Raw genomic sequence first — 57083 nt, forward strand, 5'->3', positions numbered from 1 at the left:
CTCGGGCCGATCGCACGGGCGCCGTTCTATGCGGTGCGGCTCTATCCGGGCGATATCGGCGCGGCGACCGGTCTCGTCACCGATACCGACGCGCGCGTGCTCGATCGGGACGATCAGCCGATCGCCGGTCTGTACGCCTGCGGCAACGACATGCAGTCGGTGATGGGCGGCGTTTATCCCGGCCCGGGCATCACGCTTGGCCCGGGGCTCGCATTCGGCTATCTGGCGGCGCGGCATGCGGCGGTTCGGGCACAAAACGCGCAACACGCGCTGATAAATGCACGCGATGAAGCGCTCGTGGTGCTTATGGAAACCGGATCGAGCCTGCACGCGCACGCGGTGGTGAAATGAGCCAGCCACCGGTGATCCATTGCGATGTCCTGGTCCTCGGCTCCGGCGCCGGCGGTCTGTCCACAGCGGTCACGGCGGCGCAGCAGGGCTTGTCCGTGCTGGTCTGCGAGAAGGAAGACGTGTTCGGCGGCACGACCGCGTGGTCGGGCGGCTGGATGTGGATTCCGTGCAATCCGCTCGCGCAGCGCGCCGGGATCGTCGAACCGGCGGATGCGCCGCGCGCGTACCTCGCGGGCGAACTCGGCGCGCACTTCGACGCCGCGAAGATCGATGCGCTGATCGAACACGGTCCGCGCATGATCGAATTCTTCGAGCGGCATACGGCGGTGCGTTTCATCGACGGCAACCGCATTCCCGACTTCCACACGACGCAAGGTTCGGCAAACGGCGGCCGCTCGGTAGGCGCGATGCCGTTCGACGGCCGTGCGCTCGGCCCGCTGCTCGACCGTCTGCGGCCGCCGCTCGCCGAAACCACGGTGGCCGGCATGGCGATCGCTTCGGGCGCGGACTTGACACATTTCTTGAACGCGACGCGCAGTGCAGCGTCGGCCTGGCATGTGGCGCGGCGCTTCGCAGCGTTCGCATGGCAGAAGCTGCGCTACGGCCGCTCGATGCATCTCGTGAACGGCAATGCGCTGGTCGCGCGGCTGTTGAAATCGGCGGCGGATGGCGGTGTCGATCTGCGCACGCGTGCGAAGGCCGTGACGCTTCTGCACGGCGCGACGCGTGTGACGGGCGCGCGCGTCGAGATCGACGGCGTGCCGCACGACGTGCTGGCAAAACGCGGCGTGGTGCTCGCCTGCGGCGGCTATCCGCACGATGCCGCGCGTCAGGCGCATACGTTTCCCTGCATGCCGCACTGGTCCGCCGCGCCCACGAGCAATACCGGCGACGGCATTCGCGCGGGCATCGACGCCGGCGCGCATTTCGACGCCGCGCTGGACGCGCCCGCCGCGTGGGCGCCAGTTTCGCTGGTGCCGCGCGCGCACGGCGCGGAGGCGGCGTTCCCGCACCTGATCGAGCGCGCGAAGCCGGGCGTGATCGCCGTGACGCGCGCGGGGCGGCGCTTCGCGAACGAGGCGTCGTCGTATCACGATTTCGTCTCGGCACTCATCGGCACGGTGCCGCCCGGCGAGGAAGTCTGCGCGTGGCTCGTGTGTGATCACCGGTTCCAGCGGCGCTATGGTCTGGGTGCGGCGAAGCCGTTTCCGTTTCCGCTCGGGCCGCTGCAGCGCGCCGGCTATCTCAAGTCCGCGCCGACGCTCGAAGCGCTCGCGCAGCAATGCGGCATCGACGCGCGCGGCCTCGCCGATACCGTCGCCACCTGCAACGCGTACGCCAAGGACGGCTTCGATCCGCAGTTCCACAAGGGTTCGACGCCGTACAACCGCTTCCAGGGCGATGCGCTGCACCGGCCGAATCCCTGCGTCGCGCCGCTCGCGGACGGTCCGTTCCACGCGGTGAAGATCGTGCCCGGCAGTCTCGGCACCTTCGCCGGACTTTCCACCGACGCCCGCGCGCGCGTGCTCGATGCCTCCGCCGCGCCCGTCGCCGGGTTGTATGCGGTCGGCAACGACGCCGCGAGCATGATGGGCGGCCACTATCCCGCCGGCGGCATCACGCTGGGTCCGGCGATGACCTTCGGCTATCTGGCCGGCCTCGAACTGGCGCAGGCGCCGCTGCATGACGACAGCGGCGCCTGTGCGCAAGACTCTCATTCCACACAGGCAAGGACTTTTCAATGACTCTCTACGACACAGTCACGTTGACGGTGAAGCTCGGCGCGAACGCGCGGGTCTTCGAGCACATCGAGGCGAACGGCGCCGCGCCGGGCGTGAAGCTGCTCGGCTGCTGGTATTCCGACATCGGCGCACTGGGCCGCGTGATGGTGCTGCGCGGCTTCGATTCGGAAGCGGCGCTCGTGCGCGAACGGCAGCGGCTGTTGCTCGAAGGCAATCCGTTCGGCTGCGGCGAGTTCGTCACCGATGTCGAGGTGAGCAGCTACGCGCTGTTCCCATTCCTTCCGCCGATCGAGCCTGCCGTGCACGGCGGCATCTACGAGATGCGCGTCTACGGCACGAAGCTCGCGAGCCTGCAACACACGATCGACGCATGGCAGGGCGCGTTACCGGAGCGCACGAAGCGCTCGCCGCTGATCGGCGCCATGTATGCGCTCGACGGCACGGTGCCGCGCTTTCTCAACATTTGGTCGTATGCGAGCGTCGACGAGCGTTCGCGCATCCGCGCCGAAGCGGTGGCGGACGGCATCTGGCCGCCGAAGGGCGGACCGGCCCATCTGACGACGATGGAATCGACCATCTACATGCCGGCGCCGTTCTCGCCGCTGCGCTGAAGGGAGACGCCGCCATGTCACGACGCAAGTTGTCCCTGTCGGCCCTGACGGTGCTGGAGCTGACGCCGCCGCAGATGGTCGAGTGCGCGGCGCGGGCCGGTTACGATTTTGTCGGCCTGCGGCTCTTGCCGGCGACGGACACGGAGGTGCGCCATGAGATCGTCGGTGCGACGCGGCTCAAGCGTGAGACGCTGGCGGCGTTGCGCGATACCGGCATCGGCGTGCTCGATGCCGAGATCCTGCGTTTGAAACCGGACACGGATGTCGCCGCGTACGAGCCAATGCTCGCGACCGCTGCCGAACTCGGCGCGCGCTACGTGCTCGTCGCGGGCAACGATCCCGACGAGTCGCGTACCGCCGCGCGTCTCGCGGCGCTGTGCGATCTTGCGCAGCCGTATGGCCTGTCGCCCTCGCTTGAACCGATGCCGTGGACGGACGCGAAGGACATCGTGCAGGGCGCGCGCATCGTAAGGGCGGCGGGGCGCGCGAACACGGGCTTGATCGTCGATCCGATTCATTTTGACCGCGCCGGTTCGTCGACCGTCGCGCTCGCCGACCTGCCGCGCGAATGGTTCGGCTATCTGCAATTCTGCGACGCGCCCGCCGAACGTCCGACGGACCTCGACACGCTGCTGTATCAGGCGCGCGCCGAACGCATGATTCCGGGCGAAGGCGGCCTCGATCTGACGGGTATCCTGCGGGCGTTGCCGGAGGATTTGCCGCTGTCGATCGAAACGCCGATGAACCAGTGGGCCCGCAGCGCCGATGCCCTCACGCGGGCCACGCGTCTGCGCGAGGCGACGCTGGCGGTGCTGGAAGCGGCGCACGCAAAAGAATGACATCTGGCGGTTGAATTCCGAGGTGGAATCGTGTTCTTATTCCGAATCGGAACTTCGAGAGGCTGAAGATGGCAGGAAACCTGGAGCGGGCGTTGTCGATCATCGAGTTGCTGGCGAAAAACGGCGGGCGCATGCCGCTCGCCACCATCGCCGACACGCTCAACATTCCACGCAGCGGCACGCACCGGCTGCTCGCGATGCTGATCGACGAAGGCTACGTCCGTCAGGACGAGGATCACGGCGAATATATGCTGGCGCTGAAGCTGGTGTCGCTGGCGCTCATCTATCTGTCGACGGGCGGCGTGCTCGACGTCTCCCAGCCGGTGCTCGACCGGCTCGCGGCGCAATCGGGCGAACTGGCGCGGCTGGGCGTCGTGGAGGACGACCACATCACGTTCGTCGGCAAGGCGCAGGGCGCAAAATCCGGGCTGCGCTACGACCCCGACATGGGCAGCCAGCCGCCGCTGCATTGCACGGCGAGCGGGCAGGCGTGGCTGTCGTCACTGACCGACGAAGCCGCGCTCGAACTCGTGGCGAGGCAGGGCGGCCTCGGCAAGCCGGGCGCGGGCGGGCCACGGGCGCCGAAGGGCATTCAGGATTTCCTTGCCGGCTTGCAGGCGGCGCGCGAACGCGGCTACGGCATCGCGAGCGAAACGTACGAGGCCGGGATGACGTCGATGGCCGCGCCGATCCACCATCCGGTAACGGGCGTGGTGGTGGGTGTCGTGAGTCTGGCCGGGCCGACCAGCCGCCTGCCCGACACCCGCCTGGAGGCGCTCGCGCCCGCGTTGCTCGAAGCCGCGTCGGACATGAGTGCGGCGACTCTGAGTTCGCCTTATTTCAAGCGATCGGCGGGCAAGATGGAGGGGCACGTGGTCTTGGCGTCGGGCGGCAAGGGCAGCCCTAAGTCGAAGGCCGGGTAAGCGGCGGGCGCGCTGGCCGAATGGCCGAGGTGACGCCCCGCGCGGCCCTGCGATATGATGAATTCATCATGAAACGAGAACCGCAAATGACTACTCCGCTCGATCCCATCGTGTCCGAGTTCGCTACCGTCGAAGAAGCCGAAGCCTATGACAAGTGGTTTCGCGAGAAAGTGAGACGGTCCATGGCGGATACGCGGCCGCGGATTCCGCATGATCAGGTCATGGCCGAAATGGAAGAAATCATTCTAGCTGCCGAGAGACGCCACAAGTCGAGGGCAACTTGACGTTAAATGTTGTCTGGACTCAAGCCGCGCGCCTCGACCTCAAGGAGATCATCCAGTACATCGCAGAACGCAGTCCCGCCGCTGCCCGCATGATCAAAGCGCTGATCGGGGCGGCACCTGAGTCGGCCGCGGAGCTCCTTGTCTTTATCGTACTGGCCGCGTTTCCGGAACTCGCGAAATCGTCGTTCACCCTTATTTCATCAGTGTGTATGCAGTGAAGGAACACATCGAAATCCTCAACGTACTTCATTCGCGACAGAGTTACCCGTTTTTATAACCGTATGGTCGCGGCGGATCGTAGAGCCGCCACCAGCGGGCCTCGGCACCCTCCTGCCCGGATCAAGCCTTCGCGAGGCCGATCATGCACGCAGCGCCTGTTACGCCGTCCTTCCGCGAAGTCGACGACCTGCCGTCTCCGCGCGGCCTGCCTCTGCTGGGCAATCTGCATCAGCTACCGCCCGCCACGCACCACCTGACGCTCGAGCGCTGGGCCACCGAACTGGGCACGCCCTACGTCTTCCGCTTCGGCACCACGCGGGTGACGGTCTGGGACGACATCGACTTGTCCCATACGGTGCTGCGCGAACGTCCGTATCGCTACCGCCGCTATGCGCCCATCGAGAGAATCCTGAAGGAGTTCGGCTGCAACGGGCTGTTTTCGATCGAAGGCGACGGATGGGAATCGCAACGCCGCCTTGTCATGCAGGCGCTGTCCATTCCGCACATCAAGACGTTCTATCCGACGCTCGCCGCCATCACCGAGCGTCTGCGGCGCCGCTGGGAAGCCGCGGCGCGCGCCGGGGCGGTGGTGGACATGCTCGACGACCTGAAGCGTTTCACCGTCGATGTCACGAGCGCGCTCGCACTCGGCGACGACCCGAACACGCTGGAGAACGAGCGCGAGTTGATCCAGCAGCAACTGGCCATGCTGCTGCCGACGCTGATGGCGCGCGTCAATTCGCCGTTCGCGTGGTGGCATTACGTGAAGCTCCCGCGTGACCGCCAGTTCGACGCCGCGATGATCGACGTGCATCGCCATATCCGTTCGCTGATGGCGCGCACGCGCGCGCGCATGCGCGAGGAGGCGCGGGCCGAAGCCCGCGAGATGCCGTTCATGGATCTCGACGTCGAGCCACGCAATCTGCTCGAAGCGATGCTCGCGCTGCGCGACGTGCCCGGCTCCGGCCTGACCGACGACGAAGTCGCCGCCAACGTGCTGACGATGCTCGTGGCGGGCGAGGAGACGACCGCGACGAGCATCGCCTGGGCGCTGCTGTTCCTGGGCGCGGACGAAGCCTTGCAGGAGCGGGTCGCGGCGCACGCGCGCACGGTCCTCGGCGATGCCGCCGTGTGCCCGGGCTACGCCGCGATGCGCACGCTCGACCTGTGCGAGGCGCTCTGCACGGAAGCGAGCCGTCTGCATCCGGTCGCGCCGTATCTTTCGCTCGAACCGGTCGAAGACGTGCGGCTGCGCGGCGTGCGCCTGCCGGCCGGCACCAAGATCTTCCTGCTGCATCGCCCCGCGATGCTCGACCCGCGCAACTTCGCCGCGCCCGAACGCTACGATCCGGACCGCTGGCTGCATGAGCACCGGGCGCAGCAGGGCGCGCCGGACGACTGTCCGGCGCAGCGTGGCGCGCACGAGCCCCATGCCTATCTGCAATTCGGCGCGGGGCCGCGGGTGTGTCCGGGACGCCATCTGGCGGCGGTCGAGATGCGGCTCGTGATCTCGATGCTGACGGCGAACTTCACCGCCCGGCTCGCCGTGGACGCGTCGCGGATCCACGAGACCTGCGCATTCACGGTGGGGCCGAGCGCCATGCCGATGCGGCTTGCGTTGCGCGCGCGCAGCTAGGCGGTGTTTTCGGGTGGATCGCCGGAAGGCACGCTGCCGCCCGTCGCCATCCAGAGCACTTCGGCGTCTTCCTCGCTCGTCGAGATGGCCGCGTGGCCGGTGCGCGAATCGAAGTACATGCTGTCGCCGGCGTTCAGCTGGGTGGGCGCATACAGCTCGGAATACAGGCACACGCTGCCGCTGATCACGTACAGGAATTCTTCGCCTTCGTGGCGGCCCCAGTCGTCGAATGCGTCGAGGGTATGCGCCGAGATCCGGATGCGGAACGGCAGCATGGCTTTGTGCGCGAGCTCGGTGGCGAGCAGTTCCATCTGATAGCCGCGATACGCGTGACGCTGCCCGGCGTCGCGCCGGGTGAGCGCCCGACGCCCGCTCGCGCTGGGCGCCGGCGCCGTGCCGAACAGTTCGCCGAGGTCGATGCGCAGCCCGCGGACAATTTTCTGCAACACGTCGAAGGTTGGCGACATCAGCCCGTTTTCGATCTTCGACAGCGCCGAACGCGACACGCCGCACACGCGGCTCGCGGTGTCGAGCGTCAGGTCGAGCGCGAGCCGCGCGTGCCTGACCCGCCGTCCGAGATCGACCGGGGAGGTATCCGGCGGGTTTTTCGTGCTGGGGCTAGCCATGGGAAGATGGGTGTCGTGGGTCGCAGAGGACATCGTTTTGTTTCCGATCATAACATCGCGATAGCGCCGGGCGGGACGTGCAGGAATGCCCAAAAGCGCTGGCAAGCATGCGTAACAACCATGATATTGAGCGCTGTTGTGGCGCGGAGCCGCAGCGCGTATAGTTTCCGAAATTCACTCAAGTTTCTGATAAGAAACAGCGCTGGGCCGTCGCGTTGCACGGCCGGTGCGAGCCGGACTTACTTTCGAAAGGACCCTCATCGTGAACGCACAATCGATCCTCGCCGACCTCGGCATCGCGCATCTCGTCGCCGACGGCGACCTTGCCGTCGCTTCGCCGATCACGGGTGACGTCATCGGCCGCGTGAAGCAGCACACCGCCGCCGACGTCGACACCGCGCTGGCCGCCGCCCGCGACGCCTTCGCCACCTGGCGCAACGTGCCCGCGCCGCGCCGCGGCGAACTGGTCCGCCTGCTCGGCAATCGCCTGCGCGAGAAAAAGGAAGCGCTCGGCAAGCTGGTGTCGCTCGAAGCGGGCAAGATTCTTCAGGAAGGGCTGGGCGAGGTGCAGGAAATGATCGACATTTGCGACTTCGCGGTCGGCCTGTCGCGTCAGCTCTACGGCCTGTCGATCGCGTCGGAGCGTCCGGGTCACCGGATGGCCGAAACCTGGCATCCGATGGGCGTCTGTTCGATCATCTCCGCCTTCAATTTCCCGGTGGCCGTGTGGTCATGGAACGCGGCGCTGGCGCTCGTGTGCGGCAACGCCGTCGTGTGGAAGCCGTCGGAAAAGACGCCGCTCACGGCGCTCGCCGTCGATCGCATCCTGCGCGACGCCCTCGACGAATTCGGCTCGGCGCCGGCCGGACTGGCTGCGCTGCTCATCGGCGGGCGCGAGGTGGGCACGGCGCTCGTCGCGGACAAGCGTTCCGATATTGTCAGCGCAACCGGCAGCACGGAAATGGGCCGCAAGGTCGGCGTCGCGGTTGCGCAGCGTTTCGGCCGCTCGATCCTCGAACTCGGCGGCAACAACGCGGGCATCGTCTCGCAGACTGCGAATCGCGACCTGGCGCTGCGCGGCATCCTGTTCTCGGCGGTCGGCACGGCGGGGCAGCGCTGCACGTCGCTGCGCCGGCTGTTCGTGCACGACAGCATCTATGACGAAACCGTCGCGCGTCTGAAAGAGCTGTACGGCAAGGTGCCGGTCGGCAATCCGCTGGAGACGGGCGTGCTGATGGGACCGCTGATCGACGTGCAGGCGTTCGCGCGCATGCAGGACGCGCTCGAGCAGGCCAAGGGCGAGGGCGGCACCGTGCATGGCGGCGAGCGCGTCGCCGTGAAGGGTCACGAGAACGGTTACTACGTGCGTCCGGCGCTGGTCGAAATGCCGTCGCAGACCGACGTCGTGCTGAAGGAAACCTTCGCGCCGATCCTCTATGTGATGCGCTACAGCGATTTCGACGACGCCATCGCCGCCAACAACGCGGCCGTGCATGGCCTTTCGTCATGCACGTTCACGACCGACCTGCGCGAAGCCGAGCGCTTCCTGTCGGCTTCGGGCAGCGATTGCGGCATCGCCAACGTGAACATCGGGCCGAGCGGCGCGGAGATCGGCGGCGCGTTCGGCGGCGAGAAGGAAACCGGCGGCGGACGCGAATCCGGCTCGGATGCGTGGAAGGGCTACATGCGCCGCGCGACCAACACGATCAACTACTCGTCGGAATTGCCGCTGGCGCAGGGCATCGACTTCAACCTGGGCTGAGCGCGCAGCGGCGTCGGCATCGAATATCGGCAGTGGCATTCGCACGGAGGCGGCGTGGCTTCTCAAGTGGTGATTGTGGGTGGCGGCGTGATCGGCAGTTCGGTCGCGTATTTCTTGCGGGCTGCGGATCCGACCGTGCAGGTCACGGTGATCGAGCGCGATCCGACTTACGCGCGCTCGTCGTCGGCGCTGTCGGCGGCGTCGATCCGCCAGCAGTTCTCGACGCCGCTCTCGGTGCGGATGTCGCTCTACGGCATCGAGTTCCTGCGCTCGATCGGCGAGTGGCTGGAGGTGAACGGCGAACGGCCGTCGATCGATCTGCATGAAGGCGGCTATCTGTTCCTCGCGACCGCTCCCGGGGCCGCGACGCTGCGCGAGAACCACGCGCTGCAACGCGAACTCGGCGCGGATATCAGTCTGCTCGATGCCGCGCAGCTCGCCACGCGCTTTCCCTGGCTGCATACCGGGGATCTGGCGGCGGGCGCCTACGGTGAGAGCGGCGAAGGCTGGTTCGACGGCTACGGCCTCGTGCAGGCTTTGCGGCGCAAGGCTCAGGCGCTCGGGGCGCGTTACGTGGCGAGCGAGGTGACGGGCATCCGGCGTGACGGCCGGCGCGCGACGGCGGTGCAGGCGGCGAACGGCGAAACCCATGCGTGTGACGTGCTGGTGAACGCCGCGGGCGCGTGGGCGCGGCCGGTGGCGAAGATGCTGGGCATCGACCTGCCGGTGCATGCGCGGCGCCGGAGCATCTTCAATGTGTCGTCGCCGGCGCGGCTCGAAGGCGCGCCGTTGCTGATCGATCCGAGCGGCGTCTATTTCCGGCCTGAAGGGCAGACCTATATTTGCGGGACCTCGCCTTCCGCAGAACATGATCCCGACGACTTGCCGCTTGACGAAGTCGATCACGCGCTCTTCGATGACGTGATCTGGCCGACGCTTGCCCATCGCGTGCCGGGCTTCGAGGCGCTGCGGGTCGAGCGTTGCTGGTCCGGTTACTACGAGTACAACGTGCTCGACCAGAACGCGATCATCGGCGCGCATCCGGAGGTCGAGAACTGCTTCTTCGCCAATGGCTTCAGCGGCCATGGACTGCAGCAAGGTCCGGCGACGGGGCGTGGCGTCAGCGAAATGATCCTGCACGGGCGCTATGAAACGCTCGATCTCTCGCCGCTCGACTGGACGCGCGTGCTGGAAGGCCGGCCGATCGTGGAAAAGAATGTGGTGTAACTCATAGAAGAGTGCAGTGCGGAATGTGGAGTGCTTTTAAAGCACCGCTTTCGCACTCATTCGATTTGAGAATGCCCGGCTGCGACCGGGCATTCTTTTCGCTTCGAAAAAGGACAGGTAGATTGAAACGATTCCGTTTGCGCAACACGCAGACATTCTTTTGAGTCTTGCTTCGTTTTTCGGCCGCGTCCATTAATGAAATCCACTAGGGCCAGCCGCTTCAAGGAGGCGCATTCTGGAACCATCAATCTTGTCGAGTGCATCGAACGAAAGGAGACTAACGATGGATGCCAATACGAGCGCGCATTACTACGCCTGGATCGAAGACGGCGAACTGCCCCCGGATACAAGCGTGTCCGTATCGCACCGCTCCAGCCAGGTATCGGCGGAACCGGATTATGTCGCGGAAATCTGCGGACGCTTTGCCAGTGAGAAATCGGAAGAGGAACAGAAATCCTGCGTCATTCGTGGATATAACTGATCGCAACATCGCAATGTGTTGCGTGCATGGCACGCTTTGTCACGAGGCATTTTAAGCGTAACAAATTTTGTCAATTTCAATTGATGTTCCGGTTTCATGAGTCATGTGAAATTGGTGAATGACTGGCGGAGACGTAAAAAATCTCCGCTCGCGCGTCACTGGTTTTCGAGCATGCAGATTTTGCCAATTGGCCATGCTTTACGCGTTGACCGTTCCTGAATTCATCCAACCCGCTGCGAGCGGGTTTTTTTGTGCCCCGCAGCGATGTGGAGCTCCAGGTGGCACAATTGCACGCAACGAAAACGGAGAAGGAGCAATGGTGGCGCACCTGGACCTGGACAATCCGTTTCTCGAAGCGCTGGGCGCGACGTTCAGCGAGTGGCGCGCCGGTTACGCCGAATTCCTGATGCCGATACACGCCGGGCATCTGAACCGGCAACGCATCCTGCAGGGCGGCGCGATCGCCACGCTGCTCGACGCGGCATGCGGATACGCCGGTCTCTTCACGACCGGCCCCGAACCCGTGCACGGCTTCACGCTTTCGCTGACGGTGAACTATCTGGACCGGGGCGTCGGCGACAAGGTGGTCGCCAAAGGCTTCCTGGAGCGTCAGGGGCGCTCGGTCTATTTCGCTCGCGGCGAGGCGTGGGTCGACGGTCGCGTGATGATCGCGAGCGCGCAAGGCACCTTCAAATACGCCCGCTAGGCGCGCCCATCCGGCGATGGCCCTCAAGAATCTTCTCCGACGTCTCGATCTCACGACTCTGCAACTCTTCCTCGCGGTCCATGAGGAAGGCACTCTCACGCGCGCGGCGGAACGAGAGGCGATTGCGGTGTCGGCGGCCAGCAAGCGGCTGCTCGAACTGGAGCAGGCCGTCGGCGCCGTGCTGTTCGAGCGCAAGGCGCGCGGCATGGCGCTCACGCCTGCCGGCGAGACGCTGTTGCATCACGCGCGCCGCGTGTTGCGCGATGTCGAGAACATCGGCATCGAACTGGCGGAACATGCGAGCGGCGTGCGCGGCTACGTGCGCATGATGGCCAACCTGTCGGCGATCGTGGAATTCCTGCCGGAGGATCTGCGCGCGTTCATCTCGATGCACGACCAGGTCAAGATCGATCTGGAAGAGCGGCCGAGCGGCGGCATCATCGAGGGTGTGGCGGACAGTCTCGTCGATCTCGGCATCTGTTCCGGCGACGCCGATACGCGCGGCCTCGACACCGTGCATTACCGGCACGACCGGCTCGTCATCGTGACGCCGCTGACGCATCCGTTGACGAAACGCGACCGCGTGAGCTTCGCCGATACTCTCGACTTCGATCACATCGGCCTCCATTCAGCGAGTTCGATCAACATGCGCACGCATCTGGCCGCGCGTCAGGCGGGCCGCGCGTTGCGGCTGCGCATCCACGTGCCGGGCTTCGACGCCGTGTGCCGCATGGTGCAGGCCGGCATGGGCGTGGGCGTGCTGCCCTTGCACGTGTTCGAGGCGATCGGGCGGCAGCTTGGCCTTGCCGCCGTCGCGCTCGAGGAGGAATGGGCCGCGCGCAGTCTCGTGATCGTCGTGCGCGATGCGGACGCGCTGTCGCCGGTCAGCCGTCTTCTGTTCGACCACTTGCGCACGGTCGAAGCGTCTTCCGGTACGTCGGCCTGACGCTCAAAAGCCCGCGATCGTTCGCGTTTCGCGAACGATTCTTGCCGAAATGCGGTTGGACGCCCCCGAGCGTTCGCCAATAAGCTTGTCTCCATCAAACGAAATCAGGAGACGAGCGGCATGAGCGGACCCCTTCAAGGCATCCGGGTCATCGAAATCGGCACGTTGATCGCCGCGCCCTTCGCGGCGCGCATGCTGGCCGAGTTCGGTGCGGAAGTCATCAAGATCGAGACGCCCAATGGCGGCGACCCGCTGCGCAAATGGCGCAAGCTTCACGAGGGCACGTCGCTCTGGTGGTATCTGCAATCGCGCAACAAGAAGTCGGTCTGCGTGAACCTCAAGTCGCCGGACGGCGCGGAGGTCATCAAGCGTCTTGCAAAGGACGCGGACATCGTCGTCGAAAACATGCGTCCCGGCGCGCTCGAAAAGCTCGGCCTCGGCTGGGACGTGCTGCACGCAATCAATCCGAAGCTGACGATGGTGCGCATCTCCGGCTATGGCCAGACGGGTCCGTATCGCGACCGTCCGGGGTTCGGGGCGATCGGCGAGGCGATGGGCGGCATCCGCTATACGACCGGCGACGCGGAGGGACTGCCGGCGCGTGTCGGCGTGAGCCTCGGCGATTCGCTGGCCTCGCTGCACGGGGTGATCGGCGCCCTGATGTCGGTGTTGCGCGTCAAGACCGGACAGGGCGACGGACAGGTGGTCGATGTATCGCTCGTCGAAAGCGTCTTCAACCTGATGGAAAGCCTGGTGCCGGAATACGACCTGCTCGGCCACGTGCGCGAACGCAGCGGCGGCGCATTGCCGGGCATCGCGCCGTCGAATACGTATCGGACGGAAGAGGGCGGCTTCGTCGTGATCGCGGGCAACAGCGATCCGATCTACAAGCGCCTGATGCACGTGATCGGCCGGCCCGATCTCGCCGACGATCCCGCGCTCGCCCGCAACGACGGCCGCGTCCGTCACAGCGCGATGCTCGACGAAGCCATCACGGCGTGGACCACGCATCACTCGATGGACGACGTGCTCGCTGTGCTCGAGCGCGAAGAAGTGCCCGCGGGCCGCATCTATTCGGTCGCGGACATCGTCAACGACGCGCACTACCAAGCCCGCGACATGCTGCTGCACGCGAACCTGCCGGGCGGGGCGTCGGTGAAGATGCCGGGCATCGTGCCGAAGCTCTCCGAAACGCCGGGCGAAGTGCGCTGGCAAGGTCCGGCGCTCGGCGAACACACTCAAGCGGTGCTGGAATCGCTCGGCTTCGATGCCGGCGAGGTCGAACATCTGCGCGCGGAAGGAGCGGTTCAATGAATTTTGCATACAAAGAACCGCTGATCGTCCAGGAAGTCGCGCCGCGCGACGGTTTGCAGATCGAGAAGCAGTGGGTCGACACGGCGGACAAGATTGCGCTGATCGATGCGCTTGCGGCGTGCGGTTTCACGCGCATCGAGGCGGGCTCGTTCGTATCGCCGAAAGCGATTCCGGCGTTGCGCGACGGCGAGGCGGTGTTCAACGGCATCGCCCGCAAGGAGGGGGTGATCTACGTCGCGCTGGTGCCCAACGTGAAGGGCGCGGAGCGCGCGCTTGCGGCACGGGCGAATGAGCTCAATCTCGTGATGTCGGCAAGCCAGACGCACAACCGCGCCAACATGCGCATGAGCTGCGAAGACTCGCTGGCGGGCTTCGGCGATATCGTGCGGCTCGTGCAGGGGGCGTCGACGACGGTCTCGCTGAACGCGACTGTGGCGACGGCGTTCGGCTGTCCGTTCGAAGGTCGGGTGGATGAAGACCGCGTGGTGTCGATTGCCCGGACCTACCGTGAGATGGGCATTGCCGGCATCACGCTCGCCGACACCACCGGCATGGCGAATCCGCGTCAGGTTGCGCGGCTCGTCGAACGCGTGCTTGCGGACGTGCCCGCCGCCGACCTCACTTTGCATTTCCACAATACGCGCGGCCTCGGGCTCGCCAATGTGCTCGCTGCTTACCAGGCGGGCGCCCGCCGTTTCGATGCGGCGCTGGGCGGACTCGGCGGCTGTCCGTTCGCGCCGGGTGCGTCCGGAAACATCTGCACTGAAGACCTCGTGAATCTGTGCGACGAAACGGGCATTCCTGCGGGGATCGATCTTTCGCAACTGATCCGTCTGTCGCGCACGCTGCCTGGACTGGTCGGTCATGACGTGCCGGGGCAGGTCGCGAAGGCGGGCCGCAACTGCGATCTGCATCCGGTGCCCGACTACGTGCGGTCCATCTGACCCACCCATCACAACAAGACTGGAGACAAACATGAGCGACCTGAGCGTCAACGCGGCCGACGAGCCGCATTCCCTCGCCAACACATCGGACATCATTCGCAAGGTGGCATGGCGGCTGATGCCGCTCATCATGCTGTGCTACTTCTTTGCGTTCTTCGATCGCATCAATATCAGCTTCGCGAAGTTTCAGATGCAGAGTTCGCTGGGGCTGTCCGATACGGCCTACGGTCTCGGGGCGAGTCTCTTCGTGATTGGCTACGTGCTGTTCGAAGTGCCCAGCAACATGCTGCTCTACAAGGTGGGCGCACGCCGCTGGATCGCGCGCATCATGATTTCGTGGGGGATCGCGACGGCGCTCATGGTCTTCGTGCAGACGGAATGGCAGTTCTACGGACTGCGTTTCATCATCGGCGCGATGGAGGCGGGCTTCGCGCCCGGCGTGCTGTACTACCTGACGCTATGGTTCCCGGCGAGCTATCGCGGCCGCATTACTTCGATGCTGTTTCTCGCGTCGGCATTCTCCGGCTTGTTCGGCGCGCCGCTTTCAGGACTCGTGCTTGGGCACTTGAACGGTGTGGCGGGCATTGCGGGCTGGCACTGGCTGTTTTTGCTCGGCGGCATGCCGTGCGTGCTGCTGGGCATTCTCGTGCTGAAGGCGCTGAAGGATCGTGTCGATGATGCCGCCTGGCTCAGCAGCGCCGAGAAGACCTGTCTGAAGAGCCAGATCTCGACACAGAGCCAGCACACGGATACGGGTCATTCGCTGTTCGGCGCGATCAGGACGCCCGGTTTCATGATGCTCGGCCTGATCTACTTCCTGATTCAGATCGCCTCCTACGGCCTCAACTTCTGGGCCCCGCATCTGATTCGCGCGGCAGGCACGCAGAATCCGACGATCATCGGTCTGCTTACGGCGGTGCCGTATATCTGTGGCGCGATCTGCATGGTGGTGGTCGGCCGCATGTCGGATCGCTCGGGCGAACGCCGCAAGTTCGTCGCGATCCTGCTGGTCATGGCGGCCGTGGGGTTCTTCGCAGCGGGCATCTTCGACAAGCAGACGGGCTTGCTGATCGCCGCGCTGGGCGTGATGGGCGCGGGCGTGATCGCGTCGATCCCGGCGTTCTGGGCGCTGCCGCCGAAGCTTCTGACCGGCGCGGGCGCGGCGGGCGGTATCGCGTTGATCAATACGCTGGGGCAACTTGGCGGCATCGTGAGCCCGGTGATGGTCGGCCGCATTCGCGACACGATGGGCAGCACGACGCCTGCGCTGTATGCGATTGGTGCGATGAGTGTGTTGTGCGCGTTGTTGTTGCTGTTCGGGTTGCCCCAGTCGCTGCGGCAGCGGGATCATGCCGAAGAGGGGGGAGGTGTTCGGGGGTAGGGTCTGGGCGTTCCTGCGCGAGGCGGGTAGCGGAGATTCGATGCGGCGGTTGATATGCCTGCTGCTTTGAGCTTTTGATAGAGCGTTTGGCGTTTTGAATGCGTTCGACCAGATGGCATTTTGAGTGACGCATTCAAAATGCTGCGAAACGACCCGGGCGAGGCGTGGCGAACGAGTGGTCCGCCACGCTGTGATGCGGAGCAACGCAAGATTGCATCGCGACCTGCTCGGCAGATCTGCTTGAGATTCTTGCATTTGGCGTTTTGCATACGTTCGACCAAATGGCGTTTTGCGTATTGGATGCAGGATGTCGCGAGACGGGCTAACTGCGACGCGCAGCGAACGAGCGATCCGCCGCGCGGTGATACAGAGCAAGGCAAAGTCACATCACGACTTGCTCGACTACCCCGCCGAAGCTTCTCGCATCAGGCATTTTGCATGCATTCGGCCAAATGGCGTTAAGCATGCCGTATTCAAAATGCCGCGAGGCGAGCAAGCCTATGCTTCGGGAAGCAATAAGGCGAAGAGGGCGCAACGCAGGATCGCAACATGCCTCGCTCCGCTGCAAAAGACTTCGCCCGACAGTCCAGCCCCTGTGCATCCGGCATTTCGAACGCCATCGACCAAATGGCACTTTCCATGCCGCACGAAAAATGCCACAAAGCAAGCAGAACCGACCCCGGCACGCCAACCCACCGACGCCCATCACACCCGACAAAGGCGCAACGCAAGCGTCACCTCATTCCCCCACCAACCTCCTGCAATGCCGCGCGATCTGCCGTTCCTCCTGAGTCGCGACCACGCGATGCGCCGCCCCCAAAAACCCGAGCCCTTCAAGCACCTGCGAACGCACCGCGTCGCTGTGCTCTCCGATCCCTCCGCTGAACACGATCAGATCGACGCCGCCCAGCAACGCCGCATACGCGCCAATGGTCTTGCGCACCGCCGTGCAGAACACATCGACGGCCAGCGACGCATCCGCGTCGCCCTGCGCGCGGCGTGCCAGCAGCCCTTGCATGTCGTCGTCCGATTCCGACAACGCCTTCATTCCGCCGCGCCGGTTCACCAGCGTTTCGATGCCGTCGGCGTCGAGCGAGGCATGGCGCAGCAGATGAATCAGCACGCCGGGATCGAGATCGCCGCTGCGCGTGGCCATCGGAATCCCGCCGGCGGGCGTCATGCCCATCGACGTATCGACGGAGCGCCCGTTCTGCAGCGCACACAGACTGGCGCCGCTGCCGAGATGGGCGATGACCGTGCGCGCCGGCAGGTCCGCGCCAAGCTCGCCGACGATGGACTCGTAAGACAGCCCATGAAACCCATAGCGAACGACACCCCGCTCCGCATACTCGCGCGGCAACGCAAAGCGCGTTGCCCGCTCAGGCAGCGTGCGGTGGAACGCGGTATCGAAGCAAGCGAAATGAGGCACATCGGCGAAGATGCGCTGTGCCTCGTCAATCAGCGCCAGCGCGGGCGGCAGGTGCAGCGGCGCGAACGGCACCGCTTCTTGCAGCGTGTGCTTCACGTCCTCGGTGATGCGGCAATGTTCGCGCAGCCGCGGTCCGCCATGCACGACACGATGCCCGACGCCCACGAGCGGCACATCCAGATGCTCGGCGAGCGCGTCGGCGACGCGCTTCAGCGCATCGTGCTGCGTCTCCATCACATGATCCTGCGCGACATCGATACGGCCGTCCGACGACTTCATCGACCAGGATCCGTTGTCGCGCCCGATACCTTTCGCACTGCCCGAGAGCCATGCGTGCTCGTCGCCGTCGCGTGCGGTGAACACGCCGAACTTGAGCGACGACGAGCCGCTGTTGAGCACCAGAATGCCTTCGTCCATGGCATCAACCCTTCCAGGTCCAGTCACGGATCTCGTCGCGATCGATGCCTTCCTCATGCGCGTACCGCACGCTCTCGATGATCTCGTTCCTGAGCCACTCCTTCGTATGCGCGCTGCTTTCGGCGATGCGCGGCACGCGGTCGATCACATCGATGGCGAGCGTGAAGCGGTCCACACCGTTGATGATCGCGAGTTCGAACGGCGTGTTGATATTGCCGCGTTCTCGATAGCCATGCACATGCATGTTCTCGTGATTGGTGCGGTTGTAGGTGAGCTTGTGCACCAGCGTCGGATAGGAATGGAAGTTGAAGATGACCGGCTTGTCGCGCGTGAAGAGGGAATCGAAGTCGCGGTCGGACAGACCATGCGGATGATCGGTATCCGGCATGAGCCTGAACAGGTCGACCACGTTGACGAAACGAATCTTCAGGTCAGGACAGTTCGCCTTGAGGATCTCGACGGCGGCAAGCGCTTCCATGGTCGCGATGTCGCCCGCGCACGCCACCACCACGTCCGGCTCCGCGCCCTGATCGGTCGAGGCCCAGTCCCAGATGCCGATGCCTTTCGCGCAGTGCACGATTGCATCCTGCATGCTCAGGTACTGCAGATGCGGCTGCTTGTCCGCGACGATCACGTTCACGTAATCGTGCGTACGCAGGCAATGATCCGCGACGCTCAAAAGGCAGTTCGCGTCAGGCGGCAGATAGATGCGGACCACGCCCGGGCTCTTGTTGGTGACGACATCGAGGAAGCCCGGGTCCTGATGCGTGAAGCCGTTGTGATCCTGACGCCACACGAGCGACGTGATGAGCAGGTTGATCGACGGGATGGGCTTGCGCCAGTCGAGTTCGTTCTTGGCCTTCTCCAGCCACTTCGCGTGCTGGTTGAACATCGAATCGATCACGTGCACGAACGCTTCATACGTCGCGAACAGGCCGTGTCTCCCGGTCAGCACATAGCCTTCGAACCAGCCTTCCAGCGTGTGTTCCGAGAGCATCTCCATTACGCGTCCGTCGATGGACAGCGCGCCGCCGTCGGCATCCTCCGGCAGCGTCTCGGCGAGCCAGCGCTTGCCCGAGGCTTCATATACGCCGTCGAGCTTGTTGCTCGCCGTTTCATCGGGACCGAACAGGCGGAAGCTCGTCATGTTGCGGCGAATCACGTCGCGCAGGAAGGTGGCGAGCACCATCGTCGGCGATTGATACGTGTTCGCCGCCCGCTTGAATTCGAACGCGTACTCGCGAATGTCGGGCAGATCCAGCGACTGGCGCTGCAAGCCGCCGTTCGCGTGCGGATTCGCGCTGATGCGCCGCAGGCCTTCGGGCGCCAGCGCGCGCAAGGATTCGATCAGCCGGCCGTCTTCATCGAACAGCTCTTCGGGCTGGTAACTGCGCAGCCATTCTTCCAGCAAGGCAAGGTTGCGGTGGTTGCTCGCCGGATCGGCGATCGGCACCTGATGCGAACGCCAGAAGTCCTCGACCTTGTGCCCATTGACCTCCTTAGGCCCCGTCCAGCCTTTCGGGGTGCGCAGCACGATCATCGGCCAGCGCGGCCGCGTCACGTTGCCGGGATTCGCGCGCGCGTTCGCCTGGATGGCGCGGATATCGGCGATGCAGCGTTCGAGCGTCGCCGCCATGCGCTGATGCATCTTCTCGGGCTCGTGCCCTTCGACGAAGTGCGGCTCGTAGCCATAGCCCTTGAACAGCGCAGCGAGTTCCTCATGCGGGATCCGCGCAAGGATGGTCGGATTGGCAATCTTGTAGCCGTTGAGATGCAGGATCGGCAACACGGCGCCATCGGTGGCCGGGTTGAGGAACTTGTTCGAATGCCAGGACGTGGCGAGCGGGCCGGTCTCCGCCTCGCCGTCACCCACTACGGTAGCGACGATCAGATCCGGATTGTCGAACGCCGCGCCGAACGAATGCGACAGGCTATAGCCGAGCTCGCCGCCTTCGTGAATCGATCCCGGCGTCTCAGGTGTGCAATGCGAGCCGATGCCTCCCGGCGACGAAAACGCGCGGAACAACTTGAGCATGCCGCGTTCGTCGGTGCTGCGATCGGGATAGATTTCCGAGTAGTGACCCTCGAGGTAAGAATTGGACAGCGTCGCGGGCGCGCCGTGGCCCGGGCCTGACACGAACAGGATGTTGAGATCGTCGCGTTTGATCAGGCGATTCAGATGCACCCACACAAACGATTGTCCCGGATCGGAACCCCAGTGCCCGAGCAGACGCCGCTTGATGTGCTCCGGTTGCAGGCGTTCGCGCAGCAGCGGATTGGCGCGCAGATAGATCATGCCGGCCGAAAGATAATTGCAGGCCCGCCAGTACGCATCGATTCGTGCGAGGAGATCGGGGGCGAGAGGCGTCTCGAGGGAAGTCGGGGTGACGTCGTCGTTCAAGGGCTTCTCCTTGCAGGTGGGATGAGGGGTCGAACGTGGTGCGTGCGGCTTGGCGCAAGATCGGGTCCCGCGCGTGTCTCCATGTTCAGGCGCGTTCGTGGCGCTGGTTTGACGATAAGGTATCGGCAGACATCATAGAACGGTCGGCGCGATCGGGCAGCGGAGGCGACAATCCACCGCGGGGCTTGTCTTCCGCCTGCGCGCACGCATATTCAGCGCTCCCGCGCCGTTTCGAAAGCGCCCCTAGAATAGCTGGATGCCCCGACAATCCCCTCCCGCGAACGACGCCCTGCAAGGCTTTCATCCGGCCGTCGCCGGCTGGTTCCGCGCACGCTTCGCCTCGCCGACGCCCGCCCAGGCGCGCGCCTGGCCGCTGGTGCAGGCGCGCCGTTCGACACTCGTTGCCGCGCCCACGGGTTCGGGCAAGACGCTCACCGCGTTCCTGGCTGCACTCGATGAACTCGTCCGCGACGGCATTGCCGCCGGTGGCGTGTTGCCGGACGAGACGCGGGTCGTCTATGTGTCGCCGCTGAAGGCGCTGTCCAATGACATCCGCGTGAATCTGGAAGAGCCGCTCGCGGGCATCGCGCAGGCCTTGCGCGAATCGGGCACGGCGGCGCCGGAGATCCGCGCCGCCGTGCGCACCGGCGACACCACGCAGCAGGAGCGCAATGCGGTCAGGAAGCGTCCGCCGCACATCCTCGTCACCACGCCGGAATCGCTTTACGTACTGCTTTCGTCGGACTCGGGACGCGCGATGCTGTCCACCACGCGCACCGTGATCGTCGATGAAATTCACGCCGTGGCGGGCAGCAAGCGCGGCTCGCACCTGAGCCTGTCGCTCGCGCGACTCGATGCGCTGTGCGAGGACGCAGGGCATCAGCGGCCCGTGCGCATCGGTCTCTCGGCCACGCAGAAGCCTATCGAACGCGTGGCGCGGTTTCTCGTCGTTGGCTCTGAGCCGTGCGAGATCGTCGACGTCGGGCATGTCCGCGCGCGCGATCTCGCGCTCGATCTCCCGCCGATGCCGCTCGAAGCCGTCATGTCCAACGACATGTGGGAGCGCGTCTACGACCGTCTCGCGGATCTGTCGGCGCAACACCGCACGACGCTCGTTTTCGTCAACACGCGACGCATGGCGGAGCGCGCGGCGCGCCATCTCACCGACCGCCTCGGCAAGGACGCCGTCGCCGCGCATCACGGCAGCCTGGCGCGCGAGCAGCGGCTGGTCGCCGAACAACGCCTCAAGCGCGGCGAGTTGCGTGTGCTGATTGCAACGGCGTCGCTGGAACTGGGCATTGATATCGGCGATGTCGATCTCGTCTGCCAGCTCGGCTCACCGGGTTCGATCGGCGCGTTCCTGCAGCGGGTCGGGCGCTCGGGGCATCACGTGGGCGGCATGCCGAAAGGGCGGCTGTTTCCGACTTCGCGCGACGATCTGATCGAATGCGCCGCCTTGATCGATTGCGTGCGGCGCGGCGAACTCGATGCGCTGAAGATTCCGCGCGCGCCCCTCGACGTGCTCGCGCAGCAGATCACCGCCGAAGTCTCATGCCGCGAATGGAGCGAGGATGCGCTGTACGAGCGCGTCACGCAGGCGTTTCCGTATGCGGAGCTGGCGCGCAGCCGCTACGACGCCGTGCTGCGCACGCTCGCGGAAGGCTATACGGGACGTCAGGGCGTGCGCGCGGCCTATGTGCATCGCGACGCGGTGAGCCGGACACTGCGCGGACGGCGCGGCGGCAAGCTGACTGCCGTGACCTCGGGCGGCGCGATCCCCGATAACGCCGATTTCGCGGTGCTGCTGGAGCCGCAGGGCTTGCAGATCGGCACCGTGAACGAAGACTTCGCCGTTGAAAGTCTCGCGGGCGACGTCTTCCAGCTCGGCAATACGTCGTACCGGATCGTGCGCGTGGAAGGCGGCCGTGTGCGTGTGGAGAATGCCAACGGGCAGCCGCCGAATATTCCGTTCTGGCTCGGCGAAGCGCCCGGGCGCAGCGATGAGCTGTCGCATGCGATCGCGCGCATGCGTGCGGGCATCGATACGCGGCTGGCGCAGGACGACAGCATCGAAGCGGTCATCGCGTGGCTGGCGCAAGAGAGCGGCATCGGCGACGAGGCGGCGCGGCAGATCGTCGAATACCTGGCGCGTGCGCGCGCCGCGCTCACCGTGTTGCCGACGCAGGACACGCTCGTCATGGAGCGCTTCTTCGATGAATCCGGCGGCACGCAGCTCGTGATTCACGCGCCGTTCGGCAGCCGCGTGAATCGCGCGTGGGGTCTCGCGCTGCGCAAGCGCTTTTGCCGTACTTTTAATTTTGAATTACAGGCTGCGGCGACCGAGGACGCCATCGTGCTCTCGCTGACAGGCAGTCACAGTTTCACGCTCGACGAAGTGTGGCGCTATCTGAAGTCCAGCACCGCCGAGCACGTGCTGATCCAGGCGCTGCTCGATGCGCCGCTGTTCGGCGTGCGCTGGCGCTGGAACGCGACCAACGCGCTCGCGCTGCCGCGCTATGCGGGCGGGCGCAAGGTGGCGCCGCAATTGCAGCGCATGAAGAGCGAGGACCTGCTCGCGGCGGTGTTCCCGGACCAGGTGGCGTGCGCAGAAAACCTGGCGGGCGAGCGCGAGGTGCCCGCGCATCCGCTGGTCGAGCAGACGCTCGACGACTGCCTGCACGACGCCATGGACAGCGACGCTTGGCTCGCGTTGCTGGGCCGCATCGAAAGCGGCGCGGTGCGGCTGGTGACGCGCGAATTGCCGGCGCCGTCGCCGCTGGCGGCCGAGATCCTGTCGGCCAAGCCCTATGCATTCCTCGACGACGCACCGCTCGAAGAGCGCCGCACGCAGGCGGTGCTGGCGCGCCGCTGGACCGATCCGCAATCGGTCGACGATCTGGGTGCGCTCGATCCCGAAGCCATCGAGAGCGTCCGCGCGGAAGCCTGGCCCGATGTCACCAGCGCCGACGAGATGCACGAGGCGCTGACGACGCTTGCCTGCATCGCCGAGCGCGAAGCGCAGCGCCACCCGCACTGGCCCGCGTGGCTGGAGACGCTGGCGCGCGGCGGCCGGGCGACGCGGCTGCAGGTCGCGGAACACGATGCGCTGTGGACGCCCGTCGAGCGGCTCGCGTGCCTGCGCGCGGTCTATGAGCACGCGCCGATGCAGCCGACGTTGCGGCCGCCCGCCGGCTTCGACGAGGTCTGGAGCCCCGACGACGCGCTCGTCGAGATCGTGCGGGCGCGCTTGTCCGGTTGCGGGCCGCTGACGGTGCCGGACATCGCGCGGCCGCTTGCGTTGCCGGCCTCGGCTGTCGCTCTCGCGCTGACACGGCTGGAGGCACAGGGTTATGTGATGCGCGGACGCTTCACGCCAGGCGCGCAGACCGAGGAATGGTGCGAGCGGCATCTGCTCGCGCGGATTCATCGCTACACGGTGCGGCGGTTGCGGCGCGAAATCGAGCCGGTCGAGCGGCAGGACTTCATGCGTTTCCTGTTCGAATGGCAGCGCGTCGGGACGGATGCGCGCGGTGCCGGCCGTGACGCGCTCGGCGCCGTGCTGGAACAACTGGAAGGTTTCGAGGCGCCGGCCGTCGCGTGGGAAGACGAGATACTGCCGGCCCGCATCGGCGATTATTCGGGACTCTGGCTCGACGAACTCTGCCGCGCCGGCAAGCTGGTCTGGACGCGGCCGGCGGGACGCGCACGCGCGACGGGCGGCCCGGTGCGCGGCACACCCATCGTGCTGTTGCCGCGCCGCCATCTCGACGCATGGAATGCGCTCCTGTCCGCCGATGAAGCGCCGCAGATGTCGTCGCGCGCGCAGCGCGTGTTCGATGCGTTGCAAACTCATGGCGCCATGTTCTTCGACGAACTCCTTGCCGACGCGCGTCTCCTTCGCACGGAGCTCGAGGATGCGCTCGGCGAACTCGTGTCGCTCGGACTCGTCAACGCGGACAGCTTTGCCGGTCTGCGCGCGTTGCTCGCACCCGCGGCGAAGCGCAACGCCTTCGCACGGCGTCCGCGGCGCGGCGGACTGTTCATCGGCGGAATGGACGACGCCGGGCGCTGGGCGCTGCTGCGGCGCGCCCGCGAAGAAGGCGAGCGCGACGACGCCGCGCTCGAACACGTCGCGCTGACTTTGTTGCGGCGCTATGGCGTGGTGTTCTGGCGCCTGCTCGAACGCGAAGCCGGATGGCTGCCGCCCTGGCGCGATCTGCTGCGCGTCTATCACCGGCTGGAAGCGCGAGGCGAGATTCGCGGCGGGCGCTTCGTCGCCGGTCTGGCGGGCGAGCAGTTCGCGCTGCCGGAGGCGGTGCCCTTGCTGCGCGACATGCGCCGCCGCGCACGAGACGGGGCGTTGGTCGCGCTGTCGGCGGTGGATCCGCTCAATCTGGTCGGTACGCTATTGCCCGGCGACAAAGTGCCGGCGCTCGCGGGCAATCGGGTGCTGTATCTCGATGGCGTGCCGGCGGGCGCGGTGATCGCGGGCAAGACCCGTTATCTCGGCGAATTCGATGCCGCGACGCGTGAGCAGGTGCGTCTCGCGCTGGTGAAGCGTACGGCGCGTTCGCTCGCGCTGTCGGCGAGCGCGCCGGGCGCCGGTCTGACGGGCGGTGCCGTGCCGGCGCGCCAGGGATGACGCGCCTGCGCCGGCCGTGGCGTCAGTTTTCTTCCTTCTTGCCGACGATCTTCGTCGTGAACGGGCCGGGCGGCTGCACCGGCACGTCTCTCACCGGCACGCCCGGATAGTCGACGACACGATTCGGGTTCGCTGCGGTCCGGATACGAAACGATGGCTTGAGCCCGTCTCGCGCGCCGCCGACGATGGTATGCATCGCTTGCCGGTCGAGTTCGACGCTGTCGGCGAGATCCCTGATTTTGATGACAGCCATGATGAGTTCCTCCGTGGGTTCGTGAGCCGGCGCGCCGCGCTTCAGTCGGGTCGACTTCAGCCTTCGCACTGTTTGGCTCTTTGCATGCAAAACACAACAAACCGCGCCAGCGCCTGCGGGGCAGGAGGTCTGAACCTTCCGCCCTGACCGACAGCGCCTGATCGCTCGTGCCGAATGACGCGAAAGGCATGCCAGATACGGCGTGATCGGCGCATCGGAGGCTCCGAGGTCCGCGCAGCGGGCGTTGCGCGCGATATCGAGGGCGCCAAAATCGAACCGCGCCACAGCGTTCGTCGTGCGTGAGCCGACACTTCAGCGAAATGTGTCGGTATCCGAAAGACATGTGCGCGATGCCGCGCAGAATCAAAAACGTCATTTGCTTAAGGCGCAAGCGAAGTCTAGTATCGAACCAGCATGAAGTATTTGTTACGACAAGTGGACTTGGTCGATCGAACAGGAGCCGCGTCGCGTCGCACAGATGACAAGTTTTGCGCAAGCGATACGTACTTTCCAGAGCAACAGCGCGTCGCGCGACGAGTTCTTTTCCCGGGTTGACGGCGCCCTTGCGACCGAGCAGTCCGCGCCAAAGCAACTCATGGAGATCCTCGACGAGGAGCACGCGGTCAAGCCTCTGCCCCCGGATGTCTACGCGGCCATCCGGCGCCGTGTCGACCATGCGGCACGCATTCGTCCCGAACTCGACTCAGACACCGGCCCCGTCGGCAGCGACGAGACGCGCCTGCAGACCACCACGAGCTTCGCCCCGCCCCCCATGCCGCCTTCGCTGCCCGAGCGCGATCCGAGCAGCAGCTCGGGCGGATCCGGCGCGACAAGCGGAACGAGCGGCACCAGCGGCACCAGCGGCACCAGCGGCACCGGCGGGACGTTCGGTCAGGCGACGCAGATAAGAACCGACCACGACCAGCGCATGAAAGGCGTCGGCGACACGCTCAACAGTCGCTTCGTGCTGGAGGAGTGTCTTGGCATCGGCGGCATGGGCACGGTCTACAAGGCCCTGGACCTGCGCAAGCTCGAAGCATCGGACCGTCGCCCGTATGTCGCGATCAAGGTGCTCAACCTGCAGTTCCGTGGCAATCCGAAGTCGCTGATCGCATTGCAACGCGAAGCCCGCAAGGCGCAGCAACTGGCGCACCGCAACATCGTGACCGTGTATGACTTCGATCGCGACGGCCCGGTTGTCTATCTGACGATGGAATATCTTTCCGGACAGCCGCTCTCGCGCCTGCTGCGAAATCCGAACTTCAAGGGCATGCCGTTCGCCGAGGTGTTTCCCATCTTCAAGGGCATGGCCAATGCGCTCGCCTATGCGCACGAGCGCGGCTTCGTTCATTGCGATTTCAAGCCGGCCAACGTGTTCCTGCTGGATACGTCGGAAGTCAAGGTGATCGACTTCGGCATTTCGCGCGTGATTCAGCGCCCCGAGGAAGAGAGCGAGGCAACCGTCTTCGATCCAGGCAGCCTCGGGGCGCTGACGCCCGCGTACGCGAGTCCCGAAATGCTGGAGCATCGCGAGCCGGACCCGCGCGACGATGTCTATGCGCTCGGTTGCATCACCTATGAGTTGCTGACAGGAAAGCATCCGTTCGACCGCGTGCCCGCGCAACAGGCGAAGGCCGCGGGCATGAAGCCGCAGCGTCCGGAGCATCTCGGCAACAAGCAGTGGAAAGCGCTGAAGGCGTCGCTGGCGTTCGAACGTGAAGCGCGCACGGCGAGCGTGGCGCAACTGCTGGAGGACATCAGCGACCCGCAGCCAGCCACTGCGGCAATGCGCAAGAGCAAGCAGAACGGGACGCCGAAACTGGCGATCGGCGCGGCGGCGGCGGTGGCAGCGCTGTTGATTGCCGGTGGCGGATATTACTACTACGAGCGTAGCAAGGGCGTGACGGAAGTGGCTCACGAAGCGGCACACGAAGCACCGCGGCCGTCCGTCGCGCATGTTGAACGCGCAGCGCCGCCGTCAGCCGGTTCGCAGGTGGCGATCACGCCCGTCCTGCCTGCGCCGCCCGCGCCGGTGCTCACGATGGCAGCGGTCACGCCCGTGCTGGCAAGCGTGCCGTGCTCGGCGCTGGTGGCTTCGGTGCACGACCAGACCGTCGACGTGCAGGGCTTCGTTTCACAGCGTTATGGCCTCGCACGGCTCAAGGATACGCTCGGACGCGTACCCGGCGTGAAGACCACCAATTTCGGCGTGCAGCAGGTCGCGGATGACAAGTGCGATCTGCTCAAGGTATTCGCGCCGTACTGGTCGGCGAATCGTCAGTCGGGACGGCCGGCCTCGGTGCATACGCGTTCGCAGGCGACCCGGCTCACCGAAGGGCAGCCGCTGATCATCGACCTGATGACGCCCGGCTTCGATTCGAGCGTCAACGTCGATTACTTCCCGCCCGACGGCAGCGTCGTGCATCTGCTGCCGAACCAGCGCTCGCGCGACAACCAGGCGCCGCCGAACTACACGGCGACGATCGGCTCGATGGGTGACTGGATCGTCGGCAAGCCGTTCGGTTCGGAGATGATCGTGCTGATGCTCGCGCCCGCGCCGCTCTTCGATGCACCGCGTCCGGACAGCGAAGCGAAGTCCGACTATCTGCGCGCAGTCGAGAAACGCCTGGCGGCGCTGGCAAGCAAGTACGGACGCGACAAGGTGGCCGTCGACATGTTCCAGATCACGACGCAGGCGAAGCAGTAACGGGATGTCGAAGCGGGTTCCGTTCGCGGTGGACTTGAAGACGAGAAGAACGGAACCGCGCCGGAGCGCCTAGCTTTGAGGCTTCTCCATCGATGACTTCAATTCCTTCAGCGCATCTTCCATCCGCTTGCTGACGAGCGCATAGGCTTCGGCCTGCGTCTGTTGAGTGGTGCGCGCGATGTCCTGCATGTCGGCGAGTGCGTTATGCAAGGCGCGCTGGACGACTTCGTTGGCGTTGAACGGCGGTTGCGCCGATCCAGTGGCGAACTGCTTGGCGATGCCCTCCAGATCGCTCAAGGTGCGGCGCAGGATTTCAAGCTGCTTGTCGCGCAACGCTTCGATGCCGCCGAACGCAACGCGGTTCGTTGCCGCGAGTGCCTCGACGTCCTTGCGACGCGATTCCATGATCGCGGCGACATCGAATCCCGGCAACTGATATTGCTGGAACATGGCGGCAAACTGGCTGAACGGATCGCTGAAATTTTGATTCATCATGTCTCCCAGATTCGTTCGGTCGAGCGCGGATTCCGCTGTCCGACTGCATGAAGAGCGCGGATGACCGGGCTGTCTCACCTTGCGTGCGTCCCCAGGCCGAGACGCCGCCGGCACCTGATACTACCAATTTAAAGGCCGATCTTGGGGCAAGGGAAAACGCCATGTGGGCGACGATGACGATCGCGCTCGCCATGATGCCCGCTTGATGCAGGTCAACGTGCGCCACGGTGCCGCAACGACCATGAATACACGGTGACAGGCGGTGGCGAGCGGTTCACGGGCAGTTGGCTCCCACCGCGGAAGCAGGCGGGAGCGCATCATGATCAAGGGCGAAGGACGAATCGTTGCGGCGCTGGGGGCGGTCTTCGTGACACTCGGCGGCATTCATGCGGCACTGCGCGGGCTGCTGTTCGACGAGACCGCTGTGACCTGGTACGGCGTGCTCGCGATTCTGCTGGGGGCGGCGTCGTTTGTCGTGATGCTGACGCCTCTGCCGGGCGATGATCCCTGATCCTTCGGCCGGGTGAATCAGCGATCTTCTCCTCCCGCGAACACGCCATGCTCGGCCTGGATCTGTTCGCGGTCGATGCACTGCACATGCCAGCGTCCAGTGCTGTGCGGGTTTGAGCCATCGACGCCACCGGCATACCACAGCACGCGTCCGGCGAGGCCTTCGCAAGGGCCGCCGGGGGTATCGAAGTCAAGACGCTCCAGCACGCAGATCGGCTCTTCGATGCGCTGGCCGCAGATCATCGTTCCGTTCGTTCCCGCGCGCAGTCCGCCCCAGTCAGGGACTTCGACCGCCTGGTGTCCCTCGCGCGACCAGCGGCGTGTTTCCTTGTCGAGCCACAGAATGGCGTATGCCGCGGATTGGGCGCCTTCGAAACCATCCAGCTTCACGGTGATACGCATGTCATCCTCCATGATACGAATCGATGGACATGACGCTCGGCGCATGTACGCCGGCCATGAGCGTCGTCGAATGAAAGGCGGCGTCTCGAAGCAACTCGCTTCAGGCGTTGCGCCGCGCGTATTGGTTCGGGCCTCGCACGCCGAGAGCAGCAATGTCGGTTTCGAACGGCATACGGCCAATAAGTTTAATGGCGCCGCATGGACAAGTTTCATCGGCGCGACGTTCGGAAAGGGAGCCTCTATCGACAGCGCTTGCGCATTGCAGCAGAGCGAAGCATGCAAGCATCAAGCAAGTCCAATGCCGATTTGCGTCGGATGACGTCACGAAAGTACCGGCGCATCAATTTCAGTCTAGCTCGGCAATATGACGACTTTCAGTAGGCGTTTTGCCGCAGGCTTCCAAGGCGCAACCCCATCACATAAGCCGCAAGCGTGCCGACGGTGACACGCGAATCCGCCCGCCGTCCGTGCGCGTTGCACCACGCCGGACAATGAACGCCCCAGCAGGTTGCAACCCGCACGAACGGCGGCGTCGGGCGGATCCGTTGCGTGTGCGGTGCAACAATGAATGCAGAATGCATCATGCAAAGAACCAGGCGTCGTTGGCATGGCGAAATGGATCGCGCACCGATGCGCTCAAAGGCGTTCCAGCTTCATGCGATCGACGATATGCAACTGCCTGCCGTTGAGCCCGATCACGCCTTCACGTTGCAGCTTCGACAGCATCCGGCTCACGGTTTCCAGTTCGAGACCGAGATAACTTCCGATGTCGCCGCGCGTCATTGGCAGCAGCAGGTCAGCCGGCGGCGCTGGCGCGTCGAGCCGCTCGGACAGGTCCAGCAGGAACGCCGCCACGCGCTCGCGCGCGGGCATCGTGCCCAGCATCAGTGCGAGTCGCGAGGCCCGCACGATCTCGGCGCTCATGATCGCCAGCAGTTCGTGCTGCATGGCCGCATATTCGCGGCACAGCGGTTCAAGAATGCCCACGGGCATGATGCGCACCACGCTGTTTTCGAGTGCGATGGCGTCGCTTTCATGTCGTCCCGTGCAGATGCCGTCGAGGCCAAGCGTTTCATCCGGCAGATGGAAGCCGGTGACCTGGGTATGAGGCGCGCTGTCCAGATCGTTCGCCGGAAAGGTCGCGACGCTCTTGAAGCAGCCGCTCTGCACGGTATAGAGCGAGCGCAGCGGCTCACCCGTGGTGTAGAGCGCGGCGCCTCGTTCGAGAGTACGGGTGGGAAACGGAATGGCATCCGCGTCGGCTAAGCGGACGTGAAGCGTGACTGCCGTGTTGCGGTGAAGCGAGGGTTCCATGGCGCGCTCCTCCTGCTGATTGCAGTATGGTTCACGGATCGCGGAAAGGACAACCCGCCGCTGTGGCGTAAGCATCAGAGCGGCAGAACGATACGCACCTCGGCGCCGCCGCCCTCGCGCGGACGCAGTTCGAGCGTGCCGCCATGCAGCCTGGCAATGCGCTCGACGATCGCGAGGCCCAGCCCCGTGCCTTTCGGCTGGCCTTCGCCGCCGCCGCGCCTGAACGGCTGCTTGAGCGCCTCGGGATCCTGCCCGGCGAGTCCCTTGCCGCGATCCGCAATCACGACGCACACGCTTCGTGTCCGCGCATCGGTCCAGGTGCGAGCCTCCAGTCCCACCACACCGTAAAGGACCGCATTCTGCATGACGTTCATCAACATGCGCATCATGCTGATGGGACGGAACGCGAAGGGCTGCACTTCGCCGAGTTCCAGCGTGAACTCGTGACCCAGGCCTGCAAAATCAGCGGCGAGATTCGCGATCAGCGCATTCAGGTCGCCGACGACCGGCATCTCCTTCGCGCCGCTTCCGGCATAGTCCATGAACTGCTGCAGGATCGTGTCGATGGTCTCGAGGTAGCCTTCCGCCGATGCCGCGAATGACGCGTCCATCGACGGCACGGACGACATGGCCATCGCGAGACGCAGCTTGGTCATCGGCGTGCGGATGTCGTGCGAAATACCGGCGAGCATCAGTGCGCGCGTCGCGTCGGCTTCCCTCAGCGCGGCGGTCATGCGGTTGAAGGCGTCGCTGACTTCCGCGATTTCGGTCGGGCCATCGTTCGGCAGGACGCCCGGGTCCCCACCCGCTGAGACACGGCGCGCCGCGTCGGCGAGATGGGCGAGCGGGCGGTTCAGGTGCCGCTGGATCACATACGCCGTGCCGGTGGCAAGCGCGCCCAGTCCCAGCGAGAGCAGCAGGGCCGTAGCGATGCCGTCGCCATGGGCGGCTTCGGGAACCGGCAATGCAATCCAGCGCGGCTCGTCCGACAGATGCGCGCGAATCCACAAGCGCTGCTGACCGTCGTCGCTGGTATCGCCGCTTTGCCAGCGCACCAGCAGGTCTGCGGGCAGATGACGCCGCAGGCTCTCGACAAAGGTCCGCCGCTGATAGGTTTCATAGAAATGCAGTCGCGACTCAGGCGTGAAGGGCGCGGCGCCCGCGGGCAAGTCGGCGCGCATGTCGAGATGCGACGTGACGGTTTGCGCGGCATCGGGCGGGGTCGTCCTGAGCAGCGTGTCGAGGGTGACGATGTAACTCGCGAACGCGGAGGCCGCGCGCTCAATGCGCGGCGTCTGGATGAAATGCAGCAGCACGGCGGTGGCGCAGACCTGGCTCACCGCGACCAGCGCGACAAGCAACAGCACGTTGCGCGCGAAGAGCGAGCGCGGCGCGAGCTTCACGGCGCATCCGCCTCGACTTCGGCGAGCAGCATGTAGCCGACGCCCCACACGGTCTTGATGAAACGCGGCTTGCCCGGATCTTCCTCGACGAGTTGCCGCAGGCGCAACACCTGCACGTCGATGCTGCGATCGAGCGCGTCATGATCGCGGCCTCGCGTGCGCGCGATGAGGTTGTCGCGGCTCACCCCACGATTCGGCGATGAACCGAGCGCGTTCAGCAACTGCATCTGCGCAGAGTGGATCTCGAAGGGCTCGCCATTCCTGAAGAGTATCTGGCGCGCGAGATCGAGGCGAAATTCGCCGAAGCGGATGACTTGCCGGGTATGCGTCGGATCGCCGGCGGCGATCTTCTGGCGGCGCAGCAGCGCGCGCACCCGCGCGACGAGTTCCTGCGGCAGGAACGGCTTGGCGAGATAGTCGTCCGCGCCGGTCTCGAGGCCGACGACCTTGTCGACGGGATCGCCCTTGGCCGTGAGCATGAGGATCGGCAGCGTCTGGCCTTCGGCACGCAGACGCTTGCACACGGAGAGACCGTCTTCCGGCTCCATCATCCAGTCGAGCACGAGCAGGTCATAAGGTTCGCGCTGGAGACAGCGGTCGAGCCGCTTGCCGTTCTCGACGACACGCACTTCGAATCCCTGCGAACTCAGAAAGCGCTGCAGCATGTTGCGCAACTCGGCTTCGTCGTCGAGCACGATGATCTTCGGCAGGGTGTCCATGAGCGGGCTCCGGGCGGTCAGCGTTCAGCGTTCAGCGTTGCGAGGCGTGGGCGCGCATGAACGCCTCGATCTGCGGCAGGGTGACGAAACCGTTCTTCTGCGTATCGATCTCGTCGAAATGCTTCGCCACCATCGGCATGCCGCTGGCGGCCTGCTCACGGGTGAGTCTGCCATCGCGCGTGGTGTTGGCGTTCGTGAAGCGGGCCTGCAACTGGCCAAGCGCGCGTTCGACATGCGGGCTTGCGCCCATCGGTTGGGTGGCGGTCTGCGCGAAGGCCGGGGCCAAAGCGACGCACACCAGGCAGGCAGCAACAGCGGCAAGGGTCTTTCGCATGAGTCTCTCCTTGATTCGGATGCGAATGAGCAAGACAGGTGAGGCTCATTCTATTGAGCCGCGTTGCAAGCGCAATCCCGAGCGCGCCGTGAATCCATGTCGCCGCATGTCATGTGCACGGCATGGCCGGCGATGACACGCGCCGACACAAGTCATCGCTCACGCTTTGCGCGGCGCTTCGCTATCGTTCTCATCGCCGGCCGACGCTTCCTTTGCTCGGCCATTCCCAACGTCTGACGTGCATTGAGGACCATCATCATGAACTTTCGCTTGCTGAGTGTTTCCGCCGTGGCCGCCATTACCCTGACTTGCGCGAGGACCGCAATGGCCGGTACGAGCGTGCAGGTTTCCTATGTGGCGCCCGCAGTCGTCATCGCAGCGCCGCGCCCGGTGTACTACTACGCACCGCCTCCGCGGCCTCCGTACTACTATGTGCCCGCGCGTACCGTGACGATTGCGCCAGTGGCTGCTCTGGTGGCAGTCATTGCACCGCCGCCCCCGCGGCCGCCAGTGATCGTCGCTCCGGTCCCGCTGCCAGCTTATGCGGTGACGCCCGCGATCCGGGTGACTTACGCGCAGCCGGTGACACGGGTGCCCGTTGTCGTGCTGCCCTGAACGCTTCTTCAATGCGACGCAACAGGTGGCAAGAGCATAGTGCATTCGAGGCATGCTGAATGCGTAATGCAATACGCAAAATACGTTTCACGCTTTTCTTTCCGGCCGCCTCCTATACTGGATTGATTGCATCGTCCACGCGCCGATGCAGCCGCGCGTACGTCGCCATGCATACGCGTCGCGGTGTCCATCGGGAGGATCGAGCCATGCTATTCATCGTCAACTGGACGGCGCAACCCGAAGTGGAAAGACAGGCCGCCGAGCGATTCCTCCAGACGCGCGGCGCGCCGCCGGATGGCATCCATCTGATTGGCCGATGGCATGCAATCGGTTCGATCTGGGGTATCGCCGTATGTGAATGCGATGACGTCGAACCGCTGGCTCGCTGGGCGCTCGAATGGGCCGACATCTTCATGTTCGACATCAAGCCAGCCATCACCGACGAGCAGGTTGGCAGGATGCTTGCGGAACACGCCCAGAAACCATAGAGAGGCCGCGCGCGCGGGCGTCAACCGCACCGTACAACGAACGGTCGTTTGCAACTGTCCGCGATGAACGTTCTAAGGGTTTGTGTGGCTTGCAGCGCGGCAGGCCATGCCTCAGCATTCACAAACGTACTAGATAGTTAATTTTGGATGGCGTTGCGCGATTGCGTGCTCCGTCTGACGATATTGCCGCATAGGAGCGAAGCGTGACTGAAGCGAAGACCCAGGAACCTTGCGTGATTTCCGTCGCGATCACCGGATCGGTGCCGCGCAAGAAAGACAATCCCGCCGTGCCCATCACGATTGCCGAGCAGATCGAAAGCACGCACGAAGCCTACGACGCGGGCGCGACGCTCGTGCATCTGCATGTGCGCGACGAGGACGAACGCTCCAGCTCGGACCGTCACCGCTTTGCGGAACTGCAGGAGGGCATTCGCAAGCACTGTCCGGACATCATCATCCAGTTCTCGACGGGCGGACGCGGCCGCTCCTTCGAGCAGCGGGGCGCGATGCTGGATCTGAAGCCCGACATGGCGTCGCTTGCCACGGGATCAGTGAACTTTCCGACTATCGTCTACGAGAATCCGCCGGACTTCGTGCGCTCGCTGGCGCAAACCATGCTCGACCATCACGTGAAACCCGAGATCGAAATCTTCGATCTGGCGATGCTGTACAGCACCGTCGATCTCGTGAACCAGGGCTTGCTGAAGTCGCCGGTGCATGTGCAGTTCGTCCTTGGCGTAAAGAATGCCTTGCCCGCGCGGCGCGAGATCCTCGAGTTCGAAGTCGAGCAGTTGCGCAAGCATCTCCCCGATGCAACCTGGACCGCAGCAGGTATCGGGCGCCATCAACTCGAGGTAAACCACTGGACGCTCGAAATGGGCGGTCACTGCCGTACCGGTCTCGAAGACAACGTGCGCTGGGACAAGGACACCCTCGCCAAGAGCAATGCACAACTGGTCAGCCGGGTGGCCTCGCTGTGCGCGGAGTATGGCCGGCCGGTAGCGACCGCGAAGGAAGCGCGCAGGCTGCTGTCGCTGTAGACGAACGAAGCAGTTCCGCAAACAGGGAAGGGCGCGCCGCCGGGCATCGGGGCGCGCCCTTGTCGTTTCCACGCAGCGCTGAAACGCGTTTGCACGTTGCATTTTGCATTCGTGATGCAAATCTCATCCGCCGAATCAAAAAAAGCTGCCTTACAATCGGTGCTCCTCCCTGACAAGCGTGCCCTCGCGAGAACATGAACGAGCGCAAGGCAGCCGGCCTCGCCGACCGGATCTACAGCGACATTCTCAACCGCATCGTCGAAGGCGAGTTCAAGGAAGGCGATCGTCTGCTGACAGAGCACGCGCTCGCAGAACGCTTCGCCACTTCCCGCCCCACGGTGCGCGAGGCGCTTGCCCGCCTGCGCGCCGACGGCATCATCGTGACGCGGCGCGGTTCGGGCACCGTGGTCGGGCGTCGGCCTGATCCGGACGCTCGCCGCTTTGCGCCTGTGGAAACCTTGTCCGACATCCGGCGCTGCTATGAATTTCGTCTGGTGATGGAGACCGGCGCGGCCGAGCTGGCCGCCGACAACGCCGAGGACTCCGACCTGCACGCGCTCAGGCTTGCCTGGAACCGGATGGCAAGCTCCGTCGAGGCGCAAAAGGGCATCGATGCGCACGACGACTTTGCCTTCCGGCTAGCCGTGGCGCGAACGTCCAGAAACCCTTTCTTCGTCACGATGCTGTCCTTCATCGAAGAGCAGATCATCTTCAGTTCGAACCTGTCGCAGACGCTGTCGCCGCTCAATGCGCTGAAACGTCAGCGGCTCACTCAGCAAGAGCTCCTCGAGGTGCTCGAAGCGATCGAAGCCCGTGATCGCGAGAAAGCTGCGGCTGCCATGGACGCTCATCTCAGGAACGCACTCGAGCGCATGTTCGGCGTTTAGCAAGTTCTTCGGCAATGCGTTGTCATACAACCTTGGCAACCGCGCAGAGCTATTCGAAGTTGCCTGACAACATCTCGCATGAAGGCAGGAAGAATTTGGGGGTGGCATCGAGTCCATGTAGACCGGCCGCTAGTCTGCCTGAAGGAGTCCAGGCGCTCGGACCCACGGCGTGGCCGCCCAATTGAAGCCTCAAAGGAAACTCACGGAAACGCTCAAGGAAACATTCTTGATGAGCGGTTAAACCGTCGAGAAAACACTGGCTTCGGGTATCTCCCGAGATACGGCCGCAAGCCGTTATCAGCTTAAGAAAACGATACCTCTCAAGGTTTCGGTAACACGCCAGCACAAGGCAATTTGCTTGACATCCTATAACCTCGTTAGCTATTTTTCAGCTTCCAGCGGCAATCAGGATGCGCGCAGAAACAAACCACCAGACAAGCCCGACTTAAAAAACACGCAGCACAGAGAAAGAATCACAAACGGGGCGGCGCTCGCGCGGCAAGCGATGTCGGTGACGCGACCGATCCCTTCCCGACCCGTGGTTGCGAGCGAAGTGAGGAGACGACAACATGGTTTTCAAGGCAGGACTGTCAGTGAAGCTGGCGACGGTGTGCATCGCCGTCGGCGCGGCCTTCGGCATGAGTGCGGCGCAGGCGGCCGATCCCGTGTCGATCAACATCGTGGACGTCGCAGGCAATCTGCAACTGACGCAAAAGGGCTTCGAGGCTTTCAAGGCCAAGTATCCCGACCTGGTTTCCAGCATCACCTTCACCAATGCCCCGGCGCCGCAGCTGCCCGGCAAGATCAAGGCAATGCAGGCGGCGGGGCGCTCGGACATCGACCTCGTCGTGACGGGCACTGACGCGCTCGCGGCCGGCATCCAGCAGGGCCTGTGGGAGAAGCTCCTGCCGGATCAATCGAAGGCATTCCCCGGCGTACTCGACAAGTACGCGCCCGGTCCGCGCAAGATGCAGGACATCGCGCAAGGCTATGGCCTCGAAGTGACGTACATGCCCGCGGGTCCGCTGCTCGAATACAACCCGGCCAAGGTCACCGACGTCCCCAAGACTCCGGATCAGTTGCTGGCGTGGTGCAAGGCGCATCCGAACAAGCTGATCTATGCGCGTCCAGCCAACTCCGGCCCGGGCCGCACCTTCCTGATGGGTTTGCCGTACGTGCTCGGCGACAAGGACCCGATGGACCCGATCAACGGCTGGGACAAGACCTGGGCGTTCCTCAAGCAGCTCAACGACTGCGTTCCGTACTATCCGGGCGGCACGTCGGCCGTGATGAAGGAACTCGGGGAAGGCACGCGCGACATGACCGTGACCGTGACGGGCTGGGACATCAATCCGCGCGCGCTCGGCATCGTGCCCGCGGAATTCAAGGTCGGCGCCTTCGACAACATGACCTGGGTCAACGACGCCCACTACATGGTCATCCCGAAGGGCGTGCCGAAGGAAAAGCTCGACGTGCTCTATAAGCTGATGAACTTCATGCTGGAGCCCGCGCAGCAGGCGCTGACCTATGACGACGGCTACTTCTATCCGGGCCCGGCGGTGAAGGACGTGCCGCTCTCGATGGCCCCGGCGAAGAGCCAGGAAGTGATCCAGAAGTTCGGCCGTCCCGAGTACGCGAAGCTGCTTGCGGACCGTCCGCACGTCGTGCCGCTGAATGCCCAGGCGATGGTCGCCGCCTTCCAGAAATGGGATCGCGAGATCGGCGCGGCAAAGACGAAGTAAGCCCACCGCGGCCCCGATGCGGCGACGTTCCTGGCAAGGAGCGTCGCCGCCTGCACAAGACACGCGCTTATCCGCGCGCAGGAATTCGTCATGAAGCACACCTTTGAGCAACTGCGCCTCGACTCGGTCTCGCGCAGCTTCACCAACGCGGAAGGGCAACAGCTCGCCGCACTGAAAGGCCTCGATCTGAACATCCAGCGCGGGGAGTTCATCGCGCTGCTGGGGCCATCGGGTTGCGGCAAGTCGACCGCGCTCAACTGCATCGCCGGCCTGCAGCCGCTGACGGGGGGCGGTATCTGGCTCGATGACAAACGTATCGACGTGCTGCCGCCCGAGAAGCGCGGCTTCGGCATGGTCTTCCAGAACTACGCGCTGTTCCCGCATATGTCGGTGCTCGACAACGTCGGCTTCGGCCTCAAGATGCGCGGCGTGCCGAAAGCCGAAGCGACCAGGCGCGCAAAAGCCGCATTGCAACTCGTGCAACTGACCGGTCACGACGCCAAGCTGCCCGGCCAGCTCTCCGGCGGCCAGCAGCAGCGCGTGGCCATTGCCCGCGCGATCGTCATCGAGCCGCCGCTCGTGCTGATGGACGAACCGCTCTCGAACCTCGACACCAAGCTGCGCATCGAGATGCGCGCGGAGATCCGCCGCATTCACGGCAAGCTGGAGCGCGCCACGCTCTACGTGACGCACGATCAGGACGAGGCGCTGTCGATGGCGGATCGCATCGTCGTGATGAGGGAAGGCGTGGTGCAGCAGGTGGCGTCGCCGAAGGAAGTCTATTCGCGACCGAAGAACCTGCACGTCGCGCGCTTCATGGGCTTTCGCAATGTCGTCGCGGCGACGCTCGAAGGCACGCAGGGCGAGGCGGTCGCCGTGAACGCGAACGGCGTCAAGCTGCTCGGCACGCCGATGGAAGGTTTCGACAGCAAGCAGGTCGCGGTGGCGTTGCGCCCCGAAGACATGGAGCGCGCGACGCCCGGCACTGAAAACGCCTTCGATGCGCACGTGGAAGTGGTCGAGTATGGCGGCCGCGATTCGCTCATCATCGTGAATACGGCGTTCGGCAGGCTGTGGGCGCGCATCGCGGGTGAATGTGCGGAAGGCGAGCGCATTGCGCTGCGCGTGGCGCCATCGAAGATCCTCGTCTACGGAGCAGAGCAATGATCGCGCTGCCCGCCCAGCCGCGCGATCCGAAGGGCTGGCTGGTTGCGCCGGCGCTGCTCTTCATCGTCGCGCTGTTCATCTATCCGTTCGCGTACGGCCTGATGCTGTCGTTCCAGCCGATGAACGGCGGCAGCATCTGGGCCAACTACATCACGTTCTTCACCGATACGTCGATGTGGCCGACCATCATCGTCACGCTGAAGCTCGCCGTGCCTGCCACCGTCATCAACGTCGGCGTCTCGGTCCCGGTGGCGTTCGCGTTGCGCCGCACGTCGCCGTGGCAGAAGTTCGTGACCACGCTGCTGGTCGTGCCGGTGACGCTCGGCACGGTGCTGATCGCCGACGGCATGCTCACCTATTTCAGCCCCAACGGCTGGTTTCCGCAGGCCTTGCAGGCGTTGCACCTGTACGGCGATGAAGTGCGCCTCACGCATAACTACTGGGGTGTGCTGATCTCGCTGATCGTGTCGGGTTTTCCGTTCGCGTTCCTGCTGACCTTGTCCTACGTGACCGGCATCGACCCGACGCTCGCGCGCGCGGCCGCGACGCTCGGCGCGAGTCCCTGGCAGCAGTTTCGCCAGGTCTACCTGCCGTTGCTGCTGCCGGGCCTGACGATGACTGCGTGCCTGTCCTTCGTGCAGGCGTTTTCGGTGTTCCCGTCGGCGGTGCTGCTTGGCGCGCCGGCCGGTCCGACGCGCGTCATTTCCATCGCTGCGTCGGAAGCCGCGTTCGAAAGCTATGACTATGCGCTGGCATCGACCATCGCGATCGTCATGGGTTTCGTGCAGTTGCTCGTGGTGGGCGGCATGCTCGGCGCGCGCCGTTTCTTCTATACGGGTCCGGTGACCGGAGGCAAGGGCTGATGACAACCGATAACCACGCGGCGTCCGGCTGGCAGGCCGGCGCCCCGACACAAGGCGCCACCCGTGCGATGAAACAGCAAACGAGCCTCCGCGACCGACTGTGGAAGGGCATCGTCTGGGCGACGATGGGCTTCTTCCTGCTCAACGTACTGTTGCTGATCGCGACCGTTGCCGTGAACTCGGTGGCGACACGCTGGTTCGGTACGCTGCTGCCGCAGGGCTTCACGTTGCACTGGTATGCGCAGGCATGGAGCGATTTCCAGCTCTCGAGCGTGCTGCTCGTGACGCTCGAAGTGGTGGGCGCGGTGGTGCTGCTGTCCATCGTGCTCGGCGTGCCGGCGGCGTACGCGCTGGCGCGCGTGCAGTTCCCCGGCAAGCGCTTCGCGATGCTCGTGTTCCTGCTGCCGCTGATGGTGCCGCCCGTGACCTACGGCATTCCGATGGCCACGGTCATGTACAAGTTCCATCTCGCGGGCACGCTGACCGGCGTGATTCTCGCGAACCTGGTGCCGGCGCTGCCGTTCGTGATTCTTGTCATGACGCCGTTTATCGAGCAGATCGATCCGAATCTGGAATCAGCCGCACGCATTTTTGGTGCGAACACGTTCCGTTATTTTCGTTACGTGCTGCTGCCGCTGCTCGTGCCGGGCATGCTCGCGGCAGGGCTGCTGGTGCTGGTGCGCACCATCGGCATGTTCGAGCTCACCTTCTTCACCGCCGGACCGACCACGCAGACGCTGGTGGTCGCGCTGTACTACGCGGTGTTCTCGACGGGCGTGCGCGCGCCGCAATCCATCGACGCCATGGCGATGATCTACATGGCGATCACGATGGTCTGGGTGCTGATCGCGCTGCAGTTCGTGAGCCCGACGCAGCTCGTGTCGCGGGTGAAGGAACAGAAACAGTGACCGTGACCGACACGGACGCGGCCGCGCGCCGGTTTCTCCCTGACGAAACAGCAACGTGACGAAGATGCGTGAGGTCGTGACACTCGAGGCGGAGCCGAAGCTCGTCATCTCCAGCGGGCCGCATACGCTGGAGATCGCGCCGCAGGCCGGCGGGCGCATCACGCGCTTCGCCACCGCGGATGCACACGGCGTTCAGGAATGGCTCGCGCCGGTGACGGCGGCGAGCTGGCCCTGCGACGCGTGGCCGAAAGGCGGAAGCTATCCGCTCGTGCCGTTCTCCAACCGGGTGCGCGATGCGCGCTTCGCGGGGCCGGACGGTTCACTCGTCGAACTGGCGACATTTCCCGGCATGCGGCACGCGCTGCATGGCTTCGGCCAGTTCGCGGCGTGGCAGGCGGAACTGCACGAGCCGGATTGCGTCGTGCTGCGCTTCGTTCATCGCGCGGACGAGCATGGCTGGCCGTGGGCGTTCGAAGCGGTGCAGCTGATCGAGGCCACACCCGAGGGCGCGCGCCTGTCGATGCGCGTGTTGAACCGCTCATCGCTGCCAATGCCGGTCGGGCTGGGTTTCCATCCTTATTTCGCCGCGACGGAGGGGGAAGTCGACGCGGCCACGCTGTGGCGCCATGAGGAAGAGATCGCGGTCGGGGTATCCAGCGAGGCGCCGCCCCGCCGGCACGCACGCGAGATGCAGGGCTACACGCGCTATCTCAGCGGCTGGGACGGCCGCGCGACGCTGCATTACGCGCACGGCCGTACGCTTGCCCTCACAGCCGGCGACGCCTTGAGCCACGTCGTCGTGCATTGTCCGGCGGGGGCGGGCTATCTGTGCGTCGAGCCGGTGTCGCACGTCAGCGACGGCTTCAATCTCGCGGCGCGCGGCGTGGACGGAACGGGTGTGGTGGTTATCGAGCCAGGTAGTGAAATACGGGCGTCGCTCGCGATGGCAACCGGCGTGATCCCGGCCCCATGCGACGGCGGCGGCGCCTGACGCGCGCTTCCACCGAGATCCGCACGCGCGAGGCATTCGCCGGCAACAGGCCTCGAGCCACAAAACAGGCAAGCGGGTTCATGCGACACCTCCTGCAAACATGGAAACATCAGCGCCTGAGCGGCGCTGAAAAGAACGCTTCGACCATATCGACGATCCGCCAGGTCGCGCACGGCCGGCGGCAATGCGCGTCGAACCCGGCGTCCTTGAGCATCTGCACGGGATCGGCGGGCCAGACGTTGCTCATCGCGACGAGCAGGCGCCCGGTCATCTCCGAATCCATCTGGAGCGTGCGCAGGAAGACGTAGCCGGAGTCGCTGTCGAGGCTGGTGTCGAGCAGCAGCGCGTGCGGCTGCCAGCTGCCGACCAGCGCGCGGACGGATTTGAGATCCTGCGAATGGATGACCTGCAAGCCTTTGAGCCGAAGTTGCACGGCGAGCGAATCGCCGATCGACTTGTCCTTGTGGGCGATCAGCACGCGGCGTGAAGCATCGCTGGTACGGGCCCGCTTGATTCGCCACAACGCGAACTCGCTCTCGTTGTGGGCTAGACGGCTTGACATCTCATCCTCCTGGTCGTTATTTGATATGGCTGATTCGATGCCGCCAGTTTCGACCGGCCGTGCTTATCGCTCAACCCGGCACGGGAAGGGGAGTTCAGAGATTTTGGGAGACTGCCGAATGGATCCCTGCGAAAGGGGGGTAGAAGTCGTCCAAGGCCCGCGTAAGATCGAAACCGTTCTCGGAGCGTCGCAATGGAAAATGGCTATTTCAAAACAGTGTTGCTAGTTGAGGACGAAGGGCTCACCAGGAGCGCGATGAAAAGTCTCATCCTGGCCAATGAGCCTTTGCTCGAAATCGACGAGGCCGACGGTTTCGAACAGGCGAAAGCCAAGCTTTCCGCCAATACCTACGACCTCATCTTCCTCGACTACCATCTGCGTGGCCAGGACACCGGCATGGACCTGCTGAACTGGATCCGCGAGGAAGAGCGCGAAGTCCAGACCATCATGCTGTCCGCGCAGGACGACCGCGACACCGTGCTCGAATGCATCAAGAACGGCGCGTGCGGCTTCATTTCCAAGGGCAGCGAGCAGGGCGCCGGCGTGTTCCGCGAGGCGCTCAAGACCATCCTGAACGGCCGCGTGTACCTGCCCAACACGGTGCTCGGCAAGGGCGGTCACAGCCCAAGGCCGGTCACGCCGCATCCGAGCGTGACGGTCGAGTCGCTCGACCTGCCGCCGCGCCTTACCGAGACGCTGCGCTCTCTGCTGCAGGGGCTGTCGAACAAGGCGATCGCGCGCAAGATGAACATCAGCGAAAACACCGCAAAGGAATATTCGAGCGATCTGCTCGCGCGCTTCCACGTCACGCGGCGAACCTTCCTGATTGTCGAGATGGCGCGGCGCGGCATCGAGATGCCGATGAGCAATACCTCGTCGGCGTCCTGATCCGCACGCAGCCGCGCAGGGCCGTCTCGGAGGCGGCCCATCGTCGTTTAGGAACGTTCCGAGGAATTCATCGCGAGATGGTAAGGTAGAGCCCGGACTAATTCGAGACGGGTTCAGCGCAGGTGATTCGCAGGCTATCGTTCAAGACAATGCAAGGTGCCGGCGCGGCGGTTGCCGCGAGCGCGGTGCTCATTCTCGGCGCGTGTGCGCCCCTTCCACAGCAGGACGGCACGGATGCCGCCGCGCCCGCGTCGGGCACGGCGCCGGTCCAGACGGCGCGCACGCCGGTGCGGCCGCCCGCGCCGGCCCTGCCTCCCGGCGAGCGCCGCATCATGGTCGGCAGCCCGGACGGCTACCACCTGATGGTCAAGACGAAGACTCCCAGCCAGGTGTGCGACGACGATGCCTTCGCCGACGGCGTCCGCTACGGTTACGCGCTCACCTGGAACCGGATGGTCGGCGAGGACGCGCGCAACGGCGGCAAGCCGAAGCGCAAGTTCGATCCCTCCGCGATCCACTCGCAGGACGATCAATACAAGATCCAGTGGGATGGCAAGGAGCGCGTCAACGCGTGCGCGTCGGACGGCTATCTGATCGGACGGGTGGTCGGCACCCATCTGGCGGGCGTCGACATGCGCGACGGCAAGCCTTCCTGAGCCGCCGCGCCGGAGAATTCAGTCGCAAGTATGGGTGGCCGCGACATAGCGGCCCGCTACGCCGATATCGCCATAGATCGTGTAGCCGGTGTTGTTCGCCGATGCCTGCGCGATCAGCAACACCACGGATTGACTCGTCGGACCGCCGCTCGGAATCGAGATGGCCTGCGTGTCGGGGCCCGGCGAGTATTCCCGCACGCGCCCGCCAATCGACGTCCAGGCCGACTTCACACAACGTGTGAACTCGTAAGGCTTGCTCTGCGAGGTGCCGGATCCGATCGGCACGGTCCTGAGCAGGCTGTCGTCCGTCGCGACGCACGCGCTCAGCAGGGAAGCACTCAGGGCCGCGCACAGAAGTGTCACTTTTATCTTCATATGATTCGATACCTTTTTTAGTCATTTCCGCGTTGCCGTGTGGCCGGTCCGATCTTAGCGGCTTTCTTGCATTCCGACCGACAACCGTTATTACAATCAGTAATAACGGAAGCGCCGCAGCAGCGGCCGCTAGCCTTACAGTCCGTACTTTTCCCAATATGCGTCAAGTCGGGTCAACCGTCGCCGTTATATAGGCGTTTCATTGCCTGAAGCCATTTGTATGGCGCGAGCGCGGGCGACCCGAGCCGAAAGCGCGTTTTCTGAGCGCGTGTGGCGCGTACGGTGCGCGAGCCCGATAACCCCGATGTACCGCTGCCCCCGGCGATTCCTCGCCGGCTGGCATCGTGAGCCAGTCTGATAGAACGCATGTCCCGCACAAAGTTGCTCGCCCGGCTTCGCGCCATCGCCCCGTCCGGCCCCACGGCCGGCGGCTTCCAGCTTCAGCGGCTCGCCGCGCCCGTCCTGACGGTCGTGATCTGCGTGCTGCTCCTGATCGTCTTCCAGCATCTTTCGCGCGCGGTCGACTATAAGTCGGTCGTGCATTCGCTGCGCGTGATGACGCCGCAAGCCTGGCTCGCCGCGCTGTTCGCCACCGCGCTGTCCTTCGCCGCACTCGTCGGGCGCGATGCGGTCGGGTTGCGGCACATCGGCGTGACGCTGCCGCGCTCGCTGCTGTGGGTCGGCGCGACGGTCGGCTCGGCGCTCGGCAACGTCACCGGCTTCGGCGCGCTGACGGGCGGCGCGGTGCGTTGCCGCGTCTATGGCGCCTCCGGCGTGACGCCCGCGCAAGTCGGCCGGCTCACCCTGTTCACCAGCATCACGCTGGCGCTCTCGCTGGCCTTCATGGCCGCGGCCGGCATGCTGTTCGACGCGCGCACGCTCGCGGCCCTGCTGCATCTGCCGCCCGCCGCACTCCGCGCGACGGGCGCAGCGCTGCTGGCCGTGTTCGCCGCGATGGTCCTGCTGTGCGGCCGCGCGCCGCGCACGCTGCAGTCGCGCTGGAAGTGGGTGTCTTTCACCGTGCCGGCGCGGCGCGATTTCGTCGCGCAGGCGGCGCTGGCCGTCGTCGATGTCTTCGGCGCGGGCCTCGCGCTCTGGGCGCTGCTGCCGAATCCGCAAGTCGGCTTCATCGACTTCATGACGGTCTTCTCGGCCGCGATGCTGCTGGGCATGATCGGTCATACGCCGGGCGGCGTCGGCGTGTTCGAGGCTGCGATGGTCTTCGCGCTCGGCGGCAGCGCGCAGACGCCGGACGTCGTCGCGGCGCTGCTCGCGTATCGCGCAATCTATTTCGGCCTGCCGCTGATCCTCTCGGCTGGCGTGATGGCCGCCTTCGAAGGCCGCGCGCTGAAGGGCCGCTTCGGCTTCCTGAGCCCGCATCACGTGTCGCAGCTCGCGCCGGTGTTCCTGTCGATCGTCACGTTCGCGGCCGGCACCATGCTCGTCATCTCCGGCGCGACGCCGGCCTTCAAGATGCGCATCGCGCTCCTGCAGACCCTCGTGCCGCTGTGGGTGCTGGAAAGCTCGCAACTGCTCGGCTCCGTGCTCGGCGTGCTGCTGCTGTTCGTCGCGCGCGGCCTGCTGCGCCGGCTCGACGCCGCCTGGTGGCTCGCGCTGGGCCTGGCGGTCGCCAACCTGGCGCTGTCGCTGGCGAAGGGTCTGGCCTTCGTCGAAGTCGGCGTGCTGGCGTTCCTGATCGTGCTGCTGGTGCTGACGCGCGAGCGCTTCAACCGCCGTTCGTCGCTGTTTGCCGAGCGTTTCACGGCGACCTGGCTGATCTCGATCGGCGTCGTGATGGCGTTCGCCTTCTGGATCATGTTCTTCGCGTTCCGCGACGTGCCGTACAGCGGCGATCTCTGGTGGCAGTTCGCGTTCGACGAGCGCGCCCCGCGTGCGCTGCGCGCGACGCTCGCCGCGGCTGTGTTCGGCACGGTGTTCGCCGTGTGGCAGCTGCTGCGTCCGGCGGCGGGCCGTTTCGTGAAGCCCGCGCCGCAGGATCTCGCCGATGCCGCGCGCATCTTCCGCGCGCAGGAACGCAGCGACGCCGGCCTCGCGATGATGGGCGACAAGAGTTTCCTGTTTTCGGAGTCGCGCGAAGCCTTCCTGATGTACGCCAAGCACGGCCGCACGTGGGCCGCGCTGCATGATCCGGTGGGTCCGCGCCGCGAGTGGGCGGAGCTGATCCGCAAATTCGTGGAACTGGCGCATGCACACAACGGCCGCGCCGCGTTCTATCAGGTGCGCGCCGACGCCTTGCCGCTCTATCTCGACGCCGGCCTGACGCTGATGAAGCTCGGCGAGGAAGCGCACGTGGCGCTGGCGGACTTCGACCTGAAGGGATCGCACCGCTCGCATCTGCGCTATGCGCTCAAGCGCGGCGAGCGCGATGGCTTCGATACCGAGGTCATCGGGCCGGACCGCATCGTCGCCAGCCTGCCGATGCTGCGCGCCATCTCCGACGACTGGCTCGACAGCCGTTCCGCGCGCGAGAAAAGCTTTTCGGTGGCGGCGTTCACGGAGGACTATCTGTCGGCGCAATCGGTGCTGCTGGTCCGGCAGCAGGGCGTGCCGGTGGCGTTCGTCACCTTCATGACCACCGACATGAACACCGAAGCGACCGTCGGCGTGATGCGCCATGTCGAAGCGGCGTCGTCGTACGCGATGGAGTATCTCTTCACGAAGCTCGCGCTGCATCTGAAGGAAACGGGCTTCAAGTCGCTGTCGTTGGGCATCGCGCCTTTGTCGGGCATGGAGCCGACGCCGCTCGCGTCGCACTGGCACCGCTTCGCCGGCCTCGTCTGGCGTTTCGGCGGACGCTTCTACAACTTCCGCGGGCTGCGCGGATTCAAGAGCAAGTTCCAGCCGCGCTGGGAGCCGCGTTATCTGGCGGCATCCGGTTCGGTCGGCGTATTTTTCACTTTGGCGGATCTCTCGCTTCTCGCGGGCGGCTGGCGTTCATGACATTCCTTTGCAAGAAAGCGGCGGCGTTCGTAGCCGCCGCCGTGTGTGCTGTTTCCTGGCTGGGCGCGGCGCATGCCGCTGAATCGATTCCCGGCGGCCGCTACGGCCAGGTGACGCTGACGAAACCCGCCGGCGACATGACCGGTTTCGTCGTGCTGTTTTCGGAGAAGAGCGGCTGGAGTCCGTCGGACCAGCAGGCCGCTGACGCCCTCGCCGCGAAAGGCGCGATGGTGATCGGCGTCGATACGCTGAAATACGCGGCGCAGGTGAAGGCGGACAAGAGCGAGAAGGAGTGTCACAACCTCGTCGGCGATGCGGAGAACATGAGCCATCAGCTCGAGCGCACCGTGCAGACGAACCACTACTATTCGCCGATCCTCGCCGGCACGGGCCAGGGCGCGGCGCTCGCCGAGAGTTCGCTGCGGCAGGCTCCGGACAATACGGTGGCGGGCGCGGTGTCGCTCAACGCCGATGCCCAGCTCGACGCCCGGTTCGATCCGTGTCCGCCTGACCCGACCATCATCCACGCCCAGGGTTTGCCGGGGTTTCTGGAGCGCGCGGCGGCGCCGCAGCCGGGTCATTCAAAGGCCGATGCGCTGGTCGCGCTGACCGCGCCGCACCTGAAGAAGGCCGAGCCGGTCGCCGAGGGCGATGTCTCCGATCTGCCGCTGATCGAACTGCGCGCTGACAAGGCGACCGATCTGCTCGCCATCGTGATTTCCGGCGACGGCGGCTGGCGCGATCTCGACAAGACCATGGCGCTTGCGTTGCAGCGTGACGGGGTGTCGGTGATCGGCATCGATTCGTTGCGCTACTTCTGGAGCGAAAAAACGCCGCAGCAGACGGCCAACGACCTCGCTCGCGTGATCCGCTTCTACAACGCGCGCTGGCATACGAGCCACGTGGCGCTGCTGGGTTACTCGTTCGGCGCCGACGTCATGCCGTTCGCCTACAACCGTCTGCCGGACGCGGTGCGCGAACAGGTGTCGTACATCTCGCTGATGGGCTTTTCGCCCGCCGCCGATTTCCAGATCCGCGTGACGGGCTGGCTCGGCATGCCGGCGAGCGACAAGGCGCTGAAGGTGCGGCCGGAACTGAACAAGGTGCCGCCGGCGATGGTGCAATGCATCTACGGTGAGAAGGAAGAAGACACGCTATGCCCGGACCTGACGAAGACAGGTATTGAAGTGGTGAAGCTGCCGGGCGACCACCACTTCGGCGGCGACTACGACGCGCTCGCGCGCCGGATTCTCGCCGGCTGGCGCAAGCAGATCGCGGCGCGGCAGGGGTGAGCGGGACGGTTCGTCCCGCAGCGCCCGGCGTCTTCACTTGAGTCCTACTTGAGCGGACCGAGGAAATCCCGTTTGCCGATCGGCGCGCCGAGATGGCGCAGGATGTCGTGCGTCGTGACGACGTGGAAATAGAAGTTCGGCAGCCCGAAGCCGAGCAGATAATCGACGCCGGAAAACGACGGCGAAAAGTCCGGAAACTTCAGCGTGACCGTGCGCGCTTCGCTGTCGACGAGCGTGGACTTGTCGATGCTCGTCAGAAACGCAATCGTCTTCTCGATGCGCGCCTGCAGTGACGCGAAGCTGTCCTCGTCGTCCTCGAAACGCGGCGCCTCGACGCCTGACAGGCGTGCCGCCGACAGTTTGGCTGTGTCGCTGGCGCGCTGGATCTGCGCGACGAGCGGCAGCATGTCGGGTGCGAGCCGGGCGTTGAGGACATCTGCGTGGGCGAGGCCTTTCTGGTCCGCGAAGGCGGCGCCTTTGCCGAGCAGATCCGCGCACACTTCGAGGCCGCGGATGAAGACGGGAATCGATGCGCGATACATCGTGAGAGACATGGGGCGCTGCTCCTAGAGAATGGTTTTTGCCTGCCTTTTGCCTGCTACCAGGCAGCCGGAACCGGCTCCGGCCGACAGGGGGACACCAGCATAGCGCCGTGCCCGCGGAACTGCTCGGATCGCCGGACGAAAGCCGTCTGTCAATCGTCCCGGGCTGCTTGCGGACGATGACGCGCTTCCCACGCCGCCAGTTCCGTCCGATAGCGCGCCAGCGCTTCGTCATAAAGATCGAACACGCAGGGGTCGCAGCCGCTTTGACAGCAATCTCCAGGCAGCGGGGATCGTCGGAATCGGTCATCTTCGGGGTGAATGGTCAGGGGCGGCACCGGTTCGCGATACCACCGCGAGCGGCTAGACTTTGGCGGTGCATGCTTCGCACCCGATGCGATACTGCGCGCGGACAGTGGTTCGCCCATCGTCACGGCTTCATGGTTTCATGGTGTCACGCTGACTGGACCGAGGGACTCGCGCGATGAATCAGACCATCAGCCTCGTCATCTCCGGTATGCTCGCGAGCGTTTTGCTGGCCGGTTGCGCCTATCCGCCGTCATCGTCCGATGGCGGTCCGCCGTCTGCACAGTTCACACAGAGCACGAGCACCTGGAGCGCCGAAATCCGCCGCACCCGTGACGGCATTCCGCACATCCGCGCCGCCGACTGGGGCAGTCTGGGTTTCGGTTTCGGGTATGCACAGGCGGAGGATAACCTCTGCACGCTCGCCGATGCCTTCGTCACCTATCGGGGCGAGCGTTCCGCCTTCTTCGGCGCGGATGCCCGTCCTTCCGCGCCCGCGACCTTCGGTCAGCCGCGCAATATCGACTCGGACTTCTTCTTCAAGCTGATCGGCGAGCAGGCGAATCTCGACCGCTTTCGCGCGGCGCAGCCGGCCGACTTGCGCAATCTTATCGATGGTTTCGCCAGTGGCTACAACCGCTATCTCACCGAAATCGATGCAGGCCGTTCGCCGGGCGCGCATGCGGCGTGCCGGGGCAAGCCGTGGATCGCGAAGATCAGCGCCGACGATATCTACCGGCGTCTGATCGCGGCCAATCTGGCGGGCGGTTCGGTGCGCTTCATCACGCCGATCGCGACGGCCCATCCGCCGAGCGCGGCCACCACCGCGCCGCGCGGCGCACTCGACGCGCCGCAGCAGACCGCGAACACGCTGCGTTTTGCGATCGGCGACACGCCCGGCATCGGCAGCAATGCGCTTGCTTTCGGCGCTCCGGTGACACACGACGGACGCAGCATCCTGTTCGGCAATCCGCACTGGTTCTGGCGCGGACCGGACCGTTTCTATCAGGCGCAGCTGACCATTCCGGGCAAGGTGAATGTCGCGGGCGTGTCGTTTCTCGGCGTGCCGCTGATCGTGCTCGGCTTCAACGAGAACGTCGCGTGGACGCATACGGTGTCGAGCGCGCGGCGCTTCGGCATCTTCCAGCTCACGCTGGATCCGGCTGATCCGACGCGCTATCTCATCGACGGCCAAAGCGAGGCCATGACGCCCGTGCCGCTCACGGTTCGCACGCGGCGCGCCGACGGTTCCTTCGAGACGGTCGCGCGCACGCTCTACAAGACGCGCTATGGTCCGGTCGTCGATCTGTCGGTGCAGGCGGCGGGCCTCGGCTGGAATGCGCAGCGCGCCTACGCGCTCGCCGACGTCAATGCCGACAACCTGCGCGCCTTCCAGAACTTCTTCGCGTGGAACCAGGCGCGTTCGCTGAACGACTTCATCGCGATCCAGAAACGCTACGCCGGGATGCCGTGGGTCAACACGTTCGCCATTGGTCGCGGCGATGCGCGCGTGTGGTTCGCGGACATCGGCCCGATTCCCGATGTCCCCGACGATCTCCTGGAAACCTGCACGACGCCCGCCGGCCGTGCGTTCGCGGGGCGCGTGCCGGGCGTGCCGTTCCTCGACGGCGCCAAGAGCGCGTGCGCGTGGCGCGTCGATCCGGCCAGCGCGCAAGCGGGTGCGCTGGCCGTCGGGCAGATGGCGAACACCGTGCGCGGCGACTATGTCGGCAACTTCAACGACAGCTACTGGCTCACCAACGCCAACGCGCCGTTGACGGGCTATCCGCGCATCGCCGGGGCCACGCGCGTCGAGCAATCGCTGCGCACGCGCTATGGCCATCTGCTCGCCGCGCGCCTGCAACGCGAGCGCGGCGGGGTGACGCGCGACGCGCTGGAAACGGCCGTGCTCGAGACTCACTCGATGTCCGAACGGCTGTTCCGCAAGCCGCTGCTCGACGCCGTCTGCACTGTCAACGATGCGCTGTCCAACCTGCACGACGCCTGCGAGGTGCTGCGCCAGTGGAACGGGACGGCGGACATCGACGCGCGCGGCGCCAACCTGTGGGACGAGTTCTGGATGCGCATCACGCGCATTGCGCCCGAGCGGCTGTACGTAGCGGGTTTCGATCCGGACAAGCCGCTTGCGACGCCGGCCGACTTCAACGTCGACAATCCGGCCGTGCTGCAGGACTTGCGTCAGGCGCTGGGCGGCGCGGCGCTTGCGCTCAGGCTGAACGGCTTCGCGCTCGATTCGCGACGCGGCGACATTCTCTACACCACTCGCCAGGGCGCGCGCGTGCCGCTCTACGGCGGGTGTGATGAGGCGGGATACTTCACGGTCGTGTGCGCGCGGCGGCCGCTGGACGCGAAAGGCTATCCGATGGATCCGAACGGGCAGGGCGACAGCTATGTCCAGGTCGTGACGTTCGGCGCAGATGGAGTGGACGGCGTGGAGGCCGACACGATGCTGTCGCACTCCGAATCGGACGATCCGGCCTCGCCGCACTCCGCCGACGCAACCCGCGCATTCGCGGCGAAGCGCTGGGCGCGCTTCCCTTTCACCGAGCAGGCAATCGACGCCGATCCTGCCGTGACGCGCGTGGTGGTATCGGCTGCGCCGTGATGATGTAGCCGGAACGCAGTCCCCAGTCGATAGAGCGAAGTCAAACAAATTGTATGAGCAATGAGTCGCAATTCGAATCTGGCGTGAAACCCGTCTATCATGAGATTTTTGCTTCAATGGACACACGCTCATGACTACCGGCGGCGGCATGCAACACGACGAGGCGGTGCAGCTGGACTCCGCTGCGCTGCGCGATTTTGTGGAACGCAAGTGGAACGACGAGATCGTTCCGGCGCTGACTGACTACATCGCGATTCCCGCAAAGAGCCCGATGTTCGACCACGATTGGGCGCGCCATGGCTTCATCGAGCGCGTGGTCACGGACGCGGTGGACTGGGTGAAGACGCAGCCGGTCAAGGGGCTCAAGGTGGAGATCGTGCGCCTGGCCGGACGCACGCCGGTGATCTTCTTCGAGGCACCCGCGACCCGTTCGGGCAGCACGGAAACCGTGGTGCTGTACGGCCATCTGGACAAGCAGCCGGAATTCGAAGGCTGGCGCAACGACCTCGGCCCCTGGACGCCGAAGTTCGAGAACGACAAGCTCTATGGCCGCGGCGGCGCCGACGACGGCTACGCCACCTACGCCAGCATCACGGCGCTCGCTGCGCTGGACGCACAAGGCGTGGAGCGGCCGCGCTGCGTGGGCATCATCGAGACTTGCGAGGAGTCGGGCAGCTATGACCTGCTGCCCTACATCGACGCGTTGCGCGACAGACTCGGCGAGGTCGGTCTGGTGATCTGCCTGGATTCGGGCGCCGGCAACTACGATCAGCTGTGGCTGACCACGTCGCTGCGTGGTCTGGTCGGCGGCGACCTCGAAGTGCAGGTGCTCGACGAGGGCATTCATTCGGGCGGCTACGGCGGCATTGCACCGTCGACGTTCCGCATCATGCGGCAGTTGCTCGAGCGCCTCGAGGACGCGAGCACCGGCGATCTCCTGCCGAAGAACTTTCATTGCGAGATCCCGTTGCTGCGGCAGCGCGAAGCGGCAGTCACCGCCAATATCCTCGGCGACGATGTCTGGAAAAAGCTGCCGTGGAGCTGCGGGCAGGACGGCGGCAGTGTCCTGCCGACCACCACCGACCCGCACGAGGCGTTGCTCAATTCCACCTGGCGTCCCTCGCTGACCGTGACAGGCGCGGCCGGCCTGCCAGCGCTCGCCGACGCCGGCAATGTGCTGGCGCCGCGTACGGCGTTCAAGTTGTCGTTGCGCCTGCCGCCGCTCGTCGAGGCCACGGCGGCGGTGGCCCAACTGAAGTCCTTGCTCGAACTCGATCCGCCCTATAACGCCCGGGTGACGTTCAAGCCAGAGGCGGGAGCGGCGACAGGCTGGAATGCGCCCGACCTCGCACCCTGGCTCGCCGGCTCGCTGAGCGAGGCGTCACGGCGGCACTTCGGCGCGGATGTGGCCTTCATGGGGCAGGGCGGCACGATTCCGTTGATGAATACGCTGAAGGAAGGCTTCCCGCGTTCGCAGTTCATGGTGTGCGGCGTGCTCGGCCCGAAGTCGAACGCGCATGGGCCGAATGAATTCCTTCATGTGCCTTATGCGAAGAAGCTGACGGCTTCGGTGGCGGAAGTGATTGCGCTGGCGCCTTGACATCCAGCTTTTTGCACGACGCAGGTTTGACTCAGGCCCGGCTTGTCCGGGCTTTTTTTCGACCGTTCGCGGAAAACTGTGCATTCAAACTGGTAAGGCCAGTTGATCGTCGGTAAAGTGATAGGCCCGCACGCGTCCCGACGCCGGACGCGCAAGCCCATCATCATGGAGACGAGTCTTGCAATGAACGCATCTTCCACGCCCAGCACGAACGCCCCGGAACGGCGCATTGCCGCCGACACGCTGCACGCCTATGTCAGCGCCATCTGGACGCACGCGGGCAGTGCGCCGCGCGAGGCCGAACTGATCGCGGACCACCTCGTGATGTCGAACCTGTCGGGGCACGATTCGCATGGCATCGGCATGATTCCGCGCTATGTCGCTTCGCTCGGCGAAGGGCAACTGCAACTCAACACGCATGCCGAAATCGTGCGCGATGCCGGCGCGGTGTTGAGCATCGACGGCCGCAAGGGCTTTGGCCAGGTCGTCGCCTATGAGGCGATGGAACATGGCATCGAGCGCGCGAAGAAACTGGGTGTATGCGCGGTCGGCCTGCGCAACGCGCATCACATCGGCCGGATCGGTCACTGGGCGGAGCAGTGCGCGAAGGCCGGCCTCGTGTCCTTCCATTTCGTGAACGTCGCGGGCGATCCGCTGGTGGCGCCGTTCGGCGGCATCGACCGCCGTTTCGGCACGAATCCGTTCTGCGCGGCTTATCCGCGCGACGGCAAACCGCCGCTGGTGCTCGACTTCGCGACGGCCGGCATCGCGTACGGCAAGACGCGCGTCGCATACAACAAGGGCGTGAAGGTTGCGCCGGGCATGCTGCTCGATCACGAAGGGCATCCGACTATCGAGCCGAAGGTCATGCACGAGGAGCCGTTCGGTACGTTGACGGCCTTCGGTCTGCACAAGGGCTCGGGGCTCGCCGCGTTGTGCGAGATATTTGGCGGGGCGCTGTCGGGCGGCTATACGACGCATGAAAGCACGCTGGAGAAGACGAGCGCGATCATGAATTGCATGACCTCGGTGATTCTCGACCCGAACGCCTTCGACGCACCCGCCGCACAACAGGAAGCAGAAGCGTTTCTTGCCTGGATGAAGGCTTCGCCGCGTGCCGAGGGCGTAGACGAGATCCTGGCGCCCGGCGATGTGGAAGAAGCGCGCCGTGCGGAATATGGCGCGAAGGGCATTGCCGTCGATCCGACCACGTGGCAACAGATTCGTGAATCGGCGGAGAAATCGGGCATGCCTCAGGCGGATATCGAGCGTTATTCGAGCGAGCTGAAATAAGTCGATGTCTTCGGCCTGCGCGGCAAATTGGTCAAGCCAGTTTGCCGCGCACTGGGGCGCTCAACGCTATCCGTGCTTACGCCGCCTTGGTGACGAGTTCGTTTTCGATCCACTCGATCACGGACGTCCGCTTCGGCTGCCACCCGAGCGTTTCACGGACCCGCTGGCTGCGCACGCGGCTGTTCGAGCCGAGACCGTAAGAGGCCATTTCATAGCCCCATTCCTTGATCGCTTCCTCCAGCGGCCAGTCTTCTGGTCCGCGCAGTCCGAGCGCACGCGCCATTGCCGTGGTCATGTCGCGGAACTGCGCTTCGCTGCTTTCGACGAAATAAAACGTGCCCGCGGGCGACTTCTGGAGCGCGAGCCGGTAGGCTTCGACGACGTCGTCGATATGCACGTTCGACCAGATATTCAGGCCCCGGCCGACGTGACGCACGACGCCGCTCTTCCGCGCCTGTCTTTCCAGGCGCGGCAACTGTACGCTGCACGCGCCGGGCACCACGCCATGGCCGTAGATCAGCGTGTTGCACAACACGGCCGAGCGCACGCCGCGGTTGGCGGCGTCGAGCACGAGACGGTCGATGGCGACGCGCGGCGCCTTGTCGGCTGTCGGTTCGGGCAGATCGTCTTCGGTGTAGATCCGCTCGGATGCCTCGCCGCCCGACGCGTCCCCGACGATGCTCGATCCGCTCGTATGCAGGAACGGCTTGTTCGAGCCTTCGAGCGCGCCAAGCAGCGTTTCGACCGCGCCGCGATGATCGCTGCTGGCGGCGTTGATGACGGCGTCGGCGGCCTGGGCTTCGGCGGCGAGCACGGCGGTGTCGTCCAGACTGCCGATGACCGGCTCGATGCCGAGTTGCTTCAGGTCGCCGGCTTGTTCGGCGCGACGGATGAGTCCGCGGACGCGATGTCCGTCACGCGCAAGCCCGGCGGCGATTGAACCGCCAATGAACCCGCCCGCACCCGTGATGAAAATGTTCATGTTCTTGCTCCAGTTGGATGATTCAGAATCGATGAAGCGAGTATGAACCGCTTCGACTTTCGCAAAAACAGCGATAGTTTCAAATCAAACTTGACTGCAGATCAAGAATCCAATGTGTTCGAATCGCTCTTTGTTTGCACGTGCCTGGTTTTCGTGGACCGGCGCTTTCCTCATCATCGACATCAATTGACAGCACGCCATGCCACCCATTGAACTCATCAACGCCCCTGGTCTGCCCATTCCCGCAGGCCATTACAGCCACGCGACGCGGGCGGGCAATCTCGTTTGCGTCTCGGGCCAGTTGCCCGTGCGTCCGGACGGCACGCATACCGGCGATCGCCCGTTCGAAGAGCAGGCCGAGCAGACGCTCGCCAATCTGCGCACCGTGCTGGAGACGGCGGGCGCAAGCCTCGGCGATTGCATCGAAGTGACGGTGTACCTCGCAGGCGTCGAACACTGGAAGGCGTTCAACGAGATCTACGCGCGCCACTTCGGCGCGTGGAAGCCGGCGCGCGCCGTGGTGCCGGTGAACGCGTTGCACTATGGCTATCTGATCGAGATAGCCGCGCGCGCGTGGATCGAGCGGGACTAGCGGCATATGACCGGCGCTAGGTCAGGTCGAGCGCGGTGGTCAGGTCGCCGAGCGGCGCCTGCCCACGTTCGGCCATCGCCCGGTCTCGTCTGATGACGCCATCCAGCGGTTCAAGATCATGCACGCGCGAGATGAAGCGCAGGATCGAGTTGGTGTCGTGCACGGTGTGATCCACGTAGCCCTTTCTCGCAAGCGGCGAAATCACCAGGGCGGGAATGCGCGAGCCCGGTCCCCAGCGGTCGCCCTTCGGCGGTGACACGTGATCCCACCAGCCGCCGTTTTCGTCCACAGTGACGATGATGACGGTGTTCTGCCACTGCGGCCCGCGCTGGATATGCTCGATGACATTCGAAATGTGGCGGTCGCCCGATGCGACGTCCGCATAGCCCGCATGCATGTTGAGATTGCCCTGCGGCTTGTAGAACGTGACAGAGGGCAGGCGGCCAGCGTCGATGTCAGCGAGCAGCCTGTTCGTGGACGGGTCATCGCCGAGGCCGGCGTCGCGCAGATGTTGGGCGCGCGCTGCCGTGCCGGGCGCGTAGTTGGCGAAGTAGTTGAAAGGCTGGTGGTGATACTGGAAATCCGGCACCGCGCCGGTGTCGCGATGCTCCAGCGCGTACTGCCATGCACCGCTATACCACGCCCAGTCGACGTTCTTCGCGGACAGCCGGTCACCGATGTTCGCGTAG

At 65.0% G+C, this 57083-nt stretch carries 53 protein-coding genes (2 of these 53 running past the window's edge); 37 read left to right on the forward strand and 16 right to left on the reverse strand.

Annotated features, from left to right (window positions below):
• The 8 genes from QCE64_RS30430 to QCE64_RS30465 all read left to right on the forward strand — a co-directional run.
• On the forward strand, positions 1 to 351 hold the final stretch of the coding sequence (locus QCE64_RS30430; protein WP_310007872.1) for an FAD-dependent oxidoreductase. It extends 1458 nt beyond the left edge of the window; 351 of the gene's 1809 nt are visible here — the last part of the coding sequence; the start codon falls outside the window, past its left edge; the stop codon is at positions 349 to 351.
• Positions 348 to 2096 (forward strand): FAD-dependent oxidoreductase, encoded by a 1749-nt coding sequence (locus QCE64_RS30435; protein ID WP_310007874.1) that lies wholly within the window; start codon positions 348 to 350, stop codon positions 2094 to 2096. The genes QCE64_RS30430 and QCE64_RS30435 overlap by 4 nt, the downstream gene beginning before the upstream one ends.
• Positions 2093 to 2704, forward strand: a complete 612-nt coding sequence (locus tag QCE64_RS30440; protein WP_310007876.1) for an NIPSNAP family protein — start codon at positions 2093 to 2095, stop codon at positions 2702 to 2704. The genes QCE64_RS30435 and QCE64_RS30440 overlap by 4 nt, the downstream gene beginning before the upstream one ends.
• Before the next feature lie 14 nt (positions 2705 to 2718).
• Positions 2719 to 3543 (forward strand): sugar phosphate isomerase/epimerase, encoded by an 825-nt coding sequence (locus tag QCE64_RS30445; RefSeq protein ID WP_310007878.1) that lies wholly within the window; start codon positions 2719 to 2721, stop codon positions 3541 to 3543.
• 68 nt (positions 3544 to 3611) lie between these two features.
• The gene (locus tag QCE64_RS30450; RefSeq protein WP_310007880.1) at positions 3612 to 4466 is read left to right on the forward strand and encodes an IclR family transcriptional regulator; all 855 of its coding nucleotides are present in this window, start codon (positions 3612 to 3614) and stop codon (positions 4464 to 4466) included.
• 86 nt (positions 4467 to 4552) lie between these two features.
• Positions 4553 to 4750, forward strand: coding sequence for a stability determinant (locus QCE64_RS30455; protein ID WP_309926133.1), 198 nt, complete (start codon positions 4553 to 4555; stop codon positions 4748 to 4750).
• Positions 4747 to 4968 carry a type II toxin-antitoxin system RelE/ParE family toxin gene (locus tag QCE64_RS30460; protein WP_310007882.1) on the forward strand — a complete coding sequence of 74 codons (222 nt, stop codon included), beginning with the start codon at positions 4747 to 4749 and terminating at the stop codon, positions 4966 to 4968. The genes QCE64_RS30455 and QCE64_RS30460 overlap by 4 nt, the downstream gene beginning before the upstream one ends.
• A 143-nt stretch (positions 4969 to 5111) precedes the next feature.
• Positions 5112 to 6605 (forward strand): cytochrome P450, encoded by a 1494-nt coding sequence (locus QCE64_RS30465; protein WP_310007884.1) that lies wholly within the window; start codon positions 5112 to 5114, stop codon positions 6603 to 6605.
• Here the strand turns inward: QCE64_RS30465 and QCE64_RS30470 are convergent.
• Positions 6602 to 7231: an XRE family transcriptional regulator gene (locus QCE64_RS30470; RefSeq protein ID WP_309926140.1), complete on the reverse strand. Its 630-nt coding sequence runs from the start codon at positions 7229 to 7231 to the stop codon at positions 6602 to 6604. The genes QCE64_RS30465 and QCE64_RS30470 overlap by 4 nt on opposite strands.
• A gap of 262 nt (positions 7232 to 7493) precedes the next feature.
• Here QCE64_RS30470 and QCE64_RS30475 point away from each other — a divergent pair, with 262 nt between their 5' ends.
• The 8 genes from QCE64_RS30475 (at position 7494) to QCE64_RS30510 (ending at position 15992) form a co-directional block, all read left to right on the forward strand.
• Complete coding sequence (locus QCE64_RS30475; RefSeq protein WP_309926142.1) at positions 7494 to 8993, forward strand: aldehyde dehydrogenase family protein; 1500 nt, start codon at positions 7494 to 7496, stop codon at positions 8991 to 8993.
• A 54-nt stretch (positions 8994 to 9047) separates the two neighbouring features.
• Positions 9048 to 10220: an FAD-binding oxidoreductase gene (locus QCE64_RS30480; RefSeq protein ID WP_310007885.1), complete on the forward strand. Its 1173-nt coding sequence runs from the start codon at positions 9048 to 9050 to the stop codon at positions 10218 to 10220.
• A 283-nt stretch (positions 10221 to 10503) separates the two neighbouring features.
• On the forward strand, positions 10504 to 10701 hold the full coding sequence (locus tag QCE64_RS30485) for a hypothetical protein (RefSeq protein WP_309926146.1): 198 nt from the start codon (positions 10504 to 10506) through the stop codon (positions 10699 to 10701).
• Positions 10702 to 11017: 316 nt separating this feature from the next.
• Entirely contained in the window at positions 11018 to 11407 is a 390-nt protein-coding gene (locus QCE64_RS30490) for a PaaI family thioesterase (protein ID WP_404987610.1), read from the forward strand.
• A gap of 16 nt (positions 11408 to 11423) precedes the next feature.
• Entirely contained in the window at positions 11424 to 12353 is a 930-nt protein-coding gene (locus tag QCE64_RS30495) for a LysR family transcriptional regulator (RefSeq protein WP_309926148.1), read from the forward strand.
• A 120-nt stretch (positions 12354 to 12473) separates the two neighbouring features.
• Complete coding sequence (locus QCE64_RS30500; RefSeq protein ID WP_309926151.1) at positions 12474 to 13667, forward strand: CaiB/BaiF CoA-transferase family protein; 1194 nt, start codon at positions 12474 to 12476, stop codon at positions 13665 to 13667.
• Positions 13664 to 14611 carry a hydroxymethylglutaryl-CoA lyase gene (locus tag QCE64_RS30505; RefSeq protein WP_309926153.1) on the forward strand — a complete coding sequence of 316 codons (948 nt, stop codon included), beginning with the start codon at positions 13664 to 13666 and terminating at the stop codon, positions 14609 to 14611. The genes QCE64_RS30500 and QCE64_RS30505 overlap by 4 nt, the downstream gene beginning before the upstream one ends.
• Positions 14612 to 14642: 31 nt before the next feature.
• Positions 14643 to 15992 (forward strand): MFS transporter, encoded by a 1350-nt coding sequence (locus QCE64_RS30510; RefSeq protein ID WP_310007887.1) that lies wholly within the window; start codon positions 14643 to 14645, stop codon positions 15990 to 15992.
• Between the two features lie 739 nt (positions 15993 to 16731).
• Here QCE64_RS30510 and QCE64_RS30515 read toward each other — a convergent pair.
• A complete protein-coding gene (locus QCE64_RS30515; protein WP_310007889.1) occupies positions 16732 to 17838 on the reverse strand; it encodes an acetate/propionate family kinase in 1107 nt (368 codons plus the stop codon).
• A gap of 4 nt (positions 17839 to 17842) precedes the next feature.
• On the reverse strand, positions 17843 to 20239 hold the full coding sequence (locus QCE64_RS30520; RefSeq protein ID WP_310007891.1) for a phosphoketolase family protein: 2397 nt from the start codon (positions 20237 to 20239) through the stop codon (positions 17843 to 17845).
• A 256-nt stretch (positions 20240 to 20495) separates the two neighbouring features.
• Between QCE64_RS30520 and QCE64_RS30525 the strand changes: the two genes are divergently transcribed.
• A complete protein-coding gene (locus QCE64_RS30525; protein ID WP_310007892.1) occupies positions 20496 to 24881 on the forward strand; it encodes a DEAD/DEAH box helicase in 4386 nt (1461 codons plus the stop codon).
• A gap of 22 nt (positions 24882 to 24903) precedes the next feature.
• Here QCE64_RS30525 and QCE64_RS30530 read toward each other — a convergent pair whose 3' ends face one another.
• Complete coding sequence (locus tag QCE64_RS30530) at positions 24904 to 25134, reverse strand: hypothetical protein (protein WP_309926162.1); 231 nt, start codon at positions 25132 to 25134, stop codon at positions 24904 to 24906.
• A 478-nt stretch (positions 25135 to 25612) separates the two neighbouring features.
• Here QCE64_RS30530 and QCE64_RS30535 point away from each other — a divergent pair, with 478 nt between their 5' ends.
• On the forward strand, positions 25613 to 27841 hold the full coding sequence (locus QCE64_RS30535; RefSeq protein WP_310007894.1) for a protein kinase domain-containing protein: 2229 nt from the start codon (positions 25613 to 25615) through the stop codon (positions 27839 to 27841).
• Between the two features lie 69 nt (positions 27842 to 27910).
• On the opposite strand, the gene QCE64_RS30540 is transcribed toward QCE64_RS30535, so the two are convergent.
• Complete coding sequence (locus QCE64_RS30540) at positions 27911 to 28336, reverse strand: phasin family protein (RefSeq protein WP_309926165.1); 426 nt, start codon at positions 28334 to 28336, stop codon at positions 27911 to 27913.
• Positions 28337 to 28655: 319 nt separating this feature from the next.
• Between QCE64_RS30540 and QCE64_RS30545 the strand changes: the two genes are divergently transcribed.
• Positions 28656 to 28847 (forward strand): DUF2964 family protein, encoded by a 192-nt coding sequence (locus QCE64_RS30545; RefSeq protein ID WP_309820007.1) that lies wholly within the window; start codon positions 28656 to 28658, stop codon positions 28845 to 28847.
• 17 nt (positions 28848 to 28864) lie between these two features.
• Here QCE64_RS30545 and QCE64_RS30550 read toward each other — a convergent pair whose 3' ends face one another.
• Entirely contained in the window at positions 28865 to 29248 is a 384-nt protein-coding gene (locus QCE64_RS30550) for a DUF3564 family protein (RefSeq protein ID WP_309926166.1), read from the reverse strand.
• Here QCE64_RS30550 and QCE64_RS30555 point away from each other — a divergent pair.
• On the forward strand, positions 29247 to 29567 hold the full coding sequence (locus QCE64_RS30555) for a hypothetical protein (RefSeq protein ID WP_310007896.1): 321 nt from the start codon (positions 29247 to 29249) through the stop codon (positions 29565 to 29567). The genes QCE64_RS30550 and QCE64_RS30555 overlap by 2 nt on opposite strands.
• A gap of 317 nt (positions 29568 to 29884) precedes the next feature.
• On the opposite strand, the gene QCE64_RS30560 is transcribed toward QCE64_RS30555, so the two are convergent.
• The 4 genes from QCE64_RS30560 to QCE64_RS30575 all read right to left on the reverse strand — a co-directional run bounded on the left by QCE64_RS30560 (position 29885) and on the right by QCE64_RS30575 (position 33018).
• Positions 29885 to 30562 (reverse strand): helix-turn-helix domain-containing protein, encoded by a 678-nt coding sequence (locus QCE64_RS30560; RefSeq protein WP_310007900.1) that lies wholly within the window; start codon positions 30560 to 30562, stop codon positions 29885 to 29887.
• Between the two features lie 74 nt (positions 30563 to 30636).
• Positions 30637 to 31965 carry an ATP-binding protein gene (locus tag QCE64_RS30565; RefSeq protein ID WP_310007902.1) on the reverse strand — a complete coding sequence of 443 codons (1329 nt, stop codon included), beginning with the start codon at positions 31963 to 31965 and terminating at the stop codon, positions 30637 to 30639.
• The gene (locus QCE64_RS30570) at positions 31962 to 32684 is read right to left on the reverse strand and encodes a response regulator (RefSeq protein WP_310007904.1); all 723 of its coding nucleotides are present in this window, start codon (positions 32682 to 32684) and stop codon (positions 31962 to 31964) included. Before QCE64_RS30570 ends, QCE64_RS30565 begins: the two co-directional genes overlap by 4 nt.
• Positions 32685 to 32715: 31 nt before the next feature.
• On the reverse strand, positions 32716 to 33018 hold the full coding sequence (locus tag QCE64_RS30575; RefSeq protein WP_309926174.1) for an EF-hand domain-containing protein: 303 nt from the start codon (positions 33016 to 33018) through the stop codon (positions 32716 to 32718).
• A gap of 258 nt (positions 33019 to 33276) precedes the next feature.
• On the opposite strand from QCE64_RS30575, the gene QCE64_RS30580 reads away from it, so the two are divergent.
• The 9 genes from QCE64_RS30580 to QCE64_RS30620 all read left to right on the forward strand — a co-directional run bounded on the left by QCE64_RS30580 (position 33277) and on the right by QCE64_RS30620 (position 41719).
• Entirely contained in the window at positions 33277 to 33633 is a 357-nt protein-coding gene (locus tag QCE64_RS30580) for a hypothetical protein (RefSeq protein ID WP_310007906.1), read from the forward strand.
• A 206-nt stretch (positions 33634 to 33839) separates the two neighbouring features.
• Positions 33840 to 34121, forward strand: coding sequence for a DUF3303 family protein (locus QCE64_RS30585; protein WP_309934675.1), 282 nt, complete (start codon positions 33840 to 33842; stop codon positions 34119 to 34121).
• A 203-nt stretch (positions 34122 to 34324) separates the two neighbouring features.
• Entirely contained in the window at positions 34325 to 35161 is an 837-nt protein-coding gene (locus QCE64_RS30590) for a 3-keto-5-aminohexanoate cleavage protein (RefSeq protein WP_309926179.1), read from the forward strand.
• 194 nt (positions 35162 to 35355) lie between these two features.
• Positions 35356 to 36048, forward strand: a complete 693-nt coding sequence (locus tag QCE64_RS30595; protein WP_310007908.1) for a FadR/GntR family transcriptional regulator — start codon at positions 35356 to 35358, stop codon at positions 36046 to 36048.
• A 569-nt stretch (positions 36049 to 36617) separates the two neighbouring features.
• The gene (locus QCE64_RS30600) at positions 36618 to 37790 is read left to right on the forward strand and encodes an extracellular solute-binding protein (protein WP_309926182.1); all 1173 of its coding nucleotides are present in this window, start codon (positions 36618 to 36620) and stop codon (positions 37788 to 37790) included.
• 90 nt (positions 37791 to 37880) lie between these two features.
• Positions 37881 to 38957, forward strand: coding sequence for an ABC transporter ATP-binding protein (locus QCE64_RS30605; protein WP_309926183.1), 1077 nt, complete (start codon positions 37881 to 37883; stop codon positions 38955 to 38957).
• Complete coding sequence (locus tag QCE64_RS30610; protein ID WP_309926185.1) at positions 38954 to 39820, forward strand: sugar ABC transporter permease; 867 nt, start codon at positions 38954 to 38956, stop codon at positions 39818 to 39820. The genes QCE64_RS30605 and QCE64_RS30610 overlap by 4 nt, the downstream gene beginning before the upstream one ends.
• Positions 39821 to 39888: 68 nt before the next feature.
• The gene (locus QCE64_RS30615; protein ID WP_404987798.1) at positions 39889 to 40728 is read left to right on the forward strand and encodes an ABC transporter permease; all 840 of its coding nucleotides are present in this window, start codon (positions 39889 to 39891) and stop codon (positions 40726 to 40728) included.
• A 64-nt stretch (positions 40729 to 40792) separates the two neighbouring features.
• A complete protein-coding gene (locus tag QCE64_RS30620) occupies positions 40793 to 41719 on the forward strand; it encodes an aldose epimerase (RefSeq protein WP_310008604.1) in 927 nt (308 codons plus the stop codon).
• A 109-nt stretch (positions 41720 to 41828) separates the two neighbouring features.
• On the opposite strand, the gene QCE64_RS30625 is transcribed toward QCE64_RS30620, so the two are convergent.
• Positions 41829 to 42281, reverse strand: coding sequence for a histidine kinase (locus QCE64_RS30625; protein ID WP_309820036.1), 453 nt, complete (start codon positions 42279 to 42281; stop codon positions 41829 to 41831).
• A 192-nt stretch (positions 42282 to 42473) separates the two neighbouring features.
• Here QCE64_RS30625 and QCE64_RS30630 point away from each other — a divergent pair, with 192 nt between their 5' ends.
• On the forward strand, positions 42474 to 43169 hold the full coding sequence (locus QCE64_RS30630) for a response regulator transcription factor (RefSeq protein WP_310007910.1): 696 nt from the start codon (positions 42474 to 42476) through the stop codon (positions 43167 to 43169).
• Between the two features lie 149 nt (positions 43170 to 43318).
• The gene (locus QCE64_RS30635) at positions 43319 to 43825 is read left to right on the forward strand and encodes a hypothetical protein (RefSeq protein ID WP_309926191.1); all 507 of its coding nucleotides are present in this window, start codon (positions 43319 to 43321) and stop codon (positions 43823 to 43825) included.
• A gap of 18 nt (positions 43826 to 43843) precedes the next feature.
• Here the strand turns inward: QCE64_RS30635 and QCE64_RS30640 are convergent, their stop codons facing one another.
• The gene (locus tag QCE64_RS30640; RefSeq protein ID WP_310007912.1) at positions 43844 to 44188 is read right to left on the reverse strand and encodes a hypothetical protein; all 345 of its coding nucleotides are present in this window, start codon (positions 44186 to 44188) and stop codon (positions 43844 to 43846) included.
• 378 nt (positions 44189 to 44566) lie between these two features.
• On the opposite strand from QCE64_RS30640, the gene mprF reads away from it, so the two are divergent.
• Both mprF and QCE64_RS30650 read left to right on the forward strand, forming a co-directional pair.
• On the forward strand, positions 44567 to 47161 hold the full coding sequence (mprF, locus tag QCE64_RS30645) for a bifunctional lysylphosphatidylglycerol flippase/synthetase MprF (RefSeq protein ID WP_309934682.1): 2595 nt from the start codon (positions 44567 to 44569) through the stop codon (positions 47159 to 47161).
• Positions 47158 to 48453, forward strand: a complete 1296-nt coding sequence (locus QCE64_RS30650) for an AcvB/VirJ family lysyl-phosphatidylglycerol hydrolase (protein ID WP_310007914.1) — start codon at positions 47158 to 47160, stop codon at positions 48451 to 48453. The genes mprF and QCE64_RS30650 overlap by 4 nt, the downstream gene beginning before the upstream one ends.
• Positions 48454 to 48497: 44 nt before the next feature.
• Here the strand turns inward: QCE64_RS30650 and QCE64_RS30655 are convergent, their stop codons facing one another.
• Together QCE64_RS30655 and QCE64_RS30660 are read right to left on the reverse strand one after the other, a co-directional pair.
• Positions 48498 to 49007 (reverse strand): DUF1993 domain-containing protein, encoded by a 510-nt coding sequence (locus QCE64_RS30655; protein WP_310007915.1) that lies wholly within the window; start codon positions 49005 to 49007, stop codon positions 48498 to 48500.
• A gap of 140 nt (positions 49008 to 49147) precedes the next feature.
• Positions 49148 to 49423 (reverse strand): oxidoreductase-like domain-containing protein, encoded by a 276-nt coding sequence (locus QCE64_RS30660; RefSeq protein ID WP_404987616.1) that lies wholly within the window; start codon positions 49421 to 49423, stop codon positions 49148 to 49150.
• A 56-nt stretch (positions 49424 to 49479) separates the two neighbouring features.
• Here QCE64_RS30660 and QCE64_RS30665 point away from each other — a divergent pair, with 56 nt between their 5' ends.
• The 3 genes from QCE64_RS30665 (at position 49480) to QCE64_RS30675 (ending at position 54820) form a co-directional block, all read left to right on the forward strand.
• Positions 49480 to 51927 carry a penicillin acylase family protein gene (locus QCE64_RS30665; RefSeq protein ID WP_310007917.1) on the forward strand — a complete coding sequence of 816 codons (2448 nt, stop codon included), beginning with the start codon at positions 49480 to 49482 and terminating at the stop codon, positions 51925 to 51927.
• A gap of 130 nt (positions 51928 to 52057) precedes the next feature.
• On the forward strand, positions 52058 to 53527 hold the full coding sequence (locus tag QCE64_RS30670) for a M20 family metallopeptidase (protein WP_310007919.1): 1470 nt from the start codon (positions 52058 to 52060) through the stop codon (positions 53525 to 53527).
• A gap of 183 nt (positions 53528 to 53710) precedes the next feature.
• Entirely contained in the window at positions 53711 to 54820 is a 1110-nt protein-coding gene (locus QCE64_RS30675) for a malate/lactate/ureidoglycolate dehydrogenase (RefSeq protein ID WP_309926208.1), read from the forward strand.
• A 76-nt stretch (positions 54821 to 54896) separates the two neighbouring features.
• Here the strand turns inward: QCE64_RS30675 and QCE64_RS30680 are convergent, their stop codons facing one another.
• On the reverse strand, positions 54897 to 55802 hold the full coding sequence (locus QCE64_RS30680) for an NAD-dependent epimerase/dehydratase family protein (protein ID WP_309934698.1): 906 nt from the start codon (positions 55800 to 55802) through the stop codon (positions 54897 to 54899).
• Positions 55803 to 56001: 199 nt separating this feature from the next.
• On the opposite strand from QCE64_RS30680, the gene QCE64_RS30685 reads away from it, so the two are divergent.
• Positions 56002 to 56394 (forward strand): RidA family protein, encoded by a 393-nt coding sequence (locus QCE64_RS30685; RefSeq protein ID WP_310007920.1) that lies wholly within the window; start codon positions 56002 to 56004, stop codon positions 56392 to 56394.
• 16 nt (positions 56395 to 56410) lie between these two features.
• On the opposite strand, the gene QCE64_RS30690 is transcribed toward QCE64_RS30685, so the two are convergent.
• Positions 56411 to 57083, reverse strand: partial view of an acid phosphatase gene (locus QCE64_RS30690; protein ID WP_310007922.1) — the final stretch only. It continues 1049 nt past the right edge of the window; only the last 673 of its 1722 coding nucleotides appear in the window; its start codon lies beyond the right edge, outside the window — the gene reads right to left on this strand; its stop codon occupies positions 56411 to 56413.

The sequence above is a fragment of the Caballeronia sp. LZ043 genome (genome assembly GCF_031451075.1).
Taxonomy (GTDB): Bacteria; Pseudomonadota; Gammaproteobacteria; order Burkholderiales; family Burkholderiaceae; genus Caballeronia.

Coding starts and splice junctions, on each gene's coding strand:
- QCE64_RS30435 (WP_310007874.1), top strand. CDS start 348: ATGAGCCAGCCACCGGTGATCCATTGCGATGTCCTGGTCCTCGGCTCC.
- QCE64_RS30440 (WP_310007876.1), top strand. CDS start 2,093: ATGACTCTCTACGACACAGTCACGTTGACGGTGAAGCTCGGCGCGAAC.
- QCE64_RS30445 (WP_310007878.1), top strand. CDS start 2,719: ATGTCACGACGCAAGTTGTCCCTGTCGGCCCTGACGGTGCTGGAGCTG.
- QCE64_RS30450 (WP_310007880.1), top strand. CDS start 3,612: ATGGCAGGAAACCTGGAGCGGGCGTTGTCGATCATCGAGTTGCTGGCG.
- QCE64_RS30455 (WP_309926133.1), top strand. CDS start 4,553: ATGACTACTCCGCTCGATCCCATCGTGTCCGAGTTCGCTACCGTCGAA.
- QCE64_RS30465 (WP_310007884.1), top strand. CDS start 5,112: ATGCACGCAGCGCCTGTTACGCCGTCCTTCCGCGAAGTCGACGACCTG.
- QCE64_RS30470 (WP_309926140.1), bottom strand. CDS start 7,231: ATGGCTAGCCCCAGCACGAAAAACCCGCCGGATACCTCCCCGGTCGAT.
- QCE64_RS30485 (WP_309926146.1), top strand. CDS start 10,504: ATGGATGCCAATACGAGCGCGCATTACTACGCCTGGATCGAAGACGGC.
- QCE64_RS30490 (WP_404987610.1), top strand. CDS start 11,018: ATGGTGGCGCACCTGGACCTGGACAATCCGTTTCTCGAAGCGCTGGGC.
- QCE64_RS30495 (WP_309926148.1), top strand. CDS start 11,424: ATGGCCCTCAAGAATCTTCTCCGACGTCTCGATCTCACGACTCTGCAA.
- QCE64_RS30500 (WP_309926151.1), top strand. CDS start 12,474: ATGAGCGGACCCCTTCAAGGCATCCGGGTCATCGAAATCGGCACGTTG.
- QCE64_RS30505 (WP_309926153.1), top strand. CDS start 13,664: ATGAATTTTGCATACAAAGAACCGCTGATCGTCCAGGAAGTCGCGCCG.
- QCE64_RS30510 (WP_310007887.1), top strand. CDS start 14,643: ATGAGCGACCTGAGCGTCAACGCGGCCGACGAGCCGCATTCCCTCGCC.
- QCE64_RS30515 (WP_310007889.1), bottom strand. CDS start 17,838: ATGGACGAAGGCATTCTGGTGCTCAACAGCGGCTCGTCGTCGCTCAAG.
- QCE64_RS30525 (WP_310007892.1), top strand. CDS start 20,496: ATGCCCCGACAATCCCCTCCCGCGAACGACGCCCTGCAAGGCTTTCAT.
- QCE64_RS30530 (WP_309926162.1), bottom strand. CDS start 25,134: ATGGCTGTCATCAAAATCAGGGATCTCGCCGACAGCGTCGAACTCGAC.
- QCE64_RS30535 (WP_310007894.1), top strand. CDS start 25,613: ATGACAAGTTTTGCGCAAGCGATACGTACTTTCCAGAGCAACAGCGCG.
- QCE64_RS30540 (WP_309926165.1), bottom strand. CDS start 28,336: ATGATGAATCAAAATTTCAGCGATCCGTTCAGCCAGTTTGCCGCCATG.
- QCE64_RS30545 (WP_309820007.1), top strand. CDS start 28,656: ATGATCAAGGGCGAAGGACGAATCGTTGCGGCGCTGGGGGCGGTCTTC.
- QCE64_RS30555 (WP_310007896.1), top strand. CDS start 29,247: ATGTCATCCTCCATGATACGAATCGATGGACATGACGCTCGGCGCATG.
- QCE64_RS30550 (WP_309926166.1), bottom strand. CDS start 29,248: ATGCGTATCACCGTGAAGCTGGATGGTTTCGAAGGCGCCCAATCCGCG.
- QCE64_RS30560 (WP_310007900.1), bottom strand. CDS start 30,562: ATGGAACCCTCGCTTCACCGCAACACGGCAGTCACGCTTCACGTCCGC.
- QCE64_RS30570 (WP_310007904.1), bottom strand. CDS start 32,684: ATGGACACCCTGCCGAAGATCATCGTGCTCGACGACGAAGCCGAGTTG.
- QCE64_RS30575 (WP_309926174.1), bottom strand. CDS start 33,018: ATGCGAAAGACCCTTGCCGCTGTTGCTGCCTGCCTGGTGTGCGTCGCT.
- QCE64_RS30580 (WP_310007906.1), top strand. CDS start 33,277: ATGAACTTTCGCTTGCTGAGTGTTTCCGCCGTGGCCGCCATTACCCTG.
- QCE64_RS30585 (WP_309934675.1), top strand. CDS start 33,840: ATGCTATTCATCGTCAACTGGACGGCGCAACCCGAAGTGGAAAGACAG.
- QCE64_RS30595 (WP_310007908.1), top strand. CDS start 35,356: ATGAACGAGCGCAAGGCAGCCGGCCTCGCCGACCGGATCTACAGCGAC.
- QCE64_RS30600 (WP_309926182.1), top strand. CDS start 36,618: ATGGTTTTCAAGGCAGGACTGTCAGTGAAGCTGGCGACGGTGTGCATC.
- QCE64_RS30605 (WP_309926183.1), top strand. CDS start 37,881: ATGAAGCACACCTTTGAGCAACTGCGCCTCGACTCGGTCTCGCGCAGC.
- QCE64_RS30610 (WP_309926185.1), top strand. CDS start 38,954: ATGATCGCGCTGCCCGCCCAGCCGCGCGATCCGAAGGGCTGGCTGGTT.
- QCE64_RS30615 (WP_404987798.1), top strand. CDS start 39,889: ATGAAACAGCAAACGAGCCTCCGCGACCGACTGTGGAAGGGCATCGTC.
- QCE64_RS30620 (WP_310008604.1), top strand. CDS start 40,793: ATGCGTGAGGTCGTGACACTCGAGGCGGAGCCGAAGCTCGTCATCTCC.
- QCE64_RS30625 (WP_309820036.1), bottom strand. CDS start 42,281: ATGTCAAGCCGTCTAGCCCACAACGAGAGCGAGTTCGCGTTGTGGCGA.
- QCE64_RS30630 (WP_310007910.1), top strand. CDS start 42,474: ATGGAAAATGGCTATTTCAAAACAGTGTTGCTAGTTGAGGACGAAGGG.
- QCE64_RS30635 (WP_309926191.1), top strand. CDS start 43,319: ATGCAAGGTGCCGGCGCGGCGGTTGCCGCGAGCGCGGTGCTCATTCTC.
- mprF (WP_309934682.1), top strand. CDS start 44,567: ATGTCCCGCACAAAGTTGCTCGCCCGGCTTCGCGCCATCGCCCCGTCC.
- QCE64_RS30650 (WP_310007914.1), top strand. CDS start 47,158: ATGACATTCCTTTGCAAGAAAGCGGCGGCGTTCGTAGCCGCCGCCGTG.
- QCE64_RS30655 (WP_310007915.1), bottom strand. CDS start 49,007: ATGTCTCTCACGATGTATCGCGCATCGATTCCCGTCTTCATCCGCGGC.
- QCE64_RS30660 (WP_404987616.1), bottom strand. CDS start 49,423: ATGGGCGAACCACTGTCCGCGCGCAGTATCGCATCGGGTGCGAAGCAT.
- QCE64_RS30665 (WP_310007917.1), top strand. CDS start 49,480: ATGAATCAGACCATCAGCCTCGTCATCTCCGGTATGCTCGCGAGCGTT.
- QCE64_RS30670 (WP_310007919.1), top strand. CDS start 52,058: ATGACTACCGGCGGCGGCATGCAACACGACGAGGCGGTGCAGCTGGAC.
- QCE64_RS30675 (WP_309926208.1), top strand. CDS start 53,711: ATGAACGCATCTTCCACGCCCAGCACGAACGCCCCGGAACGGCGCATT.
- QCE64_RS30680 (WP_309934698.1), bottom strand. CDS start 55,802: ATGAACATTTTCATCACGGGTGCGGGCGGGTTCATTGGCGGTTCAATC.
- QCE64_RS30685 (WP_310007920.1), top strand. CDS start 56,002: ATGCCACCCATTGAACTCATCAACGCCCCTGGTCTGCCCATTCCCGCA.